This window comes from Yersinia sp. 22-579 (assembly GCF_030433455.1).
GTDB classification, from domain to species: domain Bacteria; phylum Pseudomonadota; class Gammaproteobacteria; order Enterobacterales; family Enterobacteriaceae; genus Yersinia; species Yersinia enterocolitica.
Genome location: NZ_JAUJTZ010000016.1, coordinates 1 through 57671, shown reverse-complemented (window position 1 = coordinate 57671; position 57671 = coordinate 1). Strand labels below are relative to the sequence as shown.

Here is a 57671-nt window from a genome sequence, read left to right as displayed (position 1 = left end):
GAGCATTACAGCCAGTACTTGGGATGCAGATAAAAGCCGACTTAAACGCAACTTAACACTGCTGCAAAAGTCACTTCAATCGTGGGGTGTATCCAGTGTGACCAAAACCTTTGGTGACCCAATCCGGGCCTGGATCAACACACTACCGCTGGCATCAAGTTTTAGTGCTTCTACATTGATGTTCCCGCCGCTTTCGGAAGGTATCAAGTTAATGCCTCTGCAGCGTCCGGCCAGCCCATGGGGAAACGAAGGGAACTCTATTCATCAAACTGTGGACGGTAAACCGTATCCTATCCAGTTAGCCAGCTCGCTACAGGAAAAGCATACAGAATTACTTGCCGGTTCTCCTGGCTCAGGAAAGTCTCTGTTAGCTAACAGCTTACATCTTGATGCCATTGCTAATGGAAACAGTGACCTTCCCTTTATGGCCTTTACCGATAAGGGGTTTACCGCACAAGGTTTCTATGACCTAATTTCCGACAGTCTTTCTCCTGATCAGAAAGACAAAATCATCAGTATTATCCTGCGTAACGATGCAGATCACTGCCGTAACCCGTTTGATATTCTTCTTGGTTTGAAATACCCCATCAGTACCGAGCGTGAATATATATTGGGAATGCTACTCAGTTTATGTATCGATCCAGAGAAAGGCATCGCCCCAGACTCTGCATCCTGCAGACAAATTCTGTCTCGCGCTGTGGACCTGGTATATCGCAAAAATAGTGATGATGAACCAATTCGGTATGGTGCGACCCTTGTACCTGCTGTTGATACGGCATTGAAAAACAGTGGTTGCATTGCTGAACATGACGCTCAGTGGTGGGAAATGGCTACCTGGTATGAAGTGAGAGATTTACTCTTTGATCACGGGCATGTGTATGAGGCATCGCTCGCTCAGGCACAGGCGGTACCCGAGTTAAATGACTTACAAGGGGCACTCAATAGCAAAGAATTACTAGTCGCTTTTGGCAAAGTCAATCGGCCTGGCTCTGATGAACTACTGCTCAGCTATGTTTCTCGTTGCCTGACACAAGCCCTCTTCGATTATCCACTGATTGCGGGGCGTACTCGCTTTACCGTCAGCCCCAATACACGAATTCGCATTGTCGATGTCAATAATGTGGCGGGCAAAAACACCCCGGAAGGGAAGATTCGTACCGGCATTATGTACCAGTTCGCTCGCCACCTTGCTGGCGCCAATGATTTCTACCTACCGCAATATCAGGATGAGTTGTACAGCAAATTGAATGAGCGTTACATTCCACTACATCGCAAGCGTATCGAGCAATTAGATCAAGAAGTAAAACTCATATTTATTGACGAGTTACACAACATTAAAGGCATCGATACACTGTGGGAGGCACTGCAAACAGAGGACCGCGAGCAACGTAAATTCGGTATTCGTACCGTGTTCGCCTCTCAGTATCTCGATGATTATCCAAAATCCATTCTGGAGTCAGCCAACTCACTCTATTTAATGCGCGTGAGAACCAAAGACTTCCCTGTGCTACAAGAAACATTCAATGTGCCGCGCACAACACTCCTTAAACTTTTGAACACCACGCGGGGACCGGCGGCAGATGGCAGCGGTGTCACTTTCCTTGCCGTATTCCAAACGACCAACGGTAACGTCGCTCAGTTACTGAAAAACACGGCGGGTCCACTGCGATTATGGGCTTTGAACTCAACACCGGCTAATCGAGCTTTGCGCAACTTTTTATATGACGCATTGGACGGCAAAACCGCACGTAGGCTGTTGGCGGATACGTTCCCCGGTGGATCTGCAGAGAAACATATTCAGATGATGAAAAAACGGGCCGGTAATGACGATGAAGACAGTGTCATTCGACAACTGGCCGACGAGTTAATTGCCAAGGCTGGCTATATTCAAGGCAACGCCGCATAGCACCAACACACTGCAACCAAGGATTCAAAACCATCGACATCGAGATGTGAACGGTGAAACGTATTATTAACGCTATCTTAAACTCGCAGTTTAGACACTTATTCCACCCCACAGATTTACTTCTCTTATTTCTATTCGTTTGCATCTTGTTTCTATCTGTCTTCATGACCCTTATGGTAAGGCGCTAATCATGCACACCCATCGTTATTTCTCTGGCCAATTCAGTCTATTGACCAGCTTGGTTCTATCCGCTTGCCTACCTGGATACGCCTTCGCCTATCCGGTAGAGGTTATGACGAGCATCCCGATACAAACACAAGTGGCTCCTGCCCTTGGGACCATCAACGGGACGTTGACTGAGATTGCCACCACTCAACATCAAGTTGGCGCGGCCATTAATCAAAATGGAGGAAAGGTGGCCACCCAAATTGAACAAGCGGCACAGGCTCAACGTGATCAGGATATTTTCGCGAGACAGGCTGAAAAACTTGAGCAGGCGCGTAGAACCTATACCATTCCCGATAGCATCTGTTCTGAATCCGGTTCTGGTGTAGCGGCTCAAGTACAAAGTGGCGCACGGGCCCATCAAGGAGCATTGGCCAGTGGTGGCGGGATTAGTAATAACACCATTCGACAAGGTGTAACCGCGCCAACACCACCACAGGAGCAAGCACAATTTCGCACTGCAGCTATACATGCTGATTACTGTGATGCTACGGATGTAGCGGCTTACGGTGGGACAGCGTTATGCAAAGCTATTTCAGAACGTCCGGGGGGAGATAAGCGATTAACCTCTTTACTTGATGGCGCAGGTAAAGATGGAAAAACCCCAGACCTCACTTTCAACCAGCAACAAACCGATGCTGCTATGGCATACGCTATTAATAGTGCGCCAGCTGCCGCAGGTAAGCAGTTAGGGAAAGGTGAAGTCAAAACAACTTCTGGTCAGCAATATATTGGGATTATGACCCAATACGAAGCGATTAACTCAGCAGCCCGTGAACCCATGCTGGCGATGATCGCCGCAAGTCAGCCTAACGAGGCTACAAAAGACGTGATTACAAAGGAAACATTACGTTCCCCGTCAGCTGCAGCCTATTTCAACCGTACTGCCTCAGAAGAAGCTAAAAGCACCGGCATTATGTCCGAACGAGAGTTTGAACAATTCGAAGCCGGTCGCCGCTATGCCAATACCGAATACCTAAATGACATTTCAAATATGGAAGGGGATCTCCTGTTGCGTGAAGCTATTCTTATTCAGTCCCAACAAAATTGGCTGTTATTAGGCATCAAGCGTGAAATGCAGAAAAATAACATCCTACAAGGTCAACAGCTGTCTCTCGCCGCCACGGAGAATTACCGTCCGCAATTGCAAGCCAAAATGCGTGAAGTTAACGCGGGAGTATCCAGAAATGACTAATAAAGCAGAAAAATCGCCTCAGTGGGGAAAACGTTTAAGCAAAGGTTTGTATTACTCGACTAACATAATTTTACCACTTTCAGAAGCACGCTACGCGGCGTCCAAAATAGGACCATCGCTGTTCAATAATTTCAAACGGCTAAAACATCTCTCGCCCTCTAACCAATTGGAATTAAGGCTAAAAGAACCCATCCTGAGCTTTGAGCAAGCAGTAGCCGCCAGTGGTCTGCCAGTCAATGGCTTACTACGCCGATTTAAGCGCCGAAAAATGGTATGCCTCATCCTAGCAGCAGTTCCGTCATTACTGGCTATAGGACTTCTTTTGGCAATTGCGGTTAGTAGCATCTACACACCTCTGGTACTGGTAAAAGGATTTGTACTAATACTGGTGTTGCTGTCACTGGCTGCAGTGCCATTTGTCCAGGCACTTATTTGTACCTGGCGATTATGGCAACTGAACCAGCAACGAACTTCGCCAGAAGAACGTGGTGGGTTTAACGACTTTTTGGTCGAGGTATGCTGGTTCAAATCAACAATTTCATCATCACTGCAAGTAAAGAGTAAAAAACGATTGCTTGATATACGTAAATGCCCCTAAAACACCGATGATCGACCTTCAGCTTTAGTCCTCTACCATCCCATGAGATTTTCCATCCTCACCTGTTAACCCAGGCGGGCACCTCTTTATATCTGCGAGTCAATACTATGAATGCCATACGAAAAATAATGGCTGGCGCATTGTTATATCTATTTACCGCCAGTGCCTGGGCCGATACAACGGTAAGTTTTAGCTCCATTGAACAGGCAGCTAAACGCAGTTCCGACTTATCACGTCAAATCCTGGTTATGATTTTCGGTGACGTTGTCACTAATCCTCTATCGACCGATTCCAGTATGATCGGTCAGATGTTCTTCGTTTTTAACGGTATCGTTATGGCTATTGCCGTTGTCTGGTTCCTGCTTGTCACACTCAAGCATCTGGTCAAAGCTGGCCAGAATGGACAGGTTTTTAACCAAGGCAGTTCAATGGTTGGGCCAGTGAGCACCGCAGCGGGTTTTCTGACTCTGGTCCCTACTGTTTCCGGTTGGTCAATTGCTCAACTCACCTTCTTGTGGGCCGCTTCGGTTATGGGTATTGGCAGCGCTAATCTGGTGACAGACCGCATCGTTGATTTAATGGAGGATGGTTATTCTCTGGTGGTGCAACCCGTAGCCCCCCAAACTATCGGGGCAGCACGGGCTATCTATGAAATGAACCTCTGTTTATACGGCATCAATAGTGAACTCAACACTATGTACCAACAATATGGCCAAGGTGGCACGCCATTGATGCGAATCAGTACCCTGCCAGATGGCTTTGAAATTGGGAACGGTAGTGCTCTATGCGGGTCAGCCCGCCTTCCGGAAAGTCTCATTGATCAAACGACAAGCTGGTTATTCCCGGTACCAATTAATACTGAAAGCATCATAAATGCACAACGTAGTGCAATGAACGAGATGCAAAATACTCTATCTCAGTCAGCATCTCAATTTGTTACATCTGTGGTAAATAAACAGATAAATGGTAGTGGCTCTCTACCCGATGCTGAAACTGATATACAAAAATCGGCGCGAGCTTATGAAGATAGAATAAATCAGGCATTAAATGCGCAGGGACAAGCAGATCAATTAGCATCTGTATTGACGGCGCAATTGAAAAAAAATGGATGGCTCGCATTGGGTTCTTGGTATCAAACATTCGCTACAGCTAACAACAAAATTAATGAGGCAGTTCAACTTAAACCTGTAATTGCAGGTATGTCTGGAGTGGGTGATCTAGGGGCGGGTGATGTCTACACTAGCATCAAAACTGCGTATCAAGCCCAACTGCAGAACTCTAGCTACACCCCACCTCTTGGGACGCAGGGTACTAAAGACACTCAACAAGCGACCGATGCCTCAACATCTGACGCAGTATTTGTTGGTATCTTTAACGGTCCAATGTTGAGGCTGGCAAACTTTATTGCCACGTCTCAAATGGGAAATTTGACCGTTGGAAGTGATCAGATGAATCCTTTGTTGAAAATGAAAGCTGTAGGCGACTATACCTTAGGGGGAGCCGAAATTGTTTATACCGTATTTAGCGCAGCTAGAATAGCCGCTGAAACGGCCTCCGACAGTTTGATTATAAAAGTTGTTTCTTTAGGTCTTGGTAGTTTTGCTAAAAATGCGATTTTAGCAGCGGCTCCTGCAGTTTATTTCATATTACTTTTGTTACTTAGTGTCGGTTTTAGCCTGTCAATATACTTACCTTTTATACCCTTTATTTATTGGTTAGCATCTGCTGCTAACTGGATTGTCAGTGTATTGGTTGGTGCTACAGGAGGAACCCTTTGGGCAGCAACCCATATTGCAACTGAGAGAGAGGGGGGACACAGGTCTGCTTACGGTTACATCTTCCTTATCGATGTCATGATTAGACCTATGCTAATGGTGTTTGGCTTTGTTTTTGCAAGCATAGTTATTGTCGCATTAGGCACGTTACTTAACTTAATGTTCGGTGCCACAATAGCCAATGTACAGGCAAATTCATTTACCGGTTTGATTTCACTAGCAGGAATTTTATTGGTTTATGCAAGGATCTGCACTACGACGGTTACCCGAGTTTTTGCTCTGCAAGTTACCATGCCGGACTACATCATTTCTTGGTTAGGTGGGCGTGAAGCAGCTGGTATTCTTGGTGGAATCGCTGAATCAACTAAAAGCATATTTGCTGGATTTGGTCGTGGACTTGAGAGGACTCCAGGGTTAAAATCAATGAATAAAGGAAGTAGCGATAATTCCGATGGCATAAAATAGCTATGATAAGGAAAGATGAATGAAATCAATAAAAATGATCGGCACGATTCATATTCTTGCTGCTATTTTCACAATAGCTTCATTATTTACCATCTATTACTACTTTGATAGTCGTGGCCATTCAGGAATTACCTATTTTTCAGTTACAAGTTTAATTGCCATATCATTATGGACTGTCTTATATTTCTTAAGAAAATCCATTAGCAATGGAATAGCTACAATTGTTGCTAATAACACTAATTCCAACTTTTCTCCTGATAAAAACCTGACCTTTATTGATATCAACAATGGAAAGTATGTAGGCATCGACTCTAATAGTAAGGCAATGCTGATTATATCTTTAAATAATAAAGAATTTGCCAATGGCTTTATAGCTGAATTTGATGAATGGAAAGGATATGAGTTAGAAGATTGCAACCTAACTTTGAAGTTCAATAATATCAAGCGCCCAACGTTCAGCATCAATAGCAACGCCAATATTAAAGTGTTTTGCCATAAGTTAGACAACCTACTTTCCTCTACCTATCGTCCGTTAGTAACAAACTAACAGAATATCAAGTTAGCTAAATACAATATTTTAGTTTTAATGGAGCGCCTATCGGCGCTCTTTCTTTGCCCCCAATAAAACTCTCTCTGGTGTGAACCCACCTTGTTATCGCCCGTCGATGTGATCGTCTGGCTTTTCCCATGCCCGGAGCAACCATGTCCACAAGAGCTGTACACCCACAACAGGGCCAAGAATATGGCCTTATGTTTATCGCTATCGCATTGATGTTCATTTTCCTTATCTGGATATACCAACCCCCTATAATGTATGGATGCATCTGGCTTATTTACCAGCTTTGGTCTCTCTGCGATTTTCCACGCATACATGTTTACGTAGCAGAACGCATCAATCTATTGGCCTTGGCGGGTAACCAAGTAAACAATATGACCTGGGGGGAATTTATTGCTGTCATGAATCGCACTGCCGGTATCTTAATGGTGCCACTGTCTATCATTGTGGTTGGAAGTATGTTGGCAATTCGTAATCATCCTCGGAACCTAACCCGCAGGCATATTGATGTGTATACACTCCCCCACATCATGGCACAGTTCTCACCCAGTATTATTCCAGCACTCTGCTATGGCGATAAGAAGACGCAATTATTAAATTGCGATCCACCGGAACATCGTAGCGCCCAGTCTCCAGATGAATTTGCCATACAACATCAGTTAGTTATTGGTGAACGCCTTGACCGTACTCGAGCCCAAACAGTATTTGAGCAACAATTAGGCACACCACTTAAAGACTTCTCCAGCTTTAATGCTCACGAACGCGCACTGGTGGCAGTCTTTGGATTACAAGTATTTTTCAACGACCGCAAAGGTGCCCAAAAACTTTTGGATAGTCTGAATCGCTCTTGCCTCATCAAAAGCCGTCGTGATAAAGGCCAAAAAGGTTATCCCGTTCTACGCCTGGCAAATGATGCTTTCTACAAAGTGGCAAACTCCCCCGTTGCTGTACGCTGGCTGCGTCATTACAGCTCAACACGAACAGCACTCTCCGCACTCCATGACCGCGATTTACGTTTACCTGGTGCTAATTTTCGATGGCTAAAAGGCCTGGACAGAACACTCTGGTACGCATTGACGTCCTCCGGGCGCCCCAAAGTATTTATTGAAGGGGCTGGGGTTATTGCAGCAGCAAAATGGGAAACATTGATCGCTGAAATATCTGAAAAGTTCCGGGTAACCATTCCAGTACCTGCAACAAGAATGGATATAGCTATCGAGGGTTTACTTGCCGACTCACGCCGCATTGGCCTGGTCTTGGAAGAACGAGAAGCACAATCAGAATCCCGCGCCAAAGAACATGACAGTGAGGATGAGGATGAGGATGACAGCGATATAGTCATATTGCGGTCCTCACCAATTAAATCAGAAAGCCCAAATTCAACAACTTCTATACCTAAAGATGACGAGCCAGCAGTTCAACCGACAAAATCCGCTCCTCGCGCACCGTTCCGACCTAAAAAACGCTAAATCCAAACACTAAGGCTACCTCATGACTCAGACCTATACTGCCACTTTGCAGGGTTCCACTCTGTCCGTTTATACCCATCAATCTGGTGCAAGTTGCCTTATAACACTGCTTCAACCTGGCTCGCGCTCCCGTTTTTACATTAAAGACAACGGGATATATCACGACAGCTTTGGTGTGAATTCCGCAATGATATATCAGGCGCCATCCACCAAAGAAGCTGAGCTATTTTTGCAAGCTATCAACAATGCTATCTACCACCGTTGTAAGGTCAGAAATATAGCGTGCTTAACGCTATTAGTTACGGCTCTCGTCTTGTGCATCACATATGGCTGGTATGTGTTTACAACGCTCGGCGAACATATGGCCCGAAATAATCCGACACCAGTGACACAACTTAGCACAAGTAACCCAACATCGATTCAGCCAGCTCCCGTTGTCGCCCCACAACCCATTTCACCAATACAAGTCCCGGTAATACCTAAAACCATGCCAGCGCAGACAAACACCTCTACGACTGCAGCAACAGGCTACCAAAAAACGGCGCAGGTATTACGTAATGCGGCTGAAAGTGGCTTTTACACCATCGCCTTGTCATCTGGCCATCAGCGTACACTCTATGTATTTTCAGACCCGCTGTGCCATAACTGCCAAATCATTGAGCCAGCACTGGAGGCATTAGCCCAAAAATATAATGTCGAGGTTTTCCCAGTCACATTGGTGGGTAAGCAACAGACCATTAATCTGGTGAGCCCTATCCTCTGCCAAACACCTCTGTCACGTAAGACCTTATGGAAAAAGCTATTCCAGGCAGATTCAGGTATGAATCCAAATGAAAATACATTCCCTCTCGCATCGTGCGAAAAAGGTACCGAAGCCATTAGCCGTAATGACAGCGCATTTGATGCGTATAACCTACCTGGCACACCGTCACTGATAGCGGATGATGGCCGTTACATCCCTTTGACCTCATTAAAAAGTGACGATGCATTGGAAGCGTTTCTGAATACACCGCGCCTTCAATAATTCTGTTCTGTAATCCCGCTGTATATCCTTTCAAATATTCATCCGTCGTTGAGGTTTGTAAATGGCTCAATCAGTTGAAATCGAAGCCCGCCGAGTTCGGCGGTCGCTTGGCTATACCTTTATAAATGACGCCCTACTCTCCCCGTTTGGCGTCCAGTTCTTCCTGCTTGCTGGCTTGGTTATGGGCTGGATATTCCCCGCCAGTCTTCTGATCAGTGTTCCCGGACTTTTACTCCATGTCATGCTGTTCAGCGACCGGCCTTTTCGAATGCCCCTGCGCATGCCAACAGATGTGGGCGGAATAGACCTGACAACGGAGCGCGAAATGCCCAAGTACCGTAATGGTTTATGGGGATTTTTCCGCTATGTGGTACGGACCCGCAAATTTTTTCCAGCTGCAGGTGTTATGTGTCTGGGCTTTGCCAGAGGTAAAGCCCTCGCTCGCGAGCTCTGGCTAACATTGGATGATGCATTGCGCCATATGTTGTTATTGGCCACGACGGGGTCAGGTAAAACAGAAGCGCTGCTGTCCGTTTTCTTGAATGCCATCTGCTGGGGCCGAGGCATCTGTTATTCAGATGGTAAAGGGCAAAACTCGCTGGCTTTTGCTATGTGGTCGCTAGCTCGCCGGTTTGGTCGGGAAGATGATTTTTACGTACTTAACTTTATGACGGGAGGAATGGACAAGCTTTTACTGCTGCTACTCAATGACAAAAAACGCCAACCGTCCAACACGATCAATCTGTTTGGTACCGCCAACACCACTTTCATCATCCAATTAATGGAATCCATGCTTCCCCCTGCTGGGAGCGGTGATGCTGGCTGGCAGGACAAAGCCAAATCCATGAATGCTGCGTTGGTCTATGCGGTTTACTACAAATGTAAAAAAGAAAAACGGACCATATCTCAGACAGTTATCCAATCGTATTTACCTTTACGAAAATTGGCTGAGCTCTACCTGGAAGCCAAACGCGATGGCTGGCATAAAGAAGCCTATAACCCATTAGAAAACTATTTCAATACACTAGCCGGCTTTCGCATTGAGCTCATTAGCCAGCCCTCAACTTGGGAGCAAGGTGTCTATGATCAACACGGCTACTTAATTCAGCAATTCAACCGCATGCTCACTATGTTCAACGACTTGTACGGCCACATTTTCTCTACCGATGCCGGCGACATAAACATTGAGGACATACTGCACAACGACCGCATTCTGTGTACCACTATTCCAGCCTTGGAACTGTCAAAAGGTGAAGCGTCCAATATAGGTAAACTGTATATATCCGCGATTCGCATGACCATGGCCAGAGACTTGGGTTGTGAGCTCGAGGGAATGCTCAACGATGTGTTAATCGTTAAAAAATACAGCGGGAAATTTCCGTTTGCTATCGCGATGGATGAGTTAGGTGCCTATTTTGGTCCAGGTATGGATAACCTGGCCAGCCAGATGCGTAGCTTGGGATATATGCTGATTGTTTCTGCTCAGGATATTCAGCGGTTTATCGCAGAACATCGTGGTGAATACATGACGGTAAACGCTAACTTGCTCACCAAATGGTTTATGGCCCTGCAGGATGAGAAAGATACTTTTGAGTTGGCCAAGATTACTGGCGGGAAAGGATATTACGCCGAATTGGGGGCAGTTGAACAAGCGGGCGGCATCATTACACCCAACTATGAAGATGCCACAAACAACTACATTCGTGAAAAAGACCGGCTGGATCTCGGCGACCTGAAAGAGTTAAATCCTGGTGAAGGGATGATTTCTTTCAAAAGTGCCCTGGTCCCGAGTAGTGCTATCTATATCCCAGATGATGACAAGATGACATCAGCACTACCGATGCGAATAAACCGATTTATTGAAGTACAAACCCCAACAGAAGCCGAGCTATTTGCTCTAAATCCGACCTTATTGCGCAAACTCCCCCCATCCGCGCAAGAAATTGAAGACATATTACTACGCTTAGACGGCCCAGAAGACAGTACCCATCAAATCGGCATCATGGACCCAATTCTTAAACGTATTGTAGACCTTACCCTTGATCTGGATAACCGCGCTGATATCAGCTACAACCCAACCCAACGGGGTATATTGCTGTTTGAAGCGGCTAGAGAAGCTTTACATCAAAACAAACGCAAATGGCGTCATCAACCAACACCACCGAAAACTATCCGGGTCTCAAAAGAAGTAGCTGCCTCCTTAGCCGATGCTGACCTGCAAAATACCATATCAAACTGACCTGTTGGCCTTTCAATAATATCCCAATATTCCCTCGGCTCTACAAAACAAAGAACAGGGAACAAATACATCTCTAAAAGTGAGCACAGCAATGGAAGATCAATCATTCGTGGTCGTAGGTGCTGAACATCCAGTGGCTGGTACATTGTATCTGCAGATAATTCCCGACAGTGAAGTCGGTTACAGTGATATTTATCAACTAAGCGACTGGTTAGGGAATGCGGATGTACGCAGGTCTGACTGGCGTGAGCATGCTATAGGGAAACTTACATCATCAAATGCACACTCATCCCTGAAATGGTTTATCGAACGCATAGAGTGGTATCAGGACGAGGATGAAATTGCCTTGGGAACGTCTTGCCGTACATGCCTTGCTAAAAAATATGGATTGACGGTTATGGAACTCAAAAAATGGGCTGACGATGTCTTGCGCTGGAAAGATATTCCTGTTGAGACCAAATGGGATGATTCCTTATCATATCGTGAAGCTATCAAGGGCTTATAACAATGAAATTTCGCCATTTTATTCATTTTTCGCCGTTGATAATCCTGGCCACATTGACACTGTCTTGGCCTGCCTTCGCGATGCCGGCGTTCACTGTTGGCTTCTCCCCTTCGCATTCTGCCAGAGTTGCCGTACTGGATGTAATTAACCAGACCAAGAATACCCTGAACATGGAGGCTTACTCTTTTACCGATAAAGGAATAGCGCAAGCTTTGGTGGCGGCCAAACAACGAGGGGTTAGCGTCAGGGTGGTAGCAGACAAGAAAAGTAACAGCGATAGCTATACCGCGGTGACATTCCTTGCCAATCAGGGCATTCCTATTCGCCTAAATGGTAATTACTCTATAATGCACAATAAGATAATTCTGGCCGACAGTAATACGCTCCAGACAGGGAGCTATAACTACTCGGCCAGTGCAGACAAGCGTAATGCTGAAAACGTTCTAGTCGTGCGGAACCAGCCGCAGTTGGTCGCGGTCTACGAACAGGAATTTGAACGGTTATGGCAAGAAAGCCAGCCGCTTTTACCTAAATACTGAGGCACATCGATGAGCGATAACAACCTGGATTATCAGCGAGGTTACACCGAAATGGTACGACTATGTGCCATGATGCTGATAGTTCAGCTAGACACCCGGGAGGGGCACAGGTTGCAAGCATTGAGCACGTCTCGTGCCGAGAACCTGCGCGATGAGTGCGCTCGATTGCTCAACTTGTTTTCAATGCCAGTACAATTTGATAAAACGAAACACGATGAAGTATTTCAACGCTTGATAGCCATTTTTACCGAAGTTGCAGGTGACAACAGTAATGCCTGGTTATCATATCAGCCAGCGATGCAGCTGCTGCGCGGACACGTTAATTAATAACAAAAAAGCCGGCTCCAGTCTTTGGAGTCGGCTTTTTTGTTTCGTGCTTACGACAGTTTACTGAGGTCGATATCCACCCTGTGGTTTATGACCTTGCTCCAGTTCGTGCAACTTATCCGCACCTGATTTTGGTTGTAAAACCCCCGAATATGACGCCTGTCGGTCAACCTCATAACCCGCTAATATACGTTGCTGAGGATCACTAAGCGGTAGCGGTTTCTCGCCCCCCTCATTAAACCATCCTACCAATCCACATGCCTGATTGACAAAAGTACGGCTCCCCTCAAAGACCATCACTTCCCCTGATTTCTCTTCTGCAATCGTCATAGCACCCGCGATATGCTGGCCATCAGAGATAAATGGATTGGCTATTTCTATCCTCTCACCACGATCCTGTACTTGTACGATTCCATCATGCCGATACTGAATGACGCCGTCGCGATTAATTTGAGTATCATAGCCTTCCAAGTTGAATGGTCTGCAATCATCAGCTGCTGCACACCGGATACCATTCTCAGAAAGCGGTGGTGTTTTGTTAGCACGTTTAAGTCGATACGACCAGCCACGCAACTGTGCAATAGCCGCCTGGTCATGATTAAGGGCCTGTTGCTCTACCCAGGCGCGATAACTCAATCTACGATTTTCCGGGTTGGCATTGAAGACTTTTTTCTCTGCTTTAACCGCGATACGCAAGGCCGCTATAGCTTTCATTCGTTCAACTTCAATGATGTGATAGGTCAACTTGCGGAGCAATGGATCACCGATGGCGATTCGCGCTCTGGCTTTCTGCCAGGCAAAACGCTTAGCCACAAGTTGGTAACGTTGCTTGAGTGTACCACCCTCCAACTTAGGCTTTATCCATGCAGACTTATAAGCCTGATAGCGTGCTTTCAAATCCTCTCGCGCATCGGCTCTGGCCAGACGTCGGTCGATACGGGCAGTGTTATCCCGAGCATGTAGACGAGGCTCATAAATGAATTCTCGTTTATAGTTGGAATGAATGATGTTGTCATTATCATCGGTTAACATCACAATTTCCGGTGACGGCTCAAACTTACCCAGCGTCTCTTCAAGGCAATACAAGGTCAGGTCTGGATGCAGACTACTTGCTTTAATAGGAGGCAGACTTTCATCTTCGCGCGAATAAATTGCTAATCCCTCCCCTTTGGGTTTTAACTCCAGACCTGCACGAATAAGCTCAGTATGAATAGCATTCCATGAAGGGTTATCCCCTGCCACAATCTCACCAATACGTTGACGACACTCCCCTGTCGCATAGCTAAACAGACTCTCTGAGTCAGCGTAGTACTCCAATTGCTTAGCTTTACGGGGGATAGATTTAAAGTCATTTTCACTGCGCACGACCTGGTGTGATCCATTCACTTTCCATGCCCCATTATCCGGGGTAAAACCATGCTTCATCTCCAGATGGCGACAAGCTTTATGCAATGTATCAACATCATTATAGAGATTAGCGGCGCGGTATGATTTAGGGTTAACGCGGTTCGCCGCAATATGGCAATGCACATTATCGGTATCTCTATGCACCGCAACGACGTACTGATGATCGGCCATACCGAGTTGCTTCAAACAGTATCGAGCACTATCAAAAATTTGTTCGTCAGTCGGTGTATCTTCTTCACGCCAGGATAAGATGCAGTGATAAACAGCATCCACACAACGCGTGTTTTGCATCGCAATAGCGTTCATTTCAGCCGACGCTGTTTCCAGGCTGAAACAATTGGTTTCGCAAACAACGTTTCCACTTTTAATTTGCTGAGTGCCATCATCAAACATGGCCAACACGGTTTGGTCTTCTACAGAAGCTTTCCGGTCGAGATAATCAATCAGGCGATCAAAGATAGCTGCCTTAGAGCGAGAAGGTCGGATATAGGGATTATCAGGAGAGATAGGCATATCGGGTTTGACTTCATCGCGAAGAGTCAAATAACTCACCAGTTGAATGAAACTGGAACGGCCATCTCGCCGTTTTTCAGGAACAATGGGGATCATGCTTTATCTCGCTCTGCAGCTAAGCCATCAATACCCAGGTCTATACTGATAATCGCTTTTTTGATAGCCACAAGTACCTCAGAGTACTCTTTGCTAAATACCTCGCTGACATTGCCCCGCCCCTCGTTAAACAGGTGTTTTTGCAACCCTCCAAGCCGACGAAGTTCCATTATCATTTCAGTATCGCACTTTGATTCAATACGGCGTCCCAGACCACTACGAAGCATATAGGCACCCACACTTAAGCCTGATGATTTTGCTTTTGTTGCAATGATTTCCTTTTCCTCTGGGTAACAGCGAATGCTGGGCAGCAGGGCTGTTCTGTTCCGGCTTTCGCTTTTACTCATGGTGATAATTTCCCTTACAGTCTCGTAGTCTCAGTCTAGCGGGTGTCGGGGCTCTGCCCTGACCAGGTCGTTTTGTAGGGCCGACTGCGTGCAGGCGGTGCTACAAAACATATCCTGTCCCGTATTTGAAACCGGATATTTGTATATTGCCCTAAATGGCCTGAGAAGTCATTACACCATGGGAGAACTTTTTTCGGAGTTGTGCTGATTTGAAACGCCCGTATACTATTGTCGTACCTAAAATTTTTTGAATGGGGAAATATTGCATATGGCGGCAAAAAATCATTACAGTACTGAGCAGTTAGAATTAGCGAAAGTACAATTATCTGAATTACCTGATTTGAGAACAGAGCGTCTCACGGGTAAGGAAGTATTGGCAGGATTAAAAGAGCAGATTTTAATCTTGGCTACGCAAAAAGGGTATACAGCTAAAGATATAAAATCAGCATTGGAAAGTTGCGAAATTGTTGTCAGTGAAAGAGCTATTCAGGAAGCCATTAAATCTGTAGCTGTGACAAAAAAGAAAGCGGCTTCATTATCGAAAGTAAGAAGCATTAAAAAAGCAGAAGTAGAAAATACCGGAACAAATGTGGCAGCACAGAGTTGATAAATCTGTCGGTCATGGCTCAATGCCGTGAACGGCAGAAAGGGTAAATTTAATGCAATATAGATTCATGTCTCGAATCAATTAATATCCATCAGCGGCACTCAATGTGCTGCTAATGGATAAAGATTTTTCACCAATTGCAGACTGGCATTCCTGAAATCACACCACCGTCGCAATCAAATTGAATCATTTTAATGTCATATTTTGTCATCATCTGATAAACAAATTTTCTGAGAGTTTTTGATAATCCCATACGTTTCAAACGCAACACAGCGACTCTACCGCCCCACAAATCAATAATAAATCCATATTCATATTCTAAAACCCAATTGGCATGTGGCGTAATCCGGCAACCGTACAGGCCAAGAACAGTATTATCATCAAATGTCATGTGTGCTGTAGAGCAAACCAGACAGCGTTTAACTTCCAGTTCTTTACTCATAATTGCTCCTATAGGCGGTGTGATCAGCACCGCCATAAAGTGAATTAGGCTTTAATTTTTTTCATTTCTTCGGCCAATTTCCAAAGAGCATTATTGAGTTTTATATCTCCCGTAATCCCATTTACAGCACGGGTTTTACTGCGCTTACCTTGCGCATTAATACCATGTAGTCCACCCTTTATCATATTTTCCTGCACCCGCTGATAAGTCGTCCATAAATCAGTATTTTTATCCTGCCAACGGCGAGCATTTAAAATCTGGTCAGCGGTAATAGGTTGATGATCGTCTGAATATTTGTACTCTAATGCGGCCTCTGCATAAGCCTGTTGTTCTTCATTATTCAACATAATAGATTTCATTTCGTTTCGTGATTCAGTCACTTTATCGAACAGACCTAAAACCTCATAGGCACCTTCGATAACTTGTCCTGCCACATCACCTTTGTGCGGGACACGCACATCTCCGAACGTATCACCGCATACTAATCCGTTATTGCAGACGAACCGAAAAAGACCGGGGATCATTTGATAGCTGCTACTACCATCATGACTGTTAAGCAAAATAATTTCGGGAACTTCATCATTTTTGCTAAACCCATTTCGACGTAGACGCAGCATATGGCGAGTATGTCCGCGCTTGTTTTCATCACGAACACGAGTTTGACAGGCATAAAAAGGTTGAAAGCCCTCTTCACGCAGTTTCTCCAAAAGGGTGATCGTAGGTATGTAAGTATAGCGTTCGCTGCGCGATTCATGTTTTTCTTCCGAGAAAACACTCGGTACATATCTTTCTAGCTCACCATTAGTCAGTGGGCGTTCTTGACGGATAACAGTCGCATTACCAAAACCGGTATATAGACGTTGCATATTAATTCTCCTTTGAGTTTGTTTCTGGTGTCACTCTTTATCCGGCGTTGCCGGGCTCAGAGCGTCTTGTGCTGTGACAATAAGACCGGGATGGGGTATGAGCCGTAGGCGCAAGGGCGTTACCGCATGCCGCACGCGCAAGCGAACGACCGCAGGGAGGGAGTGCGAACGGGAGAGGATAACGGCGCAAGCGTACCCTTGTGACTCCGGCGCCCCAGCCTAGTGTCTGTCACGGCATAAGGCACTCTGTGCTCAGCCTGTGGACTGGAAGAGTGATGCAGATACTCTCAACCTGGCGCAGCCAGGTATCCTTGACGTTGCCACTATCAGTGGCAACAGTTGAAGCGGCGCGGGCTTTGCCCGCTGCAAGCGTGGAGTTTTCGGGGGGTACCGGCTCAATGCAGGTATCCTCCGATAGACGAACCAAAAAACCGCCCATAATGAAGGCGGTAGGCTCAATATTTTCGCTTATTTAATTTTCAACAACGTATTCATGCTGCGTCTTCGCTCGGCCACAACTCCACACTCATGTTGCACTTATTCATTTTAATCATCAGATCGTGATAGCCCTCCACCAAAGTAGACATGATGAAAGGGGGCAAACTCAGAAATTCGACAAAATCATCCCCACCACAAGCCGCAGCGCAAGCATGATGTAATGCACCTCGGTCTGGCAAGTCAGCAGGACCGAGTCCAACGGCATAAGCAACAGTATGGCCCCCATTCTGCTCGTCTTTGTTTGCCATGACATACACCCCGTCATTCTTCACCAACAATAAACCACCATGATGTTTAATCTCTGCCAATACCGGTTTGATACTCTTTGCTGTAAATTTCAACATACTTTTTCCTCAATTTTGATATCACCTTAACCATGATGTTTTCTGCAAGCACATCCCCAGCCCCGCGCTATTAATACGACTTTAGATAGCGATCTTTGACGGCATCGATGAAACCGTTTTTTTCATCTGTGGCGATCCCCAACCATCCATAAAGCAGTTCGGCCAAAACATCCGCAGCCAATCCGTTGTGGGGGATATCATGAAACTTAATTAATTCCTCCCCGAACGGCTCCACGACTTCATATAGCCAAACACCCGCTAAATCATAATTTTCGGAGACATATTCAGCGACAGCCTCGACCCCTTTTGCTTGAGATATCAAGGCCGCAATCATGTCCATCTCACTGACTGCCGACCGCTCAAGCGCCTTAATAAAATCTTCGCGTCGATCCAATGCGCCCCGAACCAGATAAGTCGCACTCAAAACTGTTTGTTCATTCATTGCATCACTCCTGTTCGATGGAATACCGCCCCATCATTGGGGCGGTGCGTTTAATCAGGCATAAGCCCGTTTAAGTTCCAGCGTGCGGAGTAACTGGCCCAGTTCACTGATAAACATTGCCGGTACTCTGATCGACTTTTTTTTGCTCTGGCATTTGGCAATGTGGCGTGCCCGCGCTTTGCTTGACAGACTGATCTCGTCTACAGCAATTGCAGGATGGTTTATGCGCTGCTGTTTTTTCGGGGTCTGCTTTACAAAACTGGCAGTTGGTGCAATGATACGAGCGTCAATTTTCATAGTTTTAACTCCAATAGATAATTGATAGCCGGTTAAACTTTCCTAGGGCTAAACCGGCAGAGAGAGCAGACGCAAGTCTGCTTTTTTCATTTCTGGTTTTGGCTTAACACCTCCTTTTCTATCCGTTCGATTATTTCTTCGTGGCTCAGAGTGACAACGTCACGAAACTCAAAATAACGATCTCCTACCTTGGCGTAGATACAAGCCACATTGCCGCAATACATTTCGGCCAGCTTGAACGATTCGTTTACCATGTTGCCGCGCCAGTCGAGCGGATACATCGTGCCAATCATATCCATGTAGCGTTCCAACGAAATTTCGGCTGGCTTGGTCATAGCCGTCTCTTCCCTTAACAACCAGTAAACTGCCTCAGTATTGCTATCCCAGCTAAAACGATCATTCGTGTTACACACTGTCTGATACATCGTATTTCTCCTTGGTTGATAAGAGCCAGCCAGCGGCTGGCTCTAGGGGGTTTAATGCTTTTTGAAACTGCTGAAAAAACCGAATAACCAATAATGGACAGCATCCCTAAAACAAAACGTCTCCCCATAATGGGCGTGGGCCTCTTCTGCCATTGCGACCTCCTGTATGGCGTTATCGAACGCACGACTTAGGGCCGATTTTTTTGCTATGCCGTTCTGAGTGCTCATAGTGGTTTCTTTTTCCTCATATCTTTCTGTAGATTCAGGAAGCGGCGGTCTTGACGTTTGTGTGTTCATCCTGGTTGCTCTCCTTCGGTGGTTGTCCATCTCTCTGTGAGTTCTATCGCGGCAAGGGCAAAGGAGCAACGACGACGGGAGGAACGCAAGGGCGCCGCTTGCGGCGTGCTATTTACCCTTGCGGGCATCCTGGCGGTGGTGCTACAAGCAGCCCTCCGCGAGAGGGCTTACCGAGTGATGGCGTTCCGAACTGCACAGACAGGATGAACACACCGCGACACGACGGTACGGCGGGGCGTCCTTAGTGGGAAGCAGCGCGGCCAGAGGCCGCTGCAAGCGAGGGCAATTGACGTTCAGGCATCGCGTACTATCCGATAGGACAGAGGCACGCATCGCGGGGCTCTGCGGAAGCTGGACTGCGCCCGATGGCGCGGGAGAGCTGGAGTGTAAGCGACGACCTGGGCGCTTGCGCACAGGGAGCCGAAGGGGCCCCCATCCCTGTTTGATGATGTGTACAGGAAGAGCGAACAGGTAGAATGGCCACCATAGGAATAAGAAAAATAGTAGAGAGAAGCACTATATAATTAGAAGATGCTGACTTATTTCAACGCTGAATCATATCGATAGACGGCATAGTAAGGGATAAGGCCGTAGTGGCGAAGCCACAACAGCCTTTTGACTTAACAGCTTTTTCAGCTTCTACAAGCTCGAGTTAACCATTCGTTGTATGGTAAGGCTCATATCGATTAAGTCATCGCCGTAGATGAAAAATGGCTCTGTCTCTTCGTAATTGCAACTGGTACACATACGTATCACATAGCACGGGTATTTTTCCGGCCCCTCTTCCAGCCAACGTTTTGAGATCACTTGCTTGTCGTTGCGATAATCATAAAAATAGTTCTTACGCAGCCAGCGCTTGTATGAGTTGATATTCTTTATGTAGCTCAGTTGCTCCTTTAGCCTATTCGCCATCTGTATTCCCCTCAAATTTCACTTTCACTCCTGCACAGTTCTCCAGTTTATTCGAGAGCATAAGTGAATCAAGCCACTGTTCTACAACCGTTCTATTCCCAAATTCTTCGCGCATTTCTCTGACAATAGACCACATTGGATTCCCCATGAAGAAGGGTTCGCACCGTAAATTGACAAACTGGCGGCCCCAAGCCTGTGCCATCTCGACCAAATCATCGTCATCTATTCCCTGCCGTTCCTGACGCTTGTACCACGCAGCCAGTTCACTCGGGGTAATAAAAGCCAGTTCAATTTCTGCCTGCGCGACCAGGCACTGATAGCGTCGCCTCTTTTGCTGTTTTTGTTTTGCCTGATTACGCTCTTTGCGCTCAAACTGCATAAGCCATTTACGATCACGGCTCTCTCGACATAATACGGCGTAAGCGGGGAACAACTTCTTAGGGGTGTCATCCGGTAGAGGTAACGGACAATATTGGCCACCACTTTCAATCAATCTATCCAGAGCCTGCATATAACGGTGCATTGGTTCACCCCCGCGTATTTGCGGGCAGTAATTACTGGCGACTAACCGGATATCGCGAGCCAGAATTTTCGTCCGGCCCTCATTCAGCATACGGAAAAATGCTTTGGCATACGGATATTCAGCCAGTCGTTGGCCCTGTATTCTTTTCCGTTCGACAATGGCCATTGCATGGATTGCCGCCTGCTGATATTCGTTCATGGATATTAATGCGCGATTATTCGGGATCATACGGCAATCCCTCCCATATGAAGTGCTTTAGCCAGTTCGGAGGCCTGTTGGAATCCGGCTTTATAATATTCAGATACACGGGCCAGCACACTATTCATAATAGTGGGGTCAAAGTATTCGGTAATACACACCCACGCCCTTGATTCACCGCCATCAAACGGCAGTGATATCGTCCAAAACTCGTTTTCCTCCCCCGCACTGCATACGTTGAGCACGATATCGCTCACGTCTGTGGGGCTGACACGCAGTGAAACAGGGTGTACACCGCCGAATTCACGCCCATATTCCACATCAATCAGCCATCCTGACGGTAAATTCAGATATTGTAAGACGGCACTGGATAGGCGCTGACGGTAATCCGTCCCCCTCTCCCAATATTGTTCCAGTTCAATAGGGCTTAAACCTTGCAAGGCAACCAGAGAGAAATTTTCGTGTTTTGTCATTGTTTGTCATTGCCGCCCTTACGGGCGGCGTCTCCCTGTTAGGCTGCAATATCAATGTTATTTGAGGTTTCGGTCAGCGGTTGTGTTTGTTCGACCACATCTCGCTGGATACAAGCTGGCATCCAACGAGTTCTACTGATCACCTCTTCTGCCAGTTCGGCTGCATCGCCTTTTTTCATTTTCTGGGAATCAGAAGCGGCTCCCGTCAATCCTGCATCAGTCAACGCATCTGAAATGCCGTCTTTATTGATACGCCCAAAGAAGTTCTCTTTTGTCGGTTGCCACCAGTCACGCATATCAAAATTCAGTGAGGCTTCAACTGATTCCAACGTCTCACCGGCTTTATTATTTCGGCTCATTTGTTCCGTTACACCGTCCAATGTTCCGGCAACACAATATGCTAGCAAAGCAATCTGGCTGGCCTTATCCCAACCCATCAGCCATTCGTAGTCGTTTTCCCAGCCATCAGGTAAATTCGCAACCCAAGCTATATGCATATCTTCAAGAACCTGCATCGCCCGACTATTGGCAACGGTAGGTGCATTATTTTCTAACGCTGATTTGTTGTGATGCAGACTAAAGGCCAATGTCTTTAACTTGAAGCTGTCGCTCCGAAATACCGACTTCATACAATCATGAATGAAGATAGCCAGTGCAACATCAGGTTGCTGCGCCAAAGCGGCCTGAACAGCCATCGTTCTCTCTGAGGAAAGACTTTTAACCAGCACGGCTGATAGCTGCTTTGATTGCGGTTTTTGTGGTTGTTGAGTGGTCAACTCTTCGTTAGTTTCTTCGCTAGGTGGTACATCACACAGCAACATGACACCGCGCTGAATGACTAACTCCCCCTCATTCAAATACGCCACAATGCCAGACTGTGCGCGTACATCATTCGACCATGCGCGAATGTCTGCCGTTACGGTAATGGCGTCTAACTCTGCCTTACATGCATCGCTTTCGGCATTTTTTTCAAGATCATCCTCTTCACTCGCCATATGCTCGATGTCATAAGCATCGAGAAGCTGTTCCAGAATTGCCATCCGCGCTGACTCTTCATCAGTAAAAATCGGCGTGGGATTGCGTATTAAGCTGTATAACTCGGCATCTTCACCCGTACTGTAGACGCGATGCATACGACCCTCAGCCCACTTCCAACCCTCTTCTCTGGAAATAATGGCAGCGATTTCAGCCAGTTTTTCTCGGGTTAAGCGCTCAAGCAAAACCGGATCGGAAATAAAACCCTCTTCGGTAAACAGGTCATAGCGGAATGCGCCTCCCGCCTGTTCATAGGCTTCGCGACCGACAAATGCCAACTGCCCATTATTTTCAGCGGAAATCTCCCCCCTCAAAACCTCGCGTCGCAAATATTCTGGTTGTTTGGTATAGCCATAAGCATTACTCCAAACTGTAGACTGACGCTCATGATCTTCACTGGCGGATAATGCTTGTAGCTGATCAAGATTGATTTCATCTTTAGCCAGCGCCGCCAATAACATGGGAGCCATTGACGCTAAACGCAGACATTTTTGAACATGCTTAGTGCTGTAGCCCAGCAAGCTACCAATTTGTACAGGAGTTCTTCCCTCTGAAGCCATGTCACGAAACGCAGTCACTTGGTCTGCCGGATGCATATCTTCACGCTTACCGTTTTCCGTATAAGAGATCAGCCGCGCCATATTTTTATCAAAAACTTTGACATCGATAGGATAGTCAGCGGTAACAAGTCCAGCCGGAGTAGAACGGTTCTCACTCAATAGCAGTTCAAATGCCAAATGGCGACGTTCTCCACCCGCTACGCCATAGTTTCCCTCATCGGTCAGAAAAACGATGAGATTTTGCAACAGCCCAACGCTTTCAATACTTGCGGCCAGCCCTGCAATCGATGCTGGAGTCGACTTTTTCTTACGGGCATTCAGTTCGGTAGATACCAACCGGTGAAGTGGGACGGTAATTGTTGGGGTATTCGCTAGCGCTTCATTCACCTTAGCTGCAACCTTGCTGTTTTTCGGGGTTGCTTTCACTTTGGCTGTTGCTTTAGTATCAATATTAGACATGTGATAACTCCTGTAAGTTATTGCTTGTTAAGGCTGTGTATGAAGCTAGAACTCCATACACAACCGGATAAGCAGGGGTAACCCTGCTTTTTTTACGTGTAGCTTATGCACCAATGGATCATGCAAAGTTCATCACTGGCGGCGACTGGCCAACTGTCGACCAACCAAACCGAGTAATAATCAGGGCCGCAATTGACGGTTAGACATACCGCATCAGCAGGTAGCGCTGGCGCTTCGATTGTTCCCGTGCTGTGCCCCCCCACCAAAGAGATAACATGCTGATAAACATCCCAAAACATTGCCTCTGTAAAACCATATCTTTCGGTAGGCTCTTGAAGCGGCGGTTTTGACGTTGATGTTATTTGTGTGTGCATTCTGCTTCTCCCCTTTCGGTGTTTTTCATATCTCTCGGTGAGTATCTTTCGCGGCAATGGGCGTAGGAGCGACAGACCTGGGCAGAAAACAAGGGGCCGCTTGCGGCGTTTACCCTACCTTGTTTTTTGAACGGGGATGGTGCTACACACAGCCCACCGCCAAAGATGTTGGCCGTGAGATAACACACCGAACAAGCAAACAGAATGCACACACCGCGACACGACGAAACGGCGTGGCGTCCTTGCAGCCCCGGAGGGGTTATCGCCGGGGCGGTGATGGCGCTGGCAATAGCCAGCTGCGGGGTGGAATTTGACGTTATCCATCAGACACTAGCCGAATGGCCCGAAACCTGTAGGGGTTCGGCGGAGACTGCCGGGGCGTAGCCACTGCTTGGCGGAGTGTGGCTCGACTGTTGAACGGCGTCAGCCGGTCAGCAGCCGGAGGGGGCAAGCAAGGTCTTTGGACCTACTTTCACCAGGAAAAACACAAAATGAATCAGGACTTATTCAATAAATAACAATCAGATATAACATTTAAGTTTTTTGTTTCCATTGATAGTATGCAGATCACTGTGTCGCTTTAAACTATCTAAAATAGGCTCACAATCAGTATGCGAAGCGCCGTAGGCGCATTAGGGCAGGCGAAGCCTGCCAGGGGTTTTGCGCGGCATTTGGCAGGGACTCCCCCCTGCCTGGTTCTTTATGCATCCGGGAGTTTTCCACTACCACCCTGAATGATAAAATGATTACAAATGTAAACTGATGCCTGCCACGTTAAATATTCACACATTGAATCGACAATCTGCGCGGTAGTGACGGGAGACAGTTCATTGGCCTTTCTCCGCTCATTGATTAGGGTTTTATACTGTCTGAGGATGTCACGGCTTTCTGGTTTGAGTTGCATGATATGTCCTTAGCGGCAAGGTTCTTCCTGCCGCTTTAAAGTGTCAGGATGTGAAAACAAAACCACTATAAAAAGTCAGGCCGCTGGTAAACAGATCCTGCGCGTATGCTTCAAAGTCGATATAATTCCGAAGACAGTCTGGAACTTCACTGAGTAGACCAGATTCCTCCGCGTATTCGCGGGCGTAGTCTTCCTCACTTCCCGCCTCCCCAATATATGCATCCTGAAAACTATCGAAATCACACGCTCCTGAGTATTCAGCCCAAGCCACAAATGCCTCGCTCCGCCCTTCTTCCCCCGCTTGTTTGAACGCTTCAATAAATGTCCAGTCAACATGGGATTAAGAAGCGTGCTTTGACGGTATTCCTTCCCAATCCTGAAACATCAACTCTGGATCAGATTCGTCGCAGTGGATCTTGCTGCAAGCGGCGTAAAAATCCTCTTCACTGTCAAAATTAGTCAGATCCAACCACTGGCCAGCAATGCTGCCACAGTTGTATTTATGGTACGTGCCGACATAGACAGCAGGTGAAGTCGTGCTCATGTAAATTCCTCCGCAGGTTGTGGGATAACAACACCGGCTTACGCCGTGCCGACACGACAGACGGGCGCAAAGTGGAGGATGCAGGGGCGCTACCGGAAGCCGCAGCGCAAGCGAAGGAAGAGGACTGGACGGCCAGCGAGTGAATATTGAACGAGCGGGCAACGGGAAGAACACTGAGTGGATGAGTGCGAACGGGTGAGGATAGCGGCGAAGCGAACCCTTGCAGCCGTAGCGGCCCGTCTAAAGTGAAGGCACGGCGTTAGCCGTCACAACGACAATATTGCAGAAGAAATAGATTTAATAACCGCCACTGCAGGCAGTGGCCAAGCTACCGTCCCTTTGCACATAGCAAAGGGAACGAAAGCGGACGCTCTCGATGGCGTCCGTTTTCGCAGTTAACCGGGCAGGACGAGGCTTAAATCGAGAAAAGAGCGCCCCATAGGGACGCTCATCAGTTTTAGCCACCAAAATGGGGGAGGTTATCTATAATATATTCCGGTCCAATTTCGCGGGAATACTCATATCCATCATCCCCCATAAACGCTTCAAACTCGATATTATCATTCGCTCCATCAAGCAAATCCCCCTTGCTATATTCGCCATACCCACAGAACCCACATCCTGATTCACTGAAATAGTGCATAACATCACAGTCAAATTGACGACTCAACGCACTTAACACATCATTTGACGGGGGTCCCCAAGGAGTATCAAAATCTAACGTTAATGCACAGGCTTCCCCAAAGACATCAAGGCTACAAGCTGATGGCCATTTAACCTCGTACAGACTGAGATATAGGCTACAACTGCTACTGATATTCGCCAGAAGTCGGCCATTAAAGCCATTGACCTCATTCGCGAGCCGGGTAGGCAACAACGTCCGCATATCAAACGGCTGTCCATTATCGATAGATAAAGGGAGATCCCAATATTCTGAATACGATGGTAATGTCCCTGATACTTTACAATTAAACCAGTCGTAACCTTTTTCTTTAAACAATGACTCAATAATCTCCTGAGCCGCATCGGGTAAGGTTTCCCATGTCTTATCCCCTATCCCGCTTTGTCCATATAGCCGGTCAATATATGTGCAAGCTGTGTTATCCAGTTCTACGTTATTCAATAGCAACGTAACCCACTCGGTAAACGCCAAATTTTCTGGCGAGATCACACCTCGCCCCGCAGAGGTAAGATCCAAGTATGGCGTATATTCCGAGCCATCCACAGTCTGCAGCAGACCAGCGCATCCTGCGACAAATAGGCGAATACTCTGTTTGATGGCCATTTCATACTTATGCGGCATTTCACCCAGCGCAAAAGCTTCAACGGCATCGAGCTGTTCTTTACTGCCGGTCACAATTAACCGGTTCGCGCACCAATTTGGCATGTTACATACTCCCATCTAAAGGTTATCGGATAACGGCTTGCGCCGTAGCCACAACACAGACGGGCGAAAAGTGGAGCAGGCAGGGGCCGGACCGGAGGCCGCACGCGCAAGCGAATGACCGCAGGGAGGGAGTGCGAACGGGTGAAGGGCTGGCGTAGCATCCCTTGTGGGAACCGTGGCCCGGATTAGTGTCAGGGCACGGCGTAAGGGGGATTTCGTTGATCGGGCAGAATATCGTCCATGGGGGACCCGACAAGGTCGGGTATCCTTTCTGTGGCCGGTGTTTGGCCACCATAGAACGACGGGCTATGCCCCGTCGGTTTGTAGCAGCAACCGGAGTTGTGGCAGGAGATCATCAGGTTGGCCATTCGCCAGTTGGGGAAGCATAACCAACAATGTCAGTGCCTGAATAGCCAATATAACCCGCCGTGGAAGCTTGTAGGATCCTTGTTCATAGCTCTTATAGGTCCGAATAGTGACCCCTAACTTTTCCGCAACCTGTACCTGAGTCCACTTTAGAGCTGAGCGCCACTGTTTTAACCCTAACGATGGCATCACTACCTGATAAGTCGGCATGACCCCGAGCTCTTGTTTAGTGCACCCCGTCAGAGTTCGCAAACGATTTATTGCCTGATCGAAAGGCAATCTGGCCAACTCTGATAACATGGTTTGAAGTGATAAAATTTGCACACCTAGCTCAACCACTAATGGTGGCGTATATTGTTCATAAGTGCGATAGGTTCGCAGTGTTACGCCAAGTTGCTCCGCAGCATCCTCCTGCCGCCACCGACTTCCGATGCGAATTGATCTAACCTCATCTCGCGTCCAAAATTGTCCAGAGCGCCATAATCGCAAGTCGTAGCCAGTCATTTAATACGGCTCCTGTGCTCCATAAATTTAATGAATTTTAAGCAATTTTTGCACCTTTTTAGTAATTTAAAGGGAAATTTTTGCTTATTTTTCTACAATTCAAATGAGCTTATCCATCTTTTTACGAATATTTTCCAGTCCATCTGAGTTGTGTTCATCTTCCTTATGGACTGCCGCCTCATTAGGGGCAATGTCGACCGCCCCTAATGAGGCGATCACGTCGCGAATATCCGCCTGGCTGGGTTTCCATCCGGTAGTTTGAGTCAGCAAGTTGACCAGTTGATCAGCGGTCAACTGGCCATTAAACAAGGTGGCCAATAGCACCGGCAACCGAGGATCGAGCTGATGCAGTGCTGCTGTCGTAATAACGGCATTACGCAAGAAATCCCCCCTTACCCGCTGTGATATAGACTCAACGACGTCCAACGCATGGCGATCAGCTTCACTATCCAGTTGCAGATAGCAGGTAAATTTCCGGCGGTTATCACTGCTTTTCTCGCTCACGTTCTGTTACCCCTTTAGCTTAAACAACGCCATTTCATTGACCAAGGCACATTGCGGATTGGGAACTAGCGTTATCCGTTCTGCGGGTAATTTCCAGGCATTTCGTATCGCTGATTCTATCAGTGGGGCGCCCCCACCGACCAGCCATACCCGGTTGACATGACGGAATCGGGCTAATTCATTCACAACACGGTCACCCAAGCGACTGATCGCTGTCTCAATCGTATCAATCACATTATCAACCCGCGAGCCGTCATTGATAACCTGAGATAAAAACTCCCGGTCGTGACGACGCTGGATAACCGTATCGGCTACGAATGCACTGGTATCACTCTCCGCGATACGTAATGCCGTTAAGGTAGCCTGCGTCACCAGTGAAACACCGATCATCGGGTTGCCATGGATTGCCGTTACGTCATCGAACTGGCCAACAATCACCCCTGCATCGAGCGTCGTACCGCCTAAATCAATGACAAGTGAGGTTTCAAGCGGCCCGACATTCTCACGGGCCAATGCAGAGAAAACAGCGGGTAATGATTCCGGCATCACGTCAACTGCCGAAATATCAAAGCATTGACCTTTATTCAGCACTACCGGCCGTAAAAGATTCTCAATTTTACGTTGAATATTCACCGTGTTTTTCTGGCAGTCCTCGGTATAAAACTCACTGATAGGCAATGTTACTGTCAATTTAACCGCCTGAGGTTCCAAGCCGCTGTTGAGCAAAGCATGATGCACCGCCAACAAGTTGGTATCACTGTACTGATATTCAATATTAGTTGTGCTGATTGCCTGGTGACTGACGTCATCAAAGGTGTATTTCACGCCATCAATTTGATAGTTGAACGTGCGTCGGCTTCCCATGCCTTCGATTTTCCAACCGGGGCGAAAAGAGTTGGGGGAGAGGAAAGTATTGAGTTTGTCATTATCAAACCAGGCCAGCTTTACATTAGTGGAGCCGTCGTCACAGCAAATATGTTTCATTTCAGTGCCCTTTTAAGTTACTCAATTTGAGTCTTATTATAGATGAGTGATGTTGGAAATCAATGTTAATTACTCGATATGAGTCAATTAATACACTCAAATAGAGTTTACTTGTATTATTGGTAGCGTAAAATTGCTTTCAATGCTACTCAGAATGAGTAACATTAGTTATGCGTGCCCAGTATCCCCCTTGCCCTGATACCGTCTTGAACAAGGGGGAAAGGGCTAAATGCATGCCCTATTTATGGCATTCACTGACAACCGCCAGAAGTGCATTCGCCGTTGGCAACCCCTCAACATTTTTAATAATGAGTGATAACTCTGCGGCTAATTGACTGGCCATTGTCGCGACGTGTTGTGTTGATTTTTTATTGTTGATGTAAAGCAGCAGTGAGCAAGCGGCATCAGGATGCGCACCCTTAACATCAATCTCAATGCCCGTTTCTGCCTGGAAATGATTCATCGCGCGAACAAGAACACGTTCTTCCCACAGACCAAAATCGGTGTACAGCCCCTGCCGATGCAACAATGATCCCAGATGAAACAAATCAGCGATAAGATCACTGAATACCGACTCAACATCGATTTCATCGCATTGACTGTTATCCATAAAATTCAATAAAGCCCGGGCCGCTAACGTACTGCGGGCCAGGTTATCTTCTTCATCCGTTCTGTACGGGGTGCTCCCCGCTTCGGGCCCAATCAGGGCGACCAATGCATCTCTCAGTGTTGTAGTCATAAAACCCTCTCGTTTCGACTTTCTTCTGGTGTATACCCTTTTGGCTTTTGCCGGCGCGGGGTGTCTGGCGCTGTGACATTAAGACCGAGACGGGGTATAAGCAGGCAGTGCAAGGGCGGCGTAGCCGGCGCCAGCGAACCCTTGCGCTGACTGCGCCCCGGCATAGCGTCTGTCACGGCGAAAGACTCACAGCGCTATTGCCAGAGTAAAGGGGATCACCAGAAAGGCCGGGCTTTAGCCTGGCTTTCCCAGACGCTGGCACATCAGTGCCAGCAGTGAGAGCGGCACGAGCGAAGCTCGTCGCAAGCGGGGGGTATATTGGTCAGTACCGGCTCAACGCCGGTTCTGGCCAATAAAGGCAAATGGGCAGATTTGGGATGAAAAAAACCGCTCATCTGAGCGGTTTCTATTTGGCAGGATCAGGCGTGTGAGATACGCCGCCCCAACATTTCCATGATAGGACGCATTGGGGGTCGCTTATGTTTTTGAAGCGCTTCTCGTGCTTCCCAACGGTCATGAGCGGCTTGGAGGTTCAACCAAAATTCGGGCGTCGTCTCAAACAACTCAGAAAACAGCGTCGCTTCTTCTACAGTCAGACGACGACGGCCTTTGCACAAACGGTTAACCGTTGCGCGAGTCACGCCTATAATATCGGCCAGTTCTTCCTGCCCAATGGCTAATGGGGTTAAAAATTCTTCCTGCAAAATTTCGCCTACCGTAGTAGGTTCGCGAGTAGTGGTATCAAGCATAAATCCCCCTGCTAGGTGTCTTGATGAGGATCGAGGTAGATGCTTTCAGCATATCCGTCTTTCCATTGAAACATTAACCGCCATTGAATATTGACTCTCATACTTGACCAGCCATCAAACTGCCCTGAGAGACGCTTGTAGTAATTACTGGTTGGAATAAACAAATCTCGCTCATTATGTGCGGCGGCCAACATATCAAGCTTCTTCGCTAACTGGCGCTCTATTGTTGCCGGTATCGCGCGATCTCGTTTACTTTCCATGTAGAACAGTTCTAGGTTTTTATCCCGAAAAGACTTAATCATTGTCTGTTCCGTCATTCCATTCCGTACATGCATTGTATCATTAAAAGTTACAAAATGTAAAATATAAAGTTACTATTATCAAGTACTCTAAATCAAAGTGATATATGATTTCTATATATCACTTTGTATTTAAAGTATTAAGCGGCTTGTAGGCGGGAGAATATCGTCATCATCCGCTCAACGACTTCAGCGTGTTTTAACTTCTCTTCCCACCCCCCCAGATACCAAAAAGGTGTGTGGAAAGTTCTATTCACTGTCAGTGTGAGTGTATTACCGGTAATAACCTGGGCAGGGATACCCAGCAACGATAATTGGATGTAACACATATCAGCAACCATGCCATCAATATCTGTACAAACCATAAAAATTTGCTCTTGGGGGTTATACCCGTTTTCACGCATATACATCGCTGCTGCAATAGCCATCCCACCGGCCCCACAGGCGGGTTCATTGTAAGTTATAAAGGGACGTTTGTTTAAGTTTTGTACTGCGTCAGACATCGTTAATGCTGCCATCATTTCCGATAATGAATAAGGGGTAAAGAATTGACCTAAACTGGACGCACTCAACTCTAATTCCATATAGAGACTCCCCAGAAAGTCACTCGGCTCTGCGTCCAAAGCACCAATAACACACCCTAGCAATTGAGATAACTGACTCATATTCTCTTTGCCTAAGCGTCTTTCAATTACAAAATATTCTTGCTCTAACTCATCTGACTTTAAAAAAGCATTTTGAATAGCAATAGCAGCTGCATGAACAAAATCACGAAACACATCAAAACGGTGATGATGTGGTGCCAAGTGTTTGAAAATCGATACAAACTCCTTGCGATACTGAGCAGCTGACACGCCAGGGCGCCGGTTCGAGGGATCAAACAGGTTTTGGAGTGGTGAACGTGAGAACAGGTGGCCTAAATTTAATGAGTTGCCCAGTATTTCGGCGTTATGAATCTTCATCTGGTGTATTCCCCTTTGCTGTTAATCGCGAGTTTTCTGTTTCTCGCGCCGTAAAGCGTCAGGGCCTCTGCCAGATAAGCGTGATTGCAAGTGCGTCTGCAAAGCCGCAGCGCAACGACCGCAGGGAGTGAGAACGGATGTAGTAGACGGCGATAGCGCACACTTGTTGTCATGCCTGGCGGTGGAACTGTTTAGCGGGGCGGGAGAATAAGAAAATGCGTATACCGAGAATTGCAGGAATAGCCGGAAGTTAATTTGTTCTGAAATTATTATGTTAGATAGAAGACCTGATGCGGCGTTGTTCTCTTACTTGCTATTGAGATAATTTCGGTCGCCATTACTATGTAGATATACAGTAATGGCGAGCCGCACAATGAAAATTCAATTCCTGTCCTCAGCGGGCATCCTTTCATGTGTGCTTCTTGTGGTCGACAAATCTCTTCAAGCAGAACATGGCGATATTGTTATCGCTGCTTTAGATGGAGAATTTACCGTTAAACAACTTTGCACCCATCCTACTCTGTGTTTAATGCCAATGAATCCAGCCTACAGCCCGATTTATGGCGAACCAGATCAACTGAAGATTTTTGGCGTTGTAACTTATGCCATCCACCGGACAAAGTAATGTACCTATTGTGTGATGCTAATGCGTTTTATTGCGCATGTGAGCAACTTTTCAGGCCCGACCTAAAAGGCAATCCGTTGATTGTCCTTACTAATAATGATGTTGCCTGCGCGGCCTTGAATAAAGAAGCAAAGCTCCTGGGAATTAAGCGAGGCCAACCCTACTTTGAAATTAAAGATATAATTAAAAAAAACATAACGTTACCGTTTTCAGTTCCAATTATGCTTTGTATGGAAATATCTCTAACAGGGTCATGACGTTACTAGAAAGTATGGCGCCGAAACTGACAATTTATTCAATCGATGAAGCGGTGATAAATATTCAAGGGATGGAATCTGTCATGCCCCTAGAAGTATTTGGTCGCCAGGTACAACAGCGTGTTTTAAAGGAGATAGGGTTAAACACCGGCATTGGCGTTGCTCAAACGCTAACTTTAATGAAGCTGGCAAACTATGCTGCTAAGAAATGGCCAGCAACACAAGGTGTGGTTGTGTTAACTGACCGAGAACGCCAAAGAACGTTAATGGCTCTCGTACCTGTAGGTGATGTATAGAGCATAGGGAGAAAAATCTCTGCTCGTCTTAATGCTATGGGGATTAAAACCGCCCTGCAGATGGCCGATAGCAATTTACAACTGATACGCAAAATGTTTGGCATTGTGTTGGAAAGAATCTGTAGAGAACTGAATAGGGGTTGACTGTATTTCACTATCAGCAAAAGAACAGATCATCGTCAGCCGTTCTTTTGGTAGGCGCGTCACACAACTGCAGGATATGTGTCAAGCAGTCTGTCAGACTGCTGAGCGTGCAGCTGAGAAATTACGCCAGGAACACCAATATTGTAAGCAAATTAGTGTTTTTATACGTTGCAGCCCCTACTCTCCTGAACCGTATTACGGAAATAATGCTAATCAAACTCTGCTGTTGGCCACACAAGACACTCGCGATATCGTTGCCGCCGATATGCGCGGTTTAGACACGATAAGGAAAGAGGGGGATCGATATCAAAAGACCGGAATTATATTAAACGATTTTTGTAACCGTCCTGGGCAAATAGACATGTTTGACGATTCACAGCCCAAAGCCAACAGTGAGTAGTTGATGAAAGCTATCGACCGTACTGGTCTTGGCTAGATTTGGTTTGCGGGACAAGGTTTGATAAAAGCTGGAAGATGAAGTGGAAAGTGCTCTCCTCATCCTACACACCCTATGGGAAGATTTACCAAAAGTACGACTATGAAACTATCGAAAAAAAGACCAAAAATCATCGGGTATAAACAGATTTTATTTTCGATTAAATCCAAACATTCAACGCATAGGGTCATTTAAGTGCATCAGGGAAAGTGTAATAGCGTTTAGTATGCAGTAAAAACAGATACGACAAACATCTGTTGTCAAAATCTGCAGTAGCTAACTTTCTCTATTTAACCTAATTTGATGGAAGAAGAAAAGCCGCATAATATTTCACGATAAATATCAGACATGACAATGAAAGTTAGCCATAGGAAATTCATCTACTTTTAATAGTGTAACCTCACTGAGGTAGTGGCGATTTCACCCTGAAATAAAAATAATATATCAATATAAAACAATTAATTAATGACTTTTATTTGATGGCGAATTTTCATGAATGGATATAGAGCCAAGCCGATGACAGTACTGATTTCAGTGGCGATTTCAGCCTGAAATCGCCACTGAATTGATAGAATTACTGTGATAAATGTTTCTTCATTGTGTGCAAAATAAGTCGGTCAAGTTCTACCTGCAACTCTTTTGACAAACGGCTGAACTCATAGCTAAAAGTGCGTCCCTTTATACGTTTTCGAGCGTATTTATCTTTTTCTTCAAAGTCCCATAATTTTTCAACAACAGCAGCCTGTTTTTCAGGTTTAGCTAAAATCCCGTCTAAAACATGTCGGAACGATTTAATTATTTCATTTTTCAGTTCATCAGAGACTAGCTCATTAGCATTAGGAATTTTTTTTATTTGCTTCCTAACCGAATCAACAAATGTTTCTAGTTCGAGACTACGCAGCCGTAATTGTTCATCAATATCGAGCAAGAATTTATAATCTGGATAGGTTAGTTCATATTGAACAGGGAAAAGCTCCAACATCATCTCAGATACTGATGCGGCCTGAATAGCTCGAGTAACTTTTGCAGGAGATAGGCGTTCCGATTGGGCTATCTCCTTTTGGTTCATACCTGAATCGCGGAGAAGTAAAAGACTTAATCCAATCTCACGTAAATTATGTTCTTTTGCAGTTTGAATATCAGCGGCGAGTTTTCTCGCATCATCCATATCAACATCGTCCTGAGTAACCAGCACATTGAGATCAACATGGCAAATCAATGCGGCAGCTCTGCGACGTGAACCGTCGAGAATTTCAATTTTTCCGTCAATTATACGTCCAATTGCCGGGAAAAATTGCTGAAAACGAATAGTCCTGATAATGTCCTGAAGTGATTCCTCTGTAACACCTGCTTGATCTCTACCATTTGTGGCTAGAGATACAAATGAACGTTCAGCAATATCCTCTGCTGGAATAGTTTCAAACATGAAGACAGCTTTTTTCCCTGAGGCAAGAGTAAAAATCTGGCGATAATTATCAGTTGATACATTGGACAAAGGAGAACCACTAAATGTCCGGCCGATGGTTGGGCGTTTTTTTGTCATGGATTACCTCAGTTCATCCGAATAAATTCGATGCGATCGAATACAGCTTTAGCAAAATCTTCCGCCGCAGCACGAGCATTTTTTAATGCTTCACTGCTGCCAATATAGGTCGAGGGGTTGGCGGAAATAACCGTATCAAAAGATTCGCCACATCGTTCAAAACCATCAAGGCGGGGTAGGGCCACATCCAACATATCCCCCCCAAATATCTCTTTTGCCAGACTATGACAAAGTTTGTGGTCAGATTTATTCTGCAATTTAGACATAAATCCTATATTGCCCTGAAGGGGATACTTAGCCCCTGATTTTTCTATCATCTCAATAAGTTCAGGAAGACGAGTGAGATACTTTAAAGTGGAGTGGAAATCGACCTGGGCAGGGGGGATCGGCGTCATAAGCAAGTTCGATGCAGCAATAGCATTACTCAGGAAAGCATCGAGATGTGGGCCACTATCAATAAAGATAAAGTCATAATCCTTGTTGATTTTATCAATAATGTTCTCTTTAAGAACGGTATAGATATTCTGCCCAGGTAAATGTTCGGTACACAGCTCTTTCCATTGCGATGCAATAAATGCATCTTCAATAGAAGCAGGGATAACATCAACGCCCGGCACAATAGAAGAAATGACAAATTCAGACAGAAGTTCTTCGCGGGGGACATTCTGTAGCATTGCCTGAGCAGAGGTTGTATCTACAGCCCCAATAGAACGAGAGTGATTTAGAAACATTGTAGCTGAAGATTGAGGATCAAGGTCGATAACCAGAATTCTTAAATCTTCATAAAGCAGGTGAGGATGGGCACGTAATCCATGAGCAAGTGAAACCGAACTAACTGTTTTCGATACGCCACCTTTCAAATTACCAACAAAAATCGTGAAGGCTTCATCGTGGCGATCACGGTATTTAGGAACACCGCGATGGTGATAAATATCTATAATATTTTGCAGTGACATTGCATATTTTATAGATGTACCAGCCGGTTTCTTCAAAAATGTGTAACCTTGCTCTTCCATTTCGGTGACAGCATAGTCAACACTTGCGCGAGTCAATTTAGGTAATTTGGCAACAGCAGCCTTGGCATAAGTCTGGAAATAAGTCGTTTCTTCCAGCTCTTCCTTTTGTTCTTTGATCTGTTTGGTCAGAAGAGTGAGCATGTGTTCAGAGCGCTCAGCCACTCTATAGATTTGTTTAGTATTTACCGACACAAAACACCTCAATATGTAGCATTTAAGAATAGATACAATAATGCTACACATAGGCGTTAATGTAAATTTTTTACTCAAAAATAAACTGAATTTTATTTTTAGTTGCAGATATCCATATCAGAATAAGAGCATGTGCATGAATATCGATCACGCTACGTGAAATCTGAGAGATTTTTCAGAGGCTAAGGGCCACTACATTTAAATGTAGATGTTGCCTAGAACGGGCTTGGCTAAGCGTAAGGATTCGTGCGTAAATGCGTAAGATCGCCCGCCAAGCCTTGACACATCTGCTCTGTCAGAATTTAACGTCATAGTTTGCGGGCGGGGGATGACGTTCTTTGACCTCGGATAAACCAAATCGATTGATATGATGCGTGCGGTACGGGCTGAACCTGGCTAGAATCTCAGGAGTTAAAATCATCCTCTCAGCTTCCAGTTCCTTCAGGGCCTGGGTTAGCGCCTGACAATTGTGAAAAATCACTAGGTTAGCGACCAGATGATTATATTTTATTACCTTCAGTTGTTCGTCCCGTACGTTATTCGTGATTTTGTCGGCCCCAAAATGAACCCATTGAGTGAACTGGTTAAAACCTTCACATTTATTTTGCGCAGCCTGAATGATACGGCGCAGTTCTTCATCGCCAATATATCCAGCAGAAACAGCGTTCTTATCACCCGACCTAGTTCGCGAAATGCAAAGTACAGCTTGTTTTTCCGACTGGCGGTACCCAGTTTTCGCAAAATAGTTGAAGGTGAAAGCCGCCCCGCCCTGATGGATTGCGCAACTTGCAACATATCGGGTAAGTGGCAGGAGATAAGTGCCCAGTCTATGGCCTCTTTACTGAACAGCGTTTCAATATGCTGATAAATTTCATCGGGAGTAGCTTTAAACCATTTAAGGTCTTTCCAGTTCCTGACTCTGGGCATCAGTTTAATGCCTAACAGGAAGGCCAGTCCGTAAACGGGGGCGCTCTGCGCCTGCGTATCACCGTGTAAAATTTCGGGCTGAATATCTGACTTATTTTGGGTGAGTCCATCCAGAATATAGATCGCTTCCCACGCACCACACGGAATAAAATGCGAAAATAAGGCAATATAAGTATCACTGACGTGATAATAAGCAAGGCCACCATAACCTCCGTAACGAATATGTCGTTCGGATAACAGGTTATTTTCATACAGATCCCACTGAGTTCCATCAGCGGCCGCCCGTTTTGTCTCTCCCCAATACCGGGGCAACTGGAACTTATTATAACCATTAATTATATCAACTGTGGCCGCTTCTAGCTTTTCCGTGGTCACCTGCCGCTGGTCAACAAACGAAATTTGCCGGGCGCTGATATCGGCGATAGTGCGGGAAGTCTGCATCGGACCAAGGCCTGTGGCATAAGCAAAGGTTGTGATGATTTTTCTGCGCGTCGATTTTTTTAATTTTCCCTTATGTCCGCTCAGTGGGCCAATATGTTTATCCCAGTGAAGCCACTGGGTCGTATCAGACATGATATCCAGCAAAGACAGCCCTAGTTTATTCAGTTTTTTTCCAACAGCGGCATCCAACGCCTTAAACCCATCAGGAAGGGGCTTTTTCTTCAACGTAGCCAACCTGGGGCGACCATTAATAATCTGGAAAAAGAGATTATCTGGATACAAATCATCTGCCTTTTGAGCCGCAGTGGTCAATAGATCCCGAACATGGTCAATGAAGGCGTTGGTTTCAAGAGGCAAACCCACTTCCTGACCATAGGTATCCCGTGTTTCAACACATTCCGGCAGAGGGACCAGTTCATCACGATAGTCGGAGTAAACGTTCGCGCCGGTCACGCATAGATCACCTGATTTCAATTCGCGGACCATTTGTGTACAGACACAAACCTCAAATTGCCGGCGGGAAAGCTGTTCAGGTGCTTTTCTTTGCTGATCGCCCGTGATTAATTTCCACCATTTATCAGGAACCCACGAAAGGTCAGATAAACTGAGATCGCTTTCAGTTCCTTTTTTTAGCGTGATCCACTCGCTTCGGCACCGACGTTGCGACAGCATCAATGCCAGAGCCCGTTCGAAGCTCGTATCTTGACTGGTTGAGACAAAATTCAACGTAGACAGGATACGTAATAATTCAGCCCGGCGCTGACCGAACGCTTTCAGCATAAACCGGCATTCGTTCTTGCCGCCAAACTCAATATGAAGACGGGAAAACTCATACAAATCAGGGCGGGAAGATACCGTTTCACGAATTATCTTTAACTGATTACCTGCAGATTCAGTTGAATGAAGTATTGAGTTAAGCAAAGCATAGCGGCGGAGGATCTCGTCGGTTTTGCCCTGATTATCATCAAGATACTGTTGTAATTCAGCCTCTGCTGCGCGGGATACCTTATTCATTTGTTTACAGAAAATATCGCATAAGTCATCCGTTACCACACCTAGACGTTGCTGGATCACCGCGAGTGTTATCGCATACCGTCTTGCAGGCACCAGGTCTGCCATACTGGCCGCATCGAGTGCATTGCCTTCCAGCGCCCACTGGCTGATTTTGACGACGGGGAGGGTTTTAAGCGCCCGGTTGTAACCCGCCAGGTCAGTTAAAAGTTTAAAGCGAGCCAGCAAATCCCTCATACCATATACGGTAGGTCTGGCCGGGTCTTGCTTCAGATCATTCCAGGCACTCACCCGCCAGGGATCGTCCCCGACGACAAATAGATCGTCAAGAAAAGCGGCACCCTCTTCACCCACGGCTGTCTGCTCTCGTAAATACAGTGCCTGATTAGCTTCCGCTCGCGCTGAGCGGGCCGTCCGTACCAGAGAATCAAAGGCGGGTAATTCATAACGGTGGCGTATCAGCACTTCAATGCCCACATTGATAATATCTGCGACATCTTCTTTAATCAGCGCAGCGTCTCTGAATGTGTTCAGGAGTAGCATTTTTCCTGTTATGGAGAACGGATTTAAATCAAGAAAGCGACGTATTGTGCCGACATGCTTTCGCCGGGCTTCCGATTTATCGTAGCGGTGCAAATTTTTGAAGTCGGCATTGCGCCCGATAGACTGTGCGATATGTTTGATGACGGGCTCAGGAACCTGGCTGGACAAAACAAAATAGCCGAGCCGTTGAAACGTTTTCAGCAAAACGACAAAACCCAGCCGCGTTGTGGGTGCCCGTGCCGCCGTGGCACAAAATGCCAGTTCATCTTCAGTTGGCGTATAAAACCGTTCCAGCTCTGAGGCTGTCAGGCGACTTTTAAACCTGGGGTATGCCGTATCGTGGGGTTGCACGTTTTTTGACTCCTTGTCGAAAAGGGCCTTCCGTGTATCATTTAAAGTAAACTATAAAAGTACCGCCATTCTGTCACGCTGGAATGCGGGCTGCAGGCCAGTTTTGTGAGGGAGGTTCAATTGGGACAAATTGCAGCGATATATTGCCGTGTGTCGACGGACGATCAGGATTGTCAACGTCAGGAAAGAGAGTTGCTCGCACTGGCCGGTAAAGCTGGCTATACCATTGCCGGTATCTGGAAAGAAACTGCGTCCGGCAGTAAAAGCGATCGCCAGCAACGCCAAAAAATTTTAAATCTGGCGCAGGCTAGAAAAATTGACCTGGTTCTGGTGACGGAACTAACCCGATGGAGTCGCTCGACGCTGGATTTGTTTCATACACTGAATGACCTGCAATCTTGGGGCGTCGGACTTATTGCCCAAACAGGTTTACAGTTTGATTTATCCACTCCACAGGGGAAGCTGATTGCTACCCTGATGTCAGGTTTTGCCGAATTTGAACGGGATTTACTGAGGGAGCGTGTCCGGTCTGGTATCCAGGCAGCGCAAGCCAGAGGAGTCATTTTTGGGCGAAGGCCTGGGCAGCGGATAAAATCAGAGAAGCTAACCCCTAAAGTATTAGCTCTTATAGCTGAAGGTTGTTCCTACAGACAAATTGGGCGGCAGTTAGACTTGAGTAAAAATACTGTGATGGCAATAGTCAAACGAGAACGAGAACGAGAAAAAGTTGAAAATATATTAATAAAAAATAGCGGACTCTAATATCGTTAATTTAAAGGGTGGTTTTTGATGATAACAAAGATAAAAATACATGGCTATCGGATCTATAAAGAACTCATGCTAACGCCTAATCCAAAAATGAATATTATTGTAGGGGGAAACGAAGCTGGAAAGTCAACACTCATGGAAGCCATTACTCTTGCGTTAACAGGGAGAGTTAATGGGCGGAGTGCATCCGAAGAACTCAATTCATACTGGTTTAATACTAACTTAATTTCAGAGTTTTTACATAAGCGTGCTTGCGGTCAACGTGTAGCTTTACCTGAAATTCGTATTGAACTTTTCTTTGAGAATAGACCTGAATTACAGATGTTGTGTGGGGCAATTAACAGTGATGTGCCAACAAATGCTTGTCCTGGTGTGTCGTTAAATATTATTCCTAACCCCGAATACGCTGACGAATTAGATGAATGGATGAAAAACCCTTCGCCATTACTTCCAGTTGAATATTACTCTGTGGACTGGCGTTCTTTTGCAGACAAGAAGCTCACCAATCGGCCAAAACAACTTGTGACTGCGATAATTGACTCCCGAACAGTCCGCTCGTCATCTGGTATCGACTTTCATCTCCGCCAGATCCTTAGTGATCACCTTGAACCTGCCGAGAAAGCCTCAATCTCTCTTTTATATCGAGAAGTAAAAGCATCAATGTCCGATACTGCGCTAGCGGATGTAAACAAACGCATAGGTACACTACATGCATCTTTATATGATCAGTCAATTGCCTTAGCAATGGATCAAAGTTCGCGAACTTCATGGGAAGCGGCCGTTACTCCACATGTCAATAACGTCCCATTCTCAATGTCAGGGCAGGGTCAACAGGCATCAATTAAGATATCACTAGCAATGAGTCGTCACTCAGGGCAGGCAAATTTTGTGATGATTGAAGAACCTGAAAATCACCTTTCTCATACAAGTCTGACGACTCTTTTGTCTCGCCTAGAAACTCTAGCAGGTGAACAACAACAATTATTCATCACAACTCACAGCACCTTTGTACTCAATAGACTAGGGCTAGGTTCCCTGCTACTTATTGGGCGCGACTCTGTGAGTAAAATATCAGAGCTAGATCCTGATACAGTATCATATTTTCAGAAGCTTCCGGGATATGACACTCTCAGAATGGCATTGGCAAATAAAGTTGTCCTCGTCGAGGGTCCCTCTGATGAGATTATATTTGAAAGAATTTTTCAGGACCTATATGGAAAGCGCCCAATGGAGTTTGGTGTTGATGTTATTAGTATGCGAGGCTTATCTTTAGGTCGTTGTTTAGAATTATGCGCAGCGCTCGACAAAAACGTGGTAGTTCTCCGAGATAATGACGGCATTGACCCTATTTTATTACGTGAGCCAGTAGAAAATTGGCTTGCTACGGGGCGAAGAGAGCTTTTTATTGGCAGCGTGGAAAGTGGGACAACCCTTGAACCTCAGCTGGTACACCACAATAGTGAAGCTAGCATTCGGGCAATTTTGGGAATAACTCAATCTGCAGATTTAACAAAATGGATGAATCGGGAAAAAACGGAAACAGCACTTCGCATTGCAAGTGCTTCTCAAAGCATTACACCACCAGATTATATGAAAAATGCTGCAAGGTTTATTCATGGCTAACCATTTAACACTTGCTGTTGCAGGTTCTCGTAAAACTCAAGGAATAGTTGATCATTGCACCTGTTTGCCAAAAAATCGACGAGCTTTGGTGGTGACATATACTAAAACAAACCAAGATGAGTTAAGCCGCCGTCTGGCGAACTCTGTTGGTGATCATGCTGGAATTGAAGTAATGGGTTGGTATACATTCCTACTTCGCCATTTTGCCAAACCTTTTCTACCATTTAAATTTCCGAGTAAACGCGTTCTTGGGTTCAACTTTGATGGTAGGCCAAATATGATGGCTAAAGGAGTTAACCGGTTTTTAGATTCAAGCGGAGCAGTATATGCATGTGAGCTTGGTCGTCTTGCTTACGAACTTATTTCAGAAAGTGGAGGAGCGTTAATACATCGATTGGAATGTATATACGATGAAATTTTGATCGACGAAGTGCAAGATCTCAGCAGTCATGATTGGGATATAATCGATGTGTGTCTTCGCTCATCGGTTGATATTCGAATGGTTGGCGATATTCGCCAATCTGTACTCTCGACTAATCCACGGAGCTCAAAAAATAAAAGATACGCTTATGCGGAAATAATAACCTGGTTTCGTGAACGCCAAGAAAAAGGATTAATAAATATTACAGAGAGTGCTACGACATGGCGTTGCCATCCCAGTATTGCTGCATTTTCTGACACTATTTTTGATAAAAGCTGGTTGTTTCCTGCAACTGACTCAAGGAACGAGATAGTCACAGATCATGATGGTGTATTCCTTGTGCCTAAAAGGTACGTTGCCGATTATGTAGCAAAATATCAACCTCAGTGTTTGCGGAGTACAGCTAGTTCAGGCAAAGAGTTTCATCTTAACTTCATGAATTTTAAAATATCCAAGGGTTCAACACATGAGCGGGTACTCATCGTACCTACTGCAGGCATTCTCAAGTTCATTCAAACTGGCGCTCCTCTGGAGCCAGGACCCGCAGCAAGTTTTTATGTCGCAGTCACAAGGGCAAAACAAAGTGTAGCCCTTGTAGTCGATAGCCCTGGCAGCTCATTACTTCCATATTGGAAACCATAAACTCATATATTGATACAGCCAGTAGCGTGACGCTAAATTTTGACAGCGTAGATGTGGCAAGGGCTAGAGCGCGATATTACACATTTACGTATGAATCCTTACGCCTACCCGGCTTGATATGACGTTTCCGTAGCTGGCGGTATTGGTTGGCTTGGTTTTTGACCATAAGAAGGCAGGGCATAGTCCTGCCCTTGTACCTAGGCTGGAGTTCTATCGCCAAGAAATGTGACGATTTACATCTTGTGATTGATTAAGAATACGAATTACAGTGATAGAAGACTCTGAAGGAACGAAAAAAATCACATGCTTCTCAATAGGGAGTGAATAAATATTTTCACCTAACTCAGGTCGTTGTGTACCAATCTCATGTCTGGCCAAAATATCAAATATTTCAGAAAAGCGAGCGACATATTCATCCGCCTTGGCTACACCAAATTGTACCTGACCATAAAGCCAAATATTTTCCAAATCATCAATTGCTTTCGGTGTCAGATTAATCTCTTTCATTCAGATTAACCCTTTCCTTTATTCGCTGTAGGAATACATCTTTACTCCATGTTTCTGGAATGCCACTACTCACCCCTTCAGCCAACAAGTCCCGTAATGATTGCAAATGGGACTCAGCCTGCTTTTCACGCAATAAACGCAAAGCATCACGGAGCACTTCGCTTTGAGTTCTATAATCACCTGCGCTAACCAGCGAATCGATGAAGTCGCGAAGCTCCTCACCAACATCTACTGTCATTGTCCTGGCCATAAACACCTCATGTAAGACATAATCTTACATTCATTATAAGACTATCCATTTTGATGTGCCAGTTAGTTTTTCACTCAAAGTAGCAATACAAAGATATATACAAATTTCATCCTGCTCGAAGCATATGCCATTTACGTATAGTCAGCCGCCACTCCTGCTACTTCCAAGGTAAATTCTACCCCGATAAATCCGGTGCTGGGGAATCCGTCTGTGACCTCGAAGGTCGTCCCGTTCGGCACACATGGATGAGGCCACCCCACCTCCAGGCGACCAATAGCAGAGTTTCCCCTACATACAGTTTCACTATTCATTTTAAAAACCTAATGCCCAGCGACATCGGGGGACTCACATCAGTCTCTTATTTTGGTTCCAAGCAGAGGAACTCTGACCCTCTCTCAGAGGTCCCCATAATTTCAAATCCCCGTCTCTTGAGTATTCCGGACATCTGAAATGACTTGGGATAACATTTTGCGGTTATAACATGGTGTCTGTATTCCCTAATGGCGACGGTAAGAAGCAAGGTACCACATCCTTGGCCACGCATTGACTTGATAATATTGATAACCCTTATTTCTACACATGATCTGCCTGCCAAATCCTGCGAGGCACATAGCCACAGGAAACCCACGTTCATATCATCAGATTGACGGACTAGAATAAGAATGAAATGGCCTGTGTATTGATCAGAATTATTCATTTTGATGACCTGCCGGATCTGCTTTTCAAAAACCTTATTTCCTTTCGGAATAAGGATCTCCTGAAGTAAATGTCCGTTTCTGGCGCTGTCTTCACATTCGCTCATGAAAAATGAAATGTCTGACATTAAAACAGGCCTTGTATACAACTCACTCATCAGTCAGTTCCTTTTTTAGTCTGGATATCAAGATAGCCACTTAGTGATTATGTTCCAATAATAAAAATAGTTCCAAATAACCCGCCTAGATAATGGGGTCTGCTCAGATAACAGGTAGAGTCGAGATGTGGCGCGATAATTTTGTAGGTTAAGCATATCTGTTGCCGCCTCTTTCGATTGACGGTACCTTGCGTACGTCGTTGGCGACGAGAACAAACACGCCAAGATCAACAGAGCCCACCTATTCCCCTCGGCGACCCGCGTACTGGCCTCCTACGCTGACATATATCGCTGACCTAACTGGTATAGAATTTAATCCAGAAATGAAATGATAGATCTCTCAGTTTGAGTTCGTGCGCTATATATCGAAACACCACTTACCGGTGGTAAGCCCATCAAGGGTTAGATCACATTACAACTGCTAACCGACTGGTGTAAAAATGCCTTATTCAGCCTGTAGGCCAGATTTATCGGTGGTTTATTTTCAGCAAAAATCTAATCTTAAACAAAGTAGGGCAGGGAGTCAGAAGTATCCCTAATCGGAATTAATGGTTCGGGCAATATTGTTGTATGCATCCATAAGGGTCTGAATCCGTCGGTCATATAATTGCAATAGACAAGTATGATTTGCACCACATTGCTGTCGTTTTTTTAGCCACTCGCCCTGTTCATCCTGTAACGCACCACGAGCCCCCATTAATAACAGTCCTTTGAGCAAATTATATGTTGTAGTCATTTGCACATCCTTTTCGCTCAACGCAGGGTCTGCACAAATAGCTTTTTCATCTGCAAGAACAGCCAACTTGCAGTCAAAACTGGCCGCTGCGGCCTCTAATGGCAAGGTTAGCTCAACCATAAAGAGGGAGGCTATTGCAATATATTTAAGGGGTTTATCTCTGCTCATGGGGAAGTATTCTCCTGTGTGATAAACATTACTTCAAAGTTAACTATCACAAATACCAAGATCCTATTTCCCCCTTCTAGCCCATCCAAGAGGGGAATATTGACTTATAACCTCGCCAACATCTCACGGGTAACTAACACAATTCCATTTTCTGAGCGATAGAATCGGCGTGCGTCATCATCTGCATTTTCACCAATAACCATACTTTCAGGGATCTTACAGGCACGATCAATAACGCAGCTATGTAAACGACATGAGCGACCAATTTCCACATCAGGAAGTAAAACGCAAGAGTCAATATTACAGAATGAATTAACCCGCACCCGGGAAAATAGTACTGAATTGATCACTACCGAACCGGAGATAACACAACCACCGGAAACTAAAGTATTCGTAGTCATCCCGTGACGACCTGACCGATCTTGAACAAACTTTGCAGGAGGGAGCGGTTCTGCATAGGTTCTAATTGGCCAGTGAGGGTCATACATATCCAGCTCAGGAGTAATAGCAGCCTGATCGAGGTTAGCTTGCCAATAAGCCTCCAACGTTCCTACATCACGCCAATAGTCAGATGCATCAGGTGAGGTAGAAACACATGAGTGTGAGAATGGATGTGCCCATACATGACCTTGTTCGGTGATTTTTGGTAAAATATCTTTACCAAAATCGTGGCTGCTGTTCTCATCGGCATGGTCATTGGTGAGTAAATCGAACAAAAAATCAGCATTAAAGACATAGATCCCCATACTCGCCAAGCTTCGATCGGGTTTATCAGGCAATACTGGGGGAGTTGCTGGTTTCTCCCAGAACATTTTCACCTGCAAGTCTTTGGATACCTCCATCACGCCAAAAGCTGTTGCTTCTTCTTTGGGCACCTCAATACAGGCTACGGTACAAGCAGCACCGCTATCCACATGGTCTAACAGCATTCGCGAGTAATCCATTTTATAAATATGATCCCCGGCTAAAATCACTATATATGCAGCTTTATAGCGTCGGATAATATCCAAATTTTGGAAAACAGCGTCGGCTGTACCCGTATACCAGTGTTCTCTCCCTTGACGCTGTTGCGCGGGTAATAAATCAACAAACTCATTCATTTCTTCGCTAAGAAATGACCAACCATGTTGAATATGTTGTACCAGAGTATGGGATTGATATTGAGTAATAACCCCGATACGACGAATACCTGAATTTAGGCAATTAGATAATGCGAAATCGATAATCCGGTATTTCCCACCAAAATGGACTGCAGGTTTGGCCCTGACCGATGTGAGATCTTTAAGGCGCGTACCGCGGCCACCGGCAAGAATCAGTGCTACAGCTCTGTTTGGAAGTTGTCTTGCCAACATGGCTCTGTCTATATCGCCTGTTTTTCGCATGTCAGACTCCTTATAATGTATGTGCATAGCTGCCGAATTAACTCACTACACTCAATTAATCCTCCTATGACAAATACGATCCAGTTAACGATCTGAAGGATAAATTTTGTGTTTTACTTCCTTTAAACACCCATACAGTTGACACGATAATCAGTTTATTAAGCTTAGCTCAATCTATGCTGCTTTTTTGCGCTATTACAAATATCAACTGAGGATATATAGTGGCCGGCCTTTTTACGATAAATGGCCCATTTACAAGATCAGGACAATTTTACCCAGCATACTGGGAACAATCAAAAAGACTCAAGCTAGATAACTCATCCTAATGCCGTTCTGTATAATAATGGGTGAGGGTTAATTAGACTCATTAATACGACGTCTTATTCCTCCCTTCATTCTTGGATTGATAAAGTTTTTTATCTGCAAGAGATAGCGCATGCTCAAAAGAACTATCGTTGTTGACACAGAGACTGAGCCCGAATGATATTGTTATATTTATCACTGCCCCTGAATGGTAAATAAAGGGGGTACACTCGATTGTTTTTCTTATTCGCTCAACCATGATAAATGCCTCTTCCAACGTGGTGTTGTTAGCAATGATTGCAAACTCTTCCCCACCGACACGGGCAACTAAGTCGGTACCACGACTTCCTTGCTGTAACAATTTAGCAACCTCAATGAGAATGAAGTCACCAACATTATGTCCATAGGTATCATTAACATGTTTAAAATGATCGATATCTCCTATGATTATCACTTTACTGTCTGTAGGAGATAATCTGTTCCACTCGGATAAAATCTTTCTACGATTAAAGAGATTAGTGAGTGGGTCAATATTGGCATCACTGATTGCTTTTGTGTTGGTTTGATATTGCTTTGATAAGACAATCAGAAGGATCGCTTGGAACAACCAATTTATAACCATAATGATGTAAAACCATTTCAGCGTTTGAGCCTCAGTGGATACAATCCCCAAACTGAAAGAAGCAATGTAGCTATTGTTAATCCCAATAAGTTCTTGATTATCCCTTTCAAAAGCAACCAAGTAAGTTAACGCACTTTGTAACAATACGTCCCTGCCTTTTTCCTTCTCACCCTTTACAAGCAGGTTTGTTGCAATCTGAGACATTGATAAATAAGCCCGCCAATTCTCCTTCAGTCTAGTGAATAAGACCATTTCTTCAGGTGATTCAATCAACTTTTCATACTGGATAAAGATATCATCATTTTTTTTTGTCAGTGCTTTTTCTTTTTGTGTGTACTGCTCATCAGATAAAGTATCTTGGTAGATTACAGCTCTTAATTGAAGCCGGCGAATTTCTGTGAGATTAAAAACCAACTGTTGTGACAAGTTAAGGCCTGGAATTGTTTTATTGATAACTTCTTGAGTCTGTTGTGAAAAAGCATATCGCTCATCAATCAGATATTTTCCGAAAACAAAATATACACCATTGATGATAATAAGAGAGAGAAATACAATAAATCGTGTATTGATAGGTCGTGAGAGGGCCAAAGGATTACTCTCCATAATGCAACATAAACATATCCAACTGAATACAGGGCATTGTAAACATATTTTATCCAATTAGAATGATATGTGGTTTTCAGAATAACAATTATTATTCATTTTAAATGAAAAAGCTGATGTCCTCTCGAATTTTTATTCATATCGAGTGCCCTAGAACGATGTTTTTGACCGTATATAATATATCCAGAGGATATGATCGAGTACAAACCGGAAACAATCCATATGGGCGTAGTGTTTGAACTATGGCCAAATTCAATTTGGTAGGTATTCTAGTGTAATGTACATATATAACAACTTTAAGAATTAATCTGGTGATTGGTAAAAATTAGCCATAATTCAAATATAACACTGAATTAAAATAAAAGTTCCTACCTGTGAAAAGATATAAATATGCGATATAAAACCAGTAAAATGTTTTCAACACATACAAAATGTAGTGAAAATACTTAATTATTGATACATTTGACTATCGGGAAAACTGCGGCACAATTTATCTTCTTTCGAAGAATTTCACCTTCACCACAAGCAACATTTCTCAATGTTCAGTTTTTATGTGCGTAGCACATGGAAGGCGGTTTTCAGGAATTTCATATACTACGGAAAGTAAACCGCCGAAACCCGGCGTAAGCCGGTAAAAGATCATCAAAGATCCTAATACCCCCTTCGCCCTGCTAAGCTTTGCGGCCTTACTGGCAATGAAAGTATAGAGATAAGCCCTTTAACCCCGTTAGCGCGGCTTTGCCGCGATGTATCGGGGACTTAGTGCCGTCAGTATGCTGGCGGCACTTAGGGGGCTGTAAGTTAGTATGTACAGATGGCTTTTAGGTTTTTGTAATTTTTACAAAATTTTATAAAAATATATTTGGTGATTGGAAAATAGTAGGGTTGTATTGCCCGTAGGCAAAGCCGGAGGGAGGAAGCATAACAGCGAAGCTAATAAGAAAGGAGTATCCGACAAAGTCGGATAGCGACATCATTATTTGAATTTGATGTCTTGAGTTATACACATATACACCACATATTTTTAATAGATCTTTTTTAAGATCCTTTTTAAACCTTTTTAGAGGTACTCCCAAGCCTTATACCACGGGCCTCTCCGCGGACTCAGTGTGACATATCACCCCCATTGTGTGACATATCACCCTCAAAATACGGTTAAACCGTGACATATTGCCCTTAAATCTGTGACATATTGCCCTTAAAAATAGACTTTATGCACAGGCATTTGACAGATCGTTGCACCAGTGACAACATTAAAACATGTCACAGTTATTACAGGGATAAAAATGGATATGCCACCTGAATTTAAAGATAAGCCCCGTAAAGTTGGCCAACGTATCGTTCAATCTAATGAGTTGACCGAAGCCGCATACAGCCTGTCTCGTGATCAGAAACGCATGCTTTATCTCTTTGTTGATCAAATCCGAAAAGTGGACAGTGTGCAAGGGATTGAACAACATAACGGCATCTGTGAGATTGCCGTGTCAAAATACGCTGAGATATTCAATTTAACATCAGCAGAAGCCAGCAAAGATATTCGTCATGCACTGAAGAACTTTGTTGGTAAAGAGGTCACGTTTTATCGGCCCGAGGAAGATTTAGGAGATGAGAAAGGCTATGAGTCCTATCCCTGGTTTATTAAGCGTGCGCACAGCCCGGCACGAGGTGTTTACAGTGTCCATTTGAACCCTTATCTCATTCCTTTCTTTATTGGCTTACAAAATCGGTTCACTCAATTTCGGCTCGGTGAAACAAAAGAGATCACTAGTCCCTATGCTATGCGACTCTATGAGTCACTGTGTCAATACAGAAGAAGCGATGGCACGGGAGTCGCTATTCTGGGGGTTAAATGGATGATTGAACGTTATCAATTGCCACAGAGCTATACCCGAATGCCTGATTTCAGACGCAGATTTCTCAATCCTATTGTTGAAGAAATCAATAGACGAACGCCAATAAGCCTTGATTATATTGAGAAAAAATCAGGCCGCATGACGACACACATAGTATTCTCCTACACTGAAGTGTGACAATTAGCCCTTAGCAAAGGCGCCAACCGTGACAAATTACCCTCTACACTCTCCCATGAAAAATATTTCCCATGAAAGAGCAGTAAATTTACCGAAATGAAGGCAATTTGTCACAGTCTTGAGTTAATCTCTTGACTCAAGGCAATATGTCACACATTGCTCACGAGATTGAGGGTGGATTGTCACATTATTCACTCAATAGATGGGTAATAAAAATTTCGCATAAAAGACTAGTTTCGCGCACTCAACTAACTTAGTTGATTTTCAAATACGACTCTAGCGCTTCTCGGACCAATGCGCTGACATTTTTAGGTGCTATTCCCGCACGCTTGTTGGTCAAGGCCCTATCTTCAAGTTCGCGCAACAAACCTTCAGGTAATGATATGGTGGTTCTGGCCAGCGTTTCAGGTTGTAAGGAGGGCTTTTTATTTTCACCATACGGGCGATCAGCCAACTTGTTGGCCAAAGCTTCAGCGTCAGCTTCCGTCACCTCTTTGCGCAACTGCGGCTTTTTAAGTGCCATCAAAAAACCTCCTGCAACAAAGCCATGATTTCTACTTTTGCATTATCATTGTCGGTCTCCAGCACTGAACGTCCATCTGACATCACATCACGATAAATTTTTCGGTAACACCCGACACTACTCAGAGGAACCAGCCCATCGAACTCTTTCACATACTCAAGAAACTCATTACGTTCCGTCCCCCGTATCAAGGGATTGGTTGTCGCCATGGTTTGGTAACACCAGGCTTTCAATTCGGGATTCAAATCTCGCATACTCTCCAGTTGCTGCTGAAGCTCCATCAACGTATCCAGATCCAATTGGGAACACTGATGAGGCGCGATGATTTGATGCGCCACGGTACCACCGGTGATCAGTTCCCGGCTGTTACGACCAGCGACATCGACGATAACTTGACCAAATCTATTATCCAGACTTTTTAGCGTTTGAGAGATATTGTCACGTTTCTCAATCAATGTGATGGTCGGTTTCAGTCCCGAGAGTTCCCGCTCGGCATACCAACGAGAGGCGGAGCGCTGAACATCAGCATCGACCAGGCAAACATCTTCACCGCGCAGTGCCAGACCAATAGCGATATTGATGGCAGTCGTAGTCTTGGCTGCACCACCTTTGTTACAACCGATAATTGTGATCATCATCCATCCCATGCTTTTAAAATTATTCGCATTACATCATAAGTATGAATTATTATCTATTAAGTATTAAGTATTAAGTATTAAGTATTAAGTATTAAGTATTAAGTATCATTCCCTTATTAATCAGTAAGTAAACTATTTTATTTTAGATTTTCTTTGCGAACGTCGATAGGGATTGGCCTAAATATCTCTTCACTGCTCACGGGAATAGTGCTGATCAGTCGTCGTGCATCATCAGCGTTCATGCTGAATCGCACCCCAAACTGTTGGCCTACCTCAAGGGTAAAGACTTTGGTATACACTTCAGTACTCTTCAGTTCTTTATGACCCATAAAGGCTTGAACCACTTTCAAGGGCACACTGTGTTGGATCAGGTGCATGGCATAGCTGTGCCGGAAAGTTTTGGTGGTTACCGGATTCACCCGAAACACAAGCCCGTCACGTTGGGCACTGTCCACCGCGCGGGTGAGCCAGTTACGCGCTGTGTCATCGGTGATCGGCCACAGCGGTTCATGCCGTTTGGGTTTGAAGGTGGCCAGATATTCCCGCAAACGCAGCGTATAAGTTTGGTCCGATAACGGGATAGCCCGGTCAAATCCCTGAACTTGCTCCACTTTTGTGGGCCGGCCCGGCTTACGCCGGCGCTGCTTGAGTGTCCGCAGCACAATAAAAGGACGGCCTCCCTCCAGCTCAATATCGGCCGGGGTGATGGACAGGGCTTCATTAATTCTAGCCCCGGTATTCCACAGCGTTTCCATCAGCAACCGTTGATGTAAGTCAGCAAAATACCCAAGTAGCACCGACACTTCCGGTGCTAACAGGTATGCCGGCGTGCCAAGGTTAGCACGGAGCGCCATGTTGCGCAGTTCGGCCGCGCCTTGCCAGTCAAAATAGCTACCGATCGCGCTACGCGAAAAGTTTTCCGTTTCGTGGGGGATAAGGCTCAAGTTTTCAATCTCCGCGATCATCAGGCTAATAACCCGATATGTGACAACACACCCTCACTATTGCCCAGGGTCACTCTCATTGTGCCGTAAAAGTCACGTTCATCCGAGCGCAATAATTCCCCGATCGGATCCGGGATCATTCGGTTATTTTTCTATAATGGATTAAATACCGAGGAAAGAAAACAAGAAAGGGCCACAACAGACGCCCGTCATGCCGTGACCCTATGCCATTTGGCACGCTATAGTGTATGAATTAGATATATAAAACACAAGATATAGCGTTATCCACAGAAACAGTGGATAAGTCGGGTATAATTCGGGGCTTTACCTCAAAAACCGAAAAGGATCCAAAAGGAAAAGAAATAATTTAATGAGAAGACAGTCTTAAGCTGCAACCAGTTCGTCACGCAGATGATGTGCATCCATAGCCGGGTGATCTGAACTCAATTTTTTAACATCTGTGGTAGTTAGTAAACTTGTCATAACCACATAGTCTGCTTGATCTACTGTTAAGATAGGTGACAACACCTTCACTTGTGAGTTTATTGGTTGCTTACGGGCCAAAGGAATGACCAGTCGGGTACTGAGGTAGTTTAGAAAATCAGATTGAATATCAATAAAGTAGGGATATGTTTGATTATTTCTGGCCGTGTTTTTGTAGACAAAAAATTGCGCCACTACAATACCCCAAATTCATTGTCGTCAGAGAACAGTCCATTTTCGTCCACAAAACCATTTAGTGCCTCAAGACCCGCACGATTGTCAGCCAGCCAGCGGTCCCGTTGACGTTCCTTAACAGCCAACTCAAGTGCCTGATTCAGCGTTGCCGACAAATTCAGGTCAAGCGCTTTGGTCTGATCAATTAAATCAGCGTTTAAGTACACGTTTGTATTACGTTTTTTACCAACAGTACTCGCTCTCATTACCGACTCCAACCAAAGATTATGCGCATATCTTTGTCACTATCTAATCTTGGATAATTTGGGGCTTTAACGCAAAAACCAAAAGGATCTTAATCGGTACTCAATGAGTCTTAATGTTACCAGAAGGGGAGTTCAGCACATGAACTTTCAAACTAAGTGAGGATAGTGAGGAAGGATTGAGAAATCGAAATTTTTTTCATTTACCAAATAGTCTTGTATGTTTCATTCAATAATCCTCCGTTTAACATGGGTGTTGCAGCGATCAATTGAATCTAACAGGCACATATTTTGCAAGAATGTCAGGCTAAAATCCGCCTTCATTAAGTCTTTTTATATTGCACGCCCTTTTTATATTGCACGCCCTTTGTATCTGGTTCTTGGTCTCCATTTCAGCGGTCATTGCCAGTGGCTGTAGAAGCTTCAATCTTTGCGTGCTCGGCAATATGAGCGTCTGACAAGCTTCATTAAACAACTTTGGCTTGAAAGCGGTACGGTTTATGGTTATCGAAAATATGCTAGATATAAAAGAGTTGGGTGAACGAACTGGGCCAGTCTTGCTGAGTGAGCTTCTCAAACCGGATACTGAAAACGACGCTATTATGGCGTCGGAAAACCTTCAGTAGCCAGCCATAATTACCATAAATTCCCGTTAGTTGTTCCTATCCCAAAAATAGACCGTAAATACCCCTTAAACTTACCTTAAGATGTAAGGTGAATACCGATATTTATGTTGTATACTCACGGGGAAATAAAATTTGATGTTGATATTTTGTTATTATTTATATTTAATAAATAGGGTAACTTGTATCATATTGTTAATTTTAATTAAATCGAAAATTAGTAAAATAAAGAACATTCCTACAAATGTCTCATTTTTTATTTAAATTTTATCTGTTAGTATTCATCATAGTTAATTTTCTATCCATACAGTTAGATAATGAAATTATTTGATACCAGCAGAAGATATTTAATGAGTGCGTTTATTATTGGGTGCTATTAACACCATACGTTCCTCCAGAGGATATAATCACATCGATATCTCAATGATAATAAGCAGAATTTCATAATAATGCGATTTCTAAATGAAGATACAGTATCAATCAAATTATTGTTATGGCGGAGAACCCAACGGAAACGACTGATGTGGTTGAATGAATAAAATATATAGCCTCCAACACGTAGGTGTAAAGCAGTATGAGCCCGCAAGTTGTTGGCAACGATTACAGTTACCGTATGATGAAGTAGAGTTTTTTACTGGTTTTTTATATCGTAATGAAATGATTATGCCGTTCAGAATTTTTCTGGTTACATCTCTTATTTCTTTGAATGGTAGGTTTTTTTTGTTTTTTCACAGATAAATTCTGAGTGTTGTTAAAAGTGTTTTTCACACATTAGAATGGGCTCACAGAATTTGGCTACAGATAAAAAAGACACAACAACAGATGACTAATAAACAACTCACACTTAAATTATTTTCCATCAAAAAGGCTTTTACGATTGAGTGCGTAATCAGTATTTGGCTATTAAATTCCATCTTTTATATTGGCAGTCGATAGCCTATTTATTCACTGAGTGATTAATGTATCATCTATGATGATGCGTGCCTTTTATTTATCCCGTTTATTAGAGAATGTTTTTTGATGGAGACTAAAATCTTCAAAATAACAACGAGGAATAAATAAAACTTCATCCTTTATTCCTCGTTGTTATTCACCACCTTAATTAAATAAAACACGCTTGGGTGTGTTGGATCAGGGCACTTTTATGAAAATACTTCAACACCAGCCCCTCGATAAAAAAATGGGGGGTACACCGTTCAAGAAAATAGTTTGGGCAAATATTGCCATTCAGGCCATTTTCCCGCTGTCTGTTTCATTTACACCGGCCATGGCAGCCATGACTGCACCGGTAACAAAGAATGCGACAGCTCCACTGAAAACCGTACCTTACCGCCTCAAACGCGGTGAGTCCGCCTACACCGTCGCCACACGGTATGGCCTGTCTTTCTCTGCCCTGTCACAGCTCAACCAAAGTCGCACCTTCGCCAAAGGATTTCGTGCCGTGGGAGAGGGTGATGAAATTCTCGTCCCAGCACAAGCGCTGAGTGACGCAGAAAACACCGCGCAGATGCTGGCGGGCGTGGCCTCGCAGACCGGCAGTTTCCTCAGTCAGCACCCCGACGGCGACGCGGCCGCCTCGCTGGCCTTGGGTATGGCAACCAACAAGGCTAATGAAGAGGTGCAGACCTGGCTCAACAAGTTCGGCACCGCCCAGGTACAGCTCAATGTGGACAAGAACTTTTCCCTCAAGAGCTCTCAGCTTACGTTGTTGCACCCCTGGTATGACACCCCAGCCAACATGGTCTTCAGCCAGAGCGGCATTCACCGTACCGATGGACGGACCCAGGCCAACCTCGGTATCGGGGTCCGCCATTTCCGCGACCATGACATGCTCGGGGCCAACACCTTCCTCGACTACGACCTGTCCCGCGACCACGCCCGGGCCGGCCTCGGGGCTGAGTACTGGCGGGACAATCTTAAACTGTCTGCCAACGCCTACATCGGACTGACGGGCTGGAAAAATTCCCCGGATGTGGAGGACTACGATGAGCGTCCAGCCAACGGCTGGGATGTGCGCGCCGAAGGCTATCTGCCGTCGTATCCGCAACTGGGTACCCGAATGATGTATGAGCAGTACTACGGGGACGAGGTAGCCCTGTTCGGGAAAGAAAACCGTCAGAAGAACCCGCGGGCCCTGACTGCCGGGGTGAGTTACACCCCGTTCCCGTTGCTGACGTTGGGCGCCGATGAACGTTTCGGTCAGAATGGCCAGCATGACACCCAGTTCAAGGCCGAGCTGAATTACCGCATTGGTGAATCTCTGGCCAAACAGCTCGATACCGGCACCGTGGCAGCCCAGCGCAGCCTGGCGGGCAGCCGTTATGACCTGATTGACCGTAACAACAACATTATTCTTGAATACCGCAAACAGGAGGTTATTCACCTGAGTCTTCCGACCCGCGTAGAAGGCCGTACCCAGCAGGTTATCCCGGTGACACTGAACGTCCAGACCAAATACGGCCTGAAGGACATTGTCTGGGATGATGCCGACCTGGTGATGGCCGGCGGGAAGCTCTCCGGGCAGGGTACGCAGTGGCAATTGACCCTGCCAACCTGGAAAGTCGGGGAAGCGAATGCCTGGCTGGTCAGTGCCGTGGCACACGACACGAAAGGTCATGCTTCCGAGCGGGCAGAAATGCAGGTGGTGATGACCGAGCCCCAGGTCAGTGCCGGTCAATCAACCCTGATTGCGACAGATACCCGTCTGCTGGCTGACGGAAAAGCCCAGACCATCGTCACCGTCACGCTGAAGGATGCGGATGGTCACCCGGTTATCGGGATGACCGACCAGATTGCGCTCACGGGCACCCTGACCGCCGACAGCACCCTTGTCCACGGCGGCACGCTGAAACAGAACGCGGCGGTTGCGCAGACCGGTCCTACGCTCTCTGCGTTGAAAGAGACCGGTCAAGGGGTCTACACCGCCACCCTGACGGCCGGCACGCAAGCCGGGCAGTATGCTCTGGACGCCCAGGTGGCTGGGGCACCTTTAGCGAAGGCCACGGTCCTGCTGGAAGACACGGCGGCAGACTTCTCTCTGGCCGAAACCGCCCTGGTCACCGATAAAACCACCCTGGTGGCGAACGGGACTGACCAGGCCACATTAACGCTGACGCTGATGAGTAAAGCGGCCGATGGCAGCCTGCACCCGGTCAGCGGTGAAAAAGACCGACTGACGTTGTTCCTGGCCGACAGCGGCGTGGACAGCACCCAGTACACGTTCGGTGCAGTGCAGGATGATGCATCCCACCCGGGTGTGTACACCGCCACGTTCACCGGCCTACAGGCTGCATCACCGTTGACGGTGGGCCTGAAAGTGAATGGTAAGGACACCGGCAAACGGGTCACCCTGACCCTGACCACCGGCACCACGGTCGTCGTGACCGGCAATCCGGTGGTCGGTGAGACGCTGACCGCTAACGCCACCTGTGTGGGGGGGACCTGCGGTCAACT

Annotated in this window: 55 protein-coding genes and 5 pseudogenes (1 of these 60 running past the window's edge); 23 read left to right on the top strand and 37 right to left on the bottom strand. The window is 45.5% G+C overall.

Annotated elements, in window-relative coordinates; genetic code table 11:
* The 11 genes from QSV56_RS17940 to QSV56_RS17890 all read left to right on the top strand — a co-directional run.
* Positions 1–1906: the 3' portion of a type IV secretory system conjugative DNA transfer family protein gene (locus QSV56_RS17940; RefSeq protein ID WP_301213120.1), read on the top strand. 1169 nt of this gene lie to the left of the window's left edge; 1906 of the gene's 3075 nt are visible here — the last part of the coding sequence; the start codon falls outside the window, past its left edge; it ends in the stop codon at positions 1904–1906.
* A 190-nt stretch (positions 1907–2096) separates the two neighbouring features.
* Complete coding sequence (gene traW / locus QSV56_RS17935; protein WP_145559197.1) at positions 2097–3326, top strand: conjugal transfer protein TraW; 1230 nt, start codon at positions 2097–2099, stop codon at positions 3324–3326.
* Positions 3319–3924 (top strand): conjugal transfer protein TraX, encoded by a 606-nt coding sequence (gene traX / locus QSV56_RS17930; RefSeq protein WP_226723032.1) that lies wholly within the window; start codon positions 3319–3321, stop codon positions 3922–3924. Before traW ends, traX begins: the two co-directional genes overlap by 8 nt.
* A 128-nt stretch (positions 3925–4052) precedes the next feature.
* Positions 4053–6164 (top strand): DotA/TraY family protein, encoded by a 2112-nt coding sequence (locus tag QSV56_RS17925; protein WP_226723031.1) that lies wholly within the window; start codon positions 4053–4055, stop codon positions 6162–6164.
* A gap of 19 nt (positions 6165–6183) precedes the next feature.
* The gene (locus QSV56_RS17920) at positions 6184–6711 is read left to right on the top strand and encodes a hypothetical protein (protein WP_301213117.1); all 528 of its coding nucleotides are present in this window, start codon (positions 6184–6186) and stop codon (positions 6709–6711) included.
* Between the two features lie 155 nt (positions 6712–6866).
* Entirely contained in the window at positions 6867–8189 is a 1323-nt protein-coding gene (locus tag QSV56_RS17915) for a conjugal transfer protein TrbA (RefSeq protein ID WP_301213115.1), read from the top strand.
* 22 nt (positions 8190–8211) lie between these two features.
* Positions 8212–9213 (top strand): hypothetical protein, encoded by a 1002-nt coding sequence (locus tag QSV56_RS17910; RefSeq protein ID WP_301213113.1) that lies wholly within the window; start codon positions 8212–8214, stop codon positions 9211–9213.
* 61 nt (positions 9214–9274) lie between these two features.
* Positions 9275–11452, top strand: a complete 2178-nt coding sequence (gene trbC / locus QSV56_RS17905; RefSeq protein ID WP_050074470.1) for an F-type conjugative transfer protein TrbC — start codon at positions 9275–9277, stop codon at positions 11450–11452.
* A gap of 91 nt (positions 11453–11543) precedes the next feature.
* Complete coding sequence (locus QSV56_RS17900) at positions 11544–11957, top strand: hypothetical protein (RefSeq protein ID WP_050289014.1); 414 nt, start codon at positions 11544–11546, stop codon at positions 11955–11957.
* An 80-nt stretch (positions 11958–12037) separates the two neighbouring features.
* A complete protein-coding gene (locus tag QSV56_RS17895) occupies positions 12038–12496 on the top strand; it encodes a phospholipase D family protein (protein WP_144417027.1) in 459 nt (152 codons plus the stop codon).
* A 9-nt stretch (positions 12497–12505) separates the two neighbouring features.
* The gene (locus tag QSV56_RS17890) at positions 12506–12823 is read left to right on the top strand and encodes a hypothetical protein (protein WP_050289016.1); all 318 of its coding nucleotides are present in this window, start codon (positions 12506–12508) and stop codon (positions 12821–12823) included.
* Between the two features lie 60 nt (positions 12824–12883).
* Here QSV56_RS17890 and traI read toward each other — a convergent pair whose 3' ends face one another.
* Together traI and mobA are read right to left on the bottom strand one after the other, a co-directional pair.
* Positions 12884–14839, bottom strand: a complete 1956-nt coding sequence (gene traI, locus QSV56_RS17885) for a TraI/MobA(P) family conjugative relaxase (RefSeq protein ID WP_226723028.1) — start codon at positions 14837–14839, stop codon at positions 12884–12886.
* The gene (mobA, locus tag QSV56_RS17880) at positions 14836–15186 is read right to left on the bottom strand and encodes a plasmid mobilization protein MobA (RefSeq protein ID WP_226723027.1); all 351 of its coding nucleotides are present in this window, start codon (positions 15184–15186) and stop codon (positions 14836–14838) included. The genes traI and mobA overlap by 4 nt, the downstream gene beginning before the upstream one ends.
* 268 nt (positions 15187–15454) lie before the next feature.
* Here mobA and QSV56_RS17875 point away from each other — a divergent pair, with 268 nt between their 5' ends.
* Entirely contained in the window at positions 15455–15793 is a 339-nt protein-coding gene (locus tag QSV56_RS17875; RefSeq protein WP_050074460.1) for a hypothetical protein, read from the top strand.
* Positions 15794–15923: 130 nt separating this feature from the next.
* Here the strand turns inward: QSV56_RS17875 and QSV56_RS17870 are convergent, their stop codons facing one another.
* From QSV56_RS17870 to QSV56_RS17845, 6 genes are all read right to left on the bottom strand, one after another.
* Positions 15924–16235 carry a DUF5983 family protein gene (locus QSV56_RS17870; RefSeq protein WP_145559209.1) on the bottom strand — a complete coding sequence of 104 codons (312 nt, stop codon included), beginning with the start codon at positions 16233–16235 and terminating at the stop codon, positions 15924–15926.
* A gap of 44 nt (positions 16236–16279) precedes the next feature.
* Positions 16280–17101 carry a DUF932 domain-containing protein gene (locus QSV56_RS17865; RefSeq protein WP_145544671.1) on the bottom strand — a complete coding sequence of 274 codons (822 nt, stop codon included), beginning with the start codon at positions 17099–17101 and terminating at the stop codon, positions 16280–16282.
* Positions 17102–17592: 491 nt separating this feature from the next.
* Complete coding sequence (locus QSV56_RS17860) at positions 17593–17943, bottom strand: DUF3085 domain-containing protein (protein WP_301213100.1); 351 nt, start codon at positions 17941–17943, stop codon at positions 17593–17595.
* Positions 17944–18013: 70 nt separating this feature from the next.
* A complete protein-coding gene (locus QSV56_RS17855) occupies positions 18014–18385 on the bottom strand; it encodes a hypothetical protein (RefSeq protein WP_301213098.1) in 372 nt (123 codons plus the stop codon).
* Positions 18386–18439: 54 nt separating this feature from the next.
* Positions 18440–18682, bottom strand: a complete 243-nt coding sequence (locus tag QSV56_RS17850) for a hypothetical protein (RefSeq protein WP_301213096.1) — start codon at positions 18680–18682, stop codon at positions 18440–18442.
* An 86-nt stretch (positions 18683–18768) separates the two neighbouring features.
* Positions 18769–19107, bottom strand: a complete 339-nt coding sequence (locus QSV56_RS17845; protein ID WP_301213094.1) for a hypothetical protein — start codon at positions 19105–19107, stop codon at positions 18769–18771.
* Between the two features lie 278 nt (positions 19108–19385).
* Here QSV56_RS17845 and QSV56_RS17840 point away from each other — a divergent pair, with 278 nt between their 5' ends.
* Positions 19386–19649: a hypothetical protein gene (locus tag QSV56_RS17840; RefSeq protein WP_301213092.1), complete on the top strand. Its 264-nt coding sequence runs from the start codon at positions 19386–19388 to the stop codon at positions 19647–19649.
* A gap of 394 nt (positions 19650–20043) precedes the next feature.
* Here QSV56_RS17840 and QSV56_RS17835 read toward each other — a convergent pair whose 3' ends face one another.
* The 5 genes from QSV56_RS17835 to QSV56_RS17815 all read right to left on the bottom strand — a co-directional run bounded on the left by QSV56_RS17835 (position 20044) and on the right by QSV56_RS17815 (position 23938).
* Positions 20044–20316, bottom strand: a complete 273-nt coding sequence (locus QSV56_RS17835) for a hypothetical protein (protein WP_145592841.1) — start codon at positions 20314–20316, stop codon at positions 20044–20046.
* Complete coding sequence (locus QSV56_RS17830) at positions 20306–21067, bottom strand: plasmid SOS inhibition protein A (RefSeq protein ID WP_301213088.1); 762 nt, start codon at positions 21065–21067, stop codon at positions 20306–20308. The genes QSV56_RS17835 and QSV56_RS17830 overlap by 11 nt, the downstream gene beginning before the upstream one ends.
* Positions 21064–21510: a conjugation system SOS inhibitor PsiB gene (psiB, locus tag QSV56_RS17825; RefSeq protein ID WP_050074451.1), complete on the bottom strand. Its 447-nt coding sequence runs from the start codon at positions 21508–21510 to the stop codon at positions 21064–21066. Before psiB ends, QSV56_RS17830 begins: the two co-directional genes overlap by 4 nt.
* Positions 21511–21548: 38 nt before the next feature.
* The gene (locus QSV56_RS17820) at positions 21549–23564 is read right to left on the bottom strand and encodes a ParB/RepB/Spo0J family partition protein (RefSeq protein ID WP_301213084.1); all 2016 of its coding nucleotides are present in this window, start codon (positions 23562–23564) and stop codon (positions 21549–21551) included.
* Between the two features lie 92 nt (positions 23565–23656).
* Complete coding sequence (locus tag QSV56_RS17815) at positions 23657–23938, bottom strand: ribulokinase (protein ID WP_088130816.1); 282 nt, start codon at positions 23936–23938, stop codon at positions 23657–23659.
* A gap of 204 nt (positions 23939–24142) precedes the next feature.
* Between QSV56_RS17815 and QSV56_RS17810 the strand changes: the two genes are divergently transcribed.
* A complete protein-coding gene (locus QSV56_RS17810) occupies positions 24143–24322 on the top strand; it encodes a hypothetical protein (protein WP_145560257.1) in 180 nt (59 codons plus the stop codon).
* A 316-nt stretch (positions 24323–24638) separates the two neighbouring features.
* On the opposite strand, the gene QSV56_RS17805 is transcribed toward QSV56_RS17810, so the two are convergent.
* A complete protein-coding gene (locus QSV56_RS17805; protein WP_050074448.1) occupies positions 24639–24842 on the bottom strand; it encodes a hypothetical protein in 204 nt (67 codons plus the stop codon).
* 43 nt (positions 24843–24885) lie between these two features.
* Positions 24886–25392: pseudogene (locus tag QSV56_RS17800) on the bottom strand (antirestriction protein ArdA).
* On the opposite strand from QSV56_RS17800, the gene QSV56_RS17795 reads away from it, so the two are divergent.
* Positions 25371–25529, top strand: a complete 159-nt coding sequence (locus QSV56_RS17795; RefSeq protein WP_301213079.1) for a hypothetical protein — start codon at positions 25371–25373, stop codon at positions 25527–25529. The pseudogene QSV56_RS17800 and the gene QSV56_RS17795 sit on opposite strands and share 22 nt — an antisense overlap.
* 314 nt (positions 25530–25843) lie before the next feature.
* On the opposite strand, the gene QSV56_RS17790 is transcribed toward QSV56_RS17795, so the two are convergent.
* From QSV56_RS17790 to QSV56_RS17755, 8 genes are all read right to left on the bottom strand, one after another.
* On the bottom strand, positions 25844–26773 hold the full coding sequence (locus QSV56_RS17790) for a DUF1281 domain-containing protein (RefSeq protein ID WP_301213077.1): 930 nt from the start codon (positions 26771–26773) through the stop codon (positions 25844–25846).
* Positions 26774–27079: 306 nt separating this feature from the next.
* Positions 27080–27643 carry a helix-turn-helix domain-containing protein gene (locus QSV56_RS17785; RefSeq protein WP_050289026.1) on the bottom strand — a complete coding sequence of 188 codons (564 nt, stop codon included), beginning with the start codon at positions 27641–27643 and terminating at the stop codon, positions 27080–27082.
* Positions 27644–27742: 99 nt separating this feature from the next.
* Positions 27743–28147 carry a plasmid partitioning/stability family protein gene (locus QSV56_RS17780; RefSeq protein ID WP_145544680.1) on the bottom strand — a complete coding sequence of 135 codons (405 nt, stop codon included), beginning with the start codon at positions 28145–28147 and terminating at the stop codon, positions 27743–27745.
* 6 nt (positions 28148–28153) lie between these two features.
* Positions 28154–29131, bottom strand: a complete 978-nt coding sequence (parM, locus tag QSV56_RS17775) for a plasmid segregation protein ParM domain-containing protein (RefSeq protein WP_301213074.1) — start codon at positions 29129–29131, stop codon at positions 28154–28156.
* 238 nt (positions 29132–29369) lie between these two features.
* On the bottom strand, positions 29370–29870 hold the full coding sequence (locus QSV56_RS17770; RefSeq protein ID WP_145544681.1) for a hypothetical protein: 501 nt from the start codon (positions 29868–29870) through the stop codon (positions 29370–29372).
* A 419-nt stretch (positions 29871–30289) separates the two neighbouring features.
* Positions 30290–30619, bottom strand: a complete 330-nt coding sequence (locus QSV56_RS17765) for a HigA family addiction module antitoxin (protein ID WP_301213070.1) — start codon at positions 30617–30619, stop codon at positions 30290–30292.
* A gap of 11 nt (positions 30620–30630) precedes the next feature.
* Positions 30631–30921 (bottom strand): type II toxin-antitoxin system RelE/ParE family toxin, encoded by a 291-nt coding sequence (locus tag QSV56_RS17760; protein ID WP_049615238.1) that lies wholly within the window; start codon positions 30919–30921, stop codon positions 30631–30633.
* 137 nt (positions 30922–31058) lie between these two features.
* Positions 31059–31772, bottom strand: a complete 714-nt coding sequence (locus QSV56_RS17755) for an N-6 DNA methylase (RefSeq protein WP_072088926.1) — start codon at positions 31770–31772, stop codon at positions 31059–31061.
* Between the two features lie 490 nt (positions 31773–32262).
* On the opposite strand from QSV56_RS17755, the pseudogene QSV56_RS17750 reads away from it, so the two are divergent.
* Positions 32263–32505: pseudogene (locus tag QSV56_RS17750) on the top strand (S24 family peptidase); the annotation flags it as partial.
* A pseudogene (gene umuC, locus QSV56_RS17745) lies at positions 32505–33781 on the top strand (translesion error-prone DNA polymerase V subunit UmuC). The pseudogenes QSV56_RS17750 and umuC, both read left to right, overlap by 1 nt.
* Positions 33782–34212: 431 nt before the next feature.
* On the opposite strand, the gene QSV56_RS17740 reads toward umuC, so the two are convergent.
* From QSV56_RS17740 to QSV56_RS17730, 3 genes and pseudogenes are all read right to left on the bottom strand, one after another.
* The gene (locus tag QSV56_RS17740; protein WP_301213065.1) at positions 34213–35181 is read right to left on the bottom strand and encodes a ParB family protein; all 969 of its coding nucleotides are present in this window, start codon (positions 35179–35181) and stop codon (positions 34213–34215) included.
* 8 nt (positions 35182–35189) lie between these two features.
* Positions 35190–36389 (bottom strand): AAA family ATPase, encoded by a 1200-nt coding sequence (locus QSV56_RS17735; RefSeq protein ID WP_301213063.1) that lies wholly within the window; start codon positions 36387–36389, stop codon positions 35190–35192.
* Positions 36390–36684: 295 nt separating this feature from the next.
* Positions 36685–39662: pseudogene (locus QSV56_RS17730) on the bottom strand (Tn3 family transposase).
* A gap of 105 nt (positions 39663–39767) precedes the next feature.
* On the opposite strand from QSV56_RS17730, the gene QSV56_RS17725 reads away from it, so the two are divergent.
* Genes QSV56_RS17725 through QSV56_RS17715 form a run of 3 tightly spaced genes read left to right on the top strand, consistent with a single transcriptional unit; the run spans position 39768 to position 43116 of the window.
* Entirely contained in the window at positions 39768–40424 is a 657-nt protein-coding gene (locus QSV56_RS17725; protein ID WP_301213061.1) for a recombinase family protein, read from the top strand.
* A 27-nt stretch (positions 40425–40451) separates the two neighbouring features.
* Complete coding sequence (locus QSV56_RS17720; RefSeq protein WP_301213059.1) at positions 40452–42053, top strand: ATP-dependent endonuclease; 1602 nt, start codon at positions 40452–40454, stop codon at positions 42051–42053.
* The gene (locus QSV56_RS17715) at positions 42046–43116 is read left to right on the top strand and encodes a UvrD-helicase domain-containing protein (RefSeq protein WP_301213057.1); all 1071 of its coding nucleotides are present in this window, start codon (positions 42046–42048) and stop codon (positions 43114–43116) included. Before QSV56_RS17720 ends, QSV56_RS17715 begins: the two co-directional genes overlap by 8 nt.
* 210 nt (positions 43117–43326) lie before the next feature.
* Here the strand turns inward: QSV56_RS17715 and QSV56_RS17710 are convergent, their stop codons facing one another.
* From QSV56_RS17710 to QSV56_RS17685, 6 genes are all read right to left on the bottom strand, one after another.
* On the bottom strand, positions 43327–43623 hold the full coding sequence (locus QSV56_RS17710) for a type II toxin-antitoxin system RelE/ParE family toxin (RefSeq protein ID WP_108088331.1): 297 nt from the start codon (positions 43621–43623) through the stop codon (positions 43327–43329).
* Complete coding sequence (locus QSV56_RS17705; protein WP_301213054.1) at positions 43610–43873, bottom strand: type II toxin-antitoxin system ParD family antitoxin; 264 nt, start codon at positions 43871–43873, stop codon at positions 43610–43612. Before QSV56_RS17705 ends, QSV56_RS17710 begins: the two co-directional genes overlap by 14 nt.
* 358 nt (positions 43874–44231) lie before the next feature.
* Complete coding sequence (locus QSV56_RS17700; RefSeq protein ID WP_301213052.1) at positions 44232–44726, bottom strand: GNAT family N-acetyltransferase; 495 nt, start codon at positions 44724–44726, stop codon at positions 44232–44234.
* Between the two features lie 535 nt (positions 44727–45261).
* The gene (locus QSV56_RS17695) at positions 45262–45582 is read right to left on the bottom strand and encodes a lysozyme inhibitor LprI family protein (RefSeq protein WP_301213191.1); all 321 of its coding nucleotides are present in this window, start codon (positions 45580–45582) and stop codon (positions 45262–45264) included.
* Between the two features lie 152 nt (positions 45583–45734).
* The gene (gene glgC, locus QSV56_RS17690) at positions 45735–47012 is read right to left on the bottom strand and encodes a glucose-1-phosphate adenylyltransferase (protein WP_301213050.1); all 1278 of its coding nucleotides are present in this window, start codon (positions 47010–47012) and stop codon (positions 45735–45737) included.
* 367 nt (positions 47013–47379) lie between these two features.
* Complete coding sequence (locus QSV56_RS17685) at positions 47380–48540, bottom strand: diguanylate cyclase (RefSeq protein ID WP_301213048.1); 1161 nt, start codon at positions 48538–48540, stop codon at positions 47380–47382.
* A 1286-nt stretch (positions 48541–49826) separates the two neighbouring features.
* On the opposite strand from QSV56_RS17685, the gene repE reads away from it, so the two are divergent.
* On the top strand, positions 49827–50570 hold the full coding sequence (repE, locus tag QSV56_RS17680; protein WP_301213046.1) for a replication initiation protein RepE: 744 nt from the start codon (positions 49827–49829) through the stop codon (positions 50568–50570).
* Between the two features lie 253 nt (positions 50571–50823).
* Here repE and QSV56_RS17675 read toward each other — a convergent pair whose 3' ends face one another.
* From QSV56_RS17675 to QSV56_RS17655, 5 genes are all read right to left on the bottom strand, one after another.
* Entirely contained in the window at positions 50824–51093 is a 270-nt protein-coding gene (locus QSV56_RS17675; protein ID WP_301213043.1) for a hypothetical protein, read from the bottom strand.
* A complete protein-coding gene (locus QSV56_RS17670; RefSeq protein WP_301213041.1) occupies positions 51093–51728 on the bottom strand; it encodes an AAA family ATPase in 636 nt (211 codons plus the stop codon). The genes QSV56_RS17675 and QSV56_RS17670 overlap by 1 nt, the downstream gene beginning before the upstream one ends.
* 140 nt (positions 51729–51868) lie before the next feature.
* On the bottom strand, positions 51869–52675 hold the full coding sequence (locus tag QSV56_RS17665) for a tyrosine-type recombinase/integrase (protein WP_301213039.1): 807 nt from the start codon (positions 52673–52675) through the stop codon (positions 51869–51871).
* A 384-nt stretch (positions 52676–53059) separates the two neighbouring features.
* Positions 53060–53353: a CcdB family protein gene (locus QSV56_RS17660; RefSeq protein ID WP_301213037.1), complete on the bottom strand. Its 294-nt coding sequence runs from the start codon at positions 53351–53353 to the stop codon at positions 53060–53062.
* A complete protein-coding gene (locus tag QSV56_RS17655) occupies positions 53353–53598 on the bottom strand; it encodes a type II toxin-antitoxin system CcdA family antitoxin (protein ID WP_301213035.1) in 246 nt (81 codons plus the stop codon). Before QSV56_RS17655 ends, QSV56_RS17660 begins: the two co-directional genes overlap by 1 nt.
* Positions 53599–53875: 277 nt before the next feature.
* On the opposite strand from QSV56_RS17655, the pseudogene QSV56_RS17650 reads away from it, so the two are divergent.
* Both QSV56_RS17650 and QSV56_RS17645 read left to right on the top strand, forming a co-directional pair.
* Positions 53876–54265: pseudogene (locus QSV56_RS17650) on the top strand (IS3 family transposase); the annotation flags it as partial.
* A gap of 1097 nt (positions 54266–55362) precedes the next feature.
* A partial coding sequence (locus QSV56_RS17645) for an inverse autotransporter beta domain-containing protein (RefSeq protein WP_301213033.1) occupies positions 55363–57671 on the top strand: 2309 nt, incomplete at its 3' end.

Coding starts and splice junctions, on each gene's coding strand:
- traW (WP_145559197.1), top strand. CDS start 2,097: ATGCACACCCATCGTTATTTCTCTGGCCAATTCAGTCTATTGACCAGC.
- traX (WP_226723032.1), top strand. CDS start 3,319: ATGACTAATAAAGCAGAAAAATCGCCTCAGTGGGGAAAACGTTTAAGC.
- QSV56_RS17925 (WP_226723031.1), top strand. CDS start 4,053: ATGGCTGGCGCATTGTTATATCTATTTACCGCCAGTGCCTGGGCCGAT.
- QSV56_RS17920 (WP_301213117.1), top strand. CDS start 6,184: ATGAAATCAATAAAAATGATCGGCACGATTCATATTCTTGCTGCTATT.
- QSV56_RS17915 (WP_301213115.1), top strand. CDS start 6,867: ATGTCCACAAGAGCTGTACACCCACAACAGGGCCAAGAATATGGCCTT.
- QSV56_RS17910 (WP_301213113.1), top strand. CDS start 8,212: ATGACTCAGACCTATACTGCCACTTTGCAGGGTTCCACTCTGTCCGTT.
- trbC (WP_050074470.1), top strand. CDS start 9,275: ATGGCTCAATCAGTTGAAATCGAAGCCCGCCGAGTTCGGCGGTCGCTT.
- QSV56_RS17900 (WP_050289014.1), top strand. CDS start 11,544: ATGGAAGATCAATCATTCGTGGTCGTAGGTGCTGAACATCCAGTGGCT.
- QSV56_RS17895 (WP_144417027.1), top strand. CDS start 12,038: ATGCCGGCGTTCACTGTTGGCTTCTCCCCTTCGCATTCTGCCAGAGTT.
- QSV56_RS17890 (WP_050289016.1), top strand. CDS start 12,506: ATGAGCGATAACAACCTGGATTATCAGCGAGGTTACACCGAAATGGTA.
- traI (WP_226723028.1), bottom strand. CDS start 14,839: ATGATCCCCATTGTTCCTGAAAAACGGCGAGATGGCCGTTCCAGTTTC.
- mobA (WP_226723027.1), bottom strand. CDS start 15,186: ATGAGTAAAAGCGAAAGCCGGAACAGAACAGCCCTGCTGCCCAGCATT.
- QSV56_RS17875 (WP_050074460.1), top strand. CDS start 15,455: ATGGCGGCAAAAAATCATTACAGTACTGAGCAGTTAGAATTAGCGAAA.
- QSV56_RS17870 (WP_145559209.1), bottom strand. CDS start 16,235: ATGAGTAAAGAACTGGAAGTTAAACGCTGTCTGGTTTGCTCTACAGCA.
- QSV56_RS17865 (WP_145544671.1), bottom strand. CDS start 17,101: ATGCAACGTCTATATACCGGTTTTGGTAATGCGACTGTTATCCGTCAA.
- QSV56_RS17860 (WP_301213100.1), bottom strand. CDS start 17,943: ATGTTGAAATTTACAGCAAAGAGTATCAAACCGGTATTGGCAGAGATT.
- QSV56_RS17855 (WP_301213098.1), bottom strand. CDS start 18,385: ATGAATGAACAAACAGTTTTGAGTGCGACTTATCTGGTTCGGGGCGCA.
- QSV56_RS17850 (WP_301213096.1), bottom strand. CDS start 18,682: ATGAAAATTGACGCTCGTATCATTGCACCAACTGCCAGTTTTGTAAAG.
- QSV56_RS17845 (WP_301213094.1), bottom strand. CDS start 19,107: ATGTATCAGACAGTGTGTAACACGAATGATCGTTTTAGCTGGGATAGC.
- QSV56_RS17835 (WP_145592841.1), bottom strand. CDS start 20,316: ATGGCGAATAGGCTAAAGGAGCAACTGAGCTACATAAAGAATATCAAC.
- QSV56_RS17830 (WP_301213088.1), bottom strand. CDS start 21,067: ATGATCCCGAATAATCGCGCATTAATATCCATGAACGAATATCAGCAG.
- psiB (WP_050074451.1), bottom strand. CDS start 21,510: ATGACAAAACACGAAAATTTCTCTCTGGTTGCCTTGCAAGGTTTAAGC.
- QSV56_RS17820 (WP_301213084.1), bottom strand. CDS start 23,564: ATGTCTAATATTGATACTAAAGCAACAGCCAAAGTGAAAGCAACCCCG.
- QSV56_RS17815 (WP_088130816.1), bottom strand. CDS start 23,938: ATGCACACACAAATAACATCAACGTCAAAACCGCCGCTTCAAGAGCCT.
- QSV56_RS17810 (WP_145560257.1), top strand. CDS start 24,143: ATGCACACACCGCGACACGACGAAACGGCGTGGCGTCCTTGCAGCCCC.
- QSV56_RS17805 (WP_050074448.1), bottom strand. CDS start 24,842: ATGCAACTCAAACCAGAAAGCCGTGACATCCTCAGACAGTATAAAACC.
- QSV56_RS17790 (WP_301213077.1), bottom strand. CDS start 26,773: ATGCCAAATTGGTGCGCGAACCGGTTAATTGTGACCGGCAGTAAAGAA.
- QSV56_RS17785 (WP_050289026.1), bottom strand. CDS start 27,643: ATGACTGGCTACGACTTGCGATTATGGCGCTCTGGACAATTTTGGACG.
- parM (WP_301213074.1), bottom strand. CDS start 29,131: ATGAAACATATTTGCTGTGACGACGGCTCCACTAATGTAAAGCTGGCC.
- QSV56_RS17770 (WP_145544681.1), bottom strand. CDS start 29,870: ATGACTACAACACTGAGAGATGCATTGGTCGCCCTGATTGGGCCCGAA.
- QSV56_RS17765 (WP_301213070.1), bottom strand. CDS start 30,619: ATGCTTGATACCACTACTCGCGAACCTACTACGGTAGGCGAAATTTTG.
- QSV56_RS17760 (WP_049615238.1), bottom strand. CDS start 30,921: ATGATTAAGTCTTTTCGGGATAAAAACCTAGAACTGTTCTACATGGAA.
- QSV56_RS17740 (WP_301213065.1), bottom strand. CDS start 35,181: ATGACAAAAAAACGCCCAACCATCGGCCGGACATTTAGTGGTTCTCCT.
- QSV56_RS17720 (WP_301213059.1), top strand. CDS start 40,452: ATGATAACAAAGATAAAAATACATGGCTATCGGATCTATAAAGAACTC.
- QSV56_RS17715 (WP_301213057.1), top strand. CDS start 42,046: ATGGCTAACCATTTAACACTTGCTGTTGCAGGTTCTCGTAAAACTCAA.
- QSV56_RS17710 (WP_108088331.1), bottom strand. CDS start 43,623: ATGAAAGAGATTAATCTGACACCGAAAGCAATTGATGATTTGGAAAAT.
- QSV56_RS17705 (WP_301213054.1), bottom strand. CDS start 43,873: ATGGCCAGGACAATGACAGTAGATGTTGGTGAGGAGCTTCGCGACTTC.
- QSV56_RS17700 (WP_301213052.1), bottom strand. CDS start 44,726: ATGAGTGAGTTGTATACAAGGCCTGTTTTAATGTCAGACATTTCATTT.
- QSV56_RS17695 (WP_301213191.1), bottom strand. CDS start 45,582: ATGGTTGAGCTAACCTTGCCATTAGAGGCCGCAGCGGCCAGTTTTGAC.
- glgC (WP_301213050.1), bottom strand. CDS start 47,012: ATGCGAAAAACAGGCGATATAGACAGAGCCATGTTGGCAAGACAACTT.
- QSV56_RS17685 (WP_301213048.1), bottom strand. CDS start 48,540: ATGGAGAGTAATCCTTTGGCCCTCTCACGACCTATCAATACACGATTT.
- repE (WP_301213046.1), top strand. CDS start 49,827: ATGGATATGCCACCTGAATTTAAAGATAAGCCCCGTAAAGTTGGCCAA.
- QSV56_RS17675 (WP_301213043.1), bottom strand. CDS start 51,093: ATGGCACTTAAAAAGCCGCAGTTGCGCAAAGAGGTGACGGAAGCTGAC.
- QSV56_RS17670 (WP_301213041.1), bottom strand. CDS start 51,728: ATGATCACAATTATCGGTTGTAACAAAGGTGGTGCAGCCAAGACTACG.
- QSV56_RS17655 (WP_301213035.1), bottom strand. CDS start 53,598: ATGAGAGCGAGTACTGTTGGTAAAAAACGTAATACAAACGTGTACTTA.